Below are 57671 nucleotides of genomic sequence, written 5' to 3'. Positions count from 1 at the left end.
GCTGGGCGACATTAACCCTTTCAGCAGGTAATACTGCAGTATTAAATGGCACAACGCCTATGTTTGGCGCATTAGTAGCTTATTTTTGGTTGAAAGATACGTTAAGTTTGAGTGCTATTTTAGGTATATGCATAGGATTCTTAGGCGTGTACTTTTTGATGTTTGATAAAATATTAGATGAAAATACTAATGTGCTACTGCCAACGATAGCCGTTATGGTGGCGGCTTTGTGTTATGGCATATCAGCAAGTTATACAAAAATGTATTTAGGTGGAATTAGCTCTATAGCATTAGCCGCTGGTAGTCAGATCAGCGCAACAGTACTTTTATTACCCATAAGTTTATTTTTCTTACCTGATGCTATCCCTTCATCACCAGCCATATTATCAGTGATCACGTTAGGCATATTGTGTACGGGTATCGCTTACACTATATTTTTCAGATTAATTGCGGTCATTGGACCAACTAAAACAATTTCTGTTACCTATTTGATCCCTGTTTTTGGGATCACTTGGAGCATGATATTTCTAGGCGAAACTATTAATCAATGGACTATATTCGGTGCCGCGCTTATTTTATCTGGCGTAGCGCTAACAACAGGTGTTCTTAAGTTAAAATTTCTAAACAGGTTAGTTAAATAAAAAGATATCAAAACAGATAAGGTAAAACATGGAGTTAATGAAGAACGGGCTAGCACAACCTGCAGTAACAAGAATAAGCCACGCCTTAACTAAAGTATTAGTTAACTTTAATGCTCAAGCTTTTGAAAGCGACTGTTTACAAGGCTTAAATGAACTAGAACTAAAAGAACGTGTTAACCATATTATTTCTATACTTCATGACTACCTACCTGACGAATTTCCAGAAGCTGCGAATATTCTAATCAAGATTGCTGATGTATGGGACTTTGGCAACGCTGATGATTCACTTAAAAGCTTTGCTGCATGGCCGATTATCGATTACTTCAGCGTATATGGTTTAGAACATCCTGAAGAGTCTTTATTAGGACTTAAACAGCTGACTCATTTATTCTCTTCTGAGTTTGCTATACGTGCGTTTATCGTTAAATATCCTGAATACTGTCATCAACAATTTACTTTATGGGTAAAAGATGAAAGCGAAGATGTTCGACGTTTAGTCTCAGAAGGTACACGACCAAAATTACCTTGGGGATTACAGCTTAAGCAATTTGTTGTAGATCCTACACCTAACCTACCTTTATTAACGAGCTTAAAATCAGATCCAAGTTTATATGTACGCCGCTCGGTTGCTAATCACTTAAATGATATTGCAAAAGATCACCCTGCTGTAGTTATTAATACATGTAAACAATGGTCAAATGAAAAGACAAAGAGTAACGCTAAAGAGGTTGATTGGGTTATCAAGCATGCGACAAGAACATTAGTTAAAAATGGCTATGCTGAGGTATTTTCTTTATTAGGTTTTACTGAAGCACCTGAAGTAAGTATTGATGCAATAGTGTTATCTAATCAGGTTATAAAACTTGGCGAAGCAGTAAGCTTTGCCATGAATATAAGTAGTACAGTACAACATGCTCAACATTTCGTTATTGATTACGCTATTCACTTTGTTAAAGCTAATGGAAAGCAACAAGCTAAAGTGTTTAAGTTGAAAAATGTCACTTTACAGCCCAATGAAACCATTAAACTAAGCAAGTCTTTCTCATTCAAACCAATAACAACCCGTAAATATTATATTGGTGAGCATAAAATAGAATTGCTACTTAATGGCAAACCAATATCAGCTAAGAGCTTTGACCTTGTTTCGTCATAAGGCTAACTTAAGGCAAAGAAATAATCGTAACAATAGCTCGATGATCGCCACCTAATGAAGGCATAACATCTGCTCGCTCAATCGTCATATTATTAGACGCTAAAGTATGATCTATCCTAACACCGTGCCAAGAAGTATATTTTGTGTAATTAACTCCTAAGCCTGCGGTGTTAAATGCATTTTGATAAGAATAGAAATAATCACGGTATAATCTTTCATTTGTGGTCATGTTGAAATCACCTGTCATAACAAAGTTAGACTGACTACTCGCCCAAGTCGTGATCATCGAAGCTTCTAAAGACTTATTTTCACGAAAACTTTCAATATCTCTCATGTTAATAGATAGACCTATTAGATCAGATAAAATCGGACGTGGTGTTTCTAAATGCACATTCATTAACGGCAGTGTTTTACCATTAATACTAAGTTCATAATAAGCAGCAAAATTACCCCAACCTCCAAATATTCTTCGACTGAATTCGCCTATTTTTGTAAAGGAGTATTTACTAGCAATACATAAGTTCTTATCACATTGGTAATTCCACGTTGCATCAAAAACACCTTCAATATTTTTCAAACTCGTTTCTTGGAAAAGAAATACATCAGGATTTTCACGTGCCATTAATGTTTTTAAGTATTTACCCGCACTACCACCGCCCATATTTAATGAAAGTAATTTGAATGATGACGCACTTTCATCATTTGACTGAGTATTGATATTAATATCTTGGAAGTTTACTAAAACCATAAGACAAATAAAAAACAGGGCACGATAAGTCTTGGTTAATGTTTTCCAAAAAACAATAATTGGTACTAGTAGGAATAAAAACATCCATCGCGGAGATAAGTAAATTGAATACTCTAAAACCTGAGTTATTCCATTAGATGGAAGGTATGGTAGAACAAGAATAAAAACACAGGTGAATGATAATAAATAGAACCAAAATTTACTTAGTAGTTTATTGATAAGAACATCCTTAATTCTAAAGGTAAACATAAATTAAACAATAATGTTGTTATAAAAAACAATATTATAAACATAGATTATTTCATAACGACAGTAGATTAGCGCTGTATTTTATAAGGCAACTATATACATCGTTAGCTAAATTGGGTATAAACATTAGCTTGTAATATAAGAGTCATAAAAATTCACTATTATATTCACATTGAAAATTCACTTTACAATCAATATGATTTCAGTGATTAACTATAATAATAAAATTATATCGAACCTATTTTTAACTAAAATAGTTATCAAGCATTTGTTGAACCTAAGTTAACTTCAAACAATTTATTTTGTCATACGTTAATCATAAAGGTTCACTATAATTGTAAATTAAACAACTTAAGGGATTTTTTTTCATGGCTTCATCTCGAATGAGAAGTGCTCAGCACAAAGCATTTATTCCATCTTTAGCTCGCGAGAATCAATATTTACTTGCAAAGTTTCCAGTTACTGATGAACTTATTGCTAAATTCTCCGACCCTTCAGAGAAATACTCAGACCAACCTTACTTATCTTTTTATAAAAAACTTTCAAAGTTATTTTTTGATATTAACGAAGAGCTGCACATAGAAAGTGGGCAGTTTGTGGGTAATGATAAATTTACTCGTGTTCGTTTTAGTCCAGAAAAAATGACGGTACAAACAAAACAGCAAATATTGTTTTTATATAACTCTCGTTTTCATCAAAGTGAACATGCTTATTTCAACGTAAGCAGAAGAGCTAAGAAAATCACATTGGTTTTCTTATCTAACGGTACAGATATTCGTCATGACTCTGCTAAGTTCCATAAAAAAGTACTTAAAGCGGTTAGTATGTTTGCAGAAAAAGCAGGCATCGAAAAAGAAAAATTCCGTGTATGTGATCACCAGCATTTAACTTTTGACCTTTTCGCTAAAGAGAAAGGTGATGAAGGTTTACAAGTACATAAATTGAGACCTTTAAGTAAAAGATATGCAACTGATGGTATTGATTTACCTGAAGATGATAGCGCATTAACTTACGCTGTTGCTGATATTCGCCTAAATCGTAGAATTAAGCAGCTTGTTGATAAAAAAGAATTAGATAATGAAAACTATGGCGCTTTGTATAGTTTGATTTCTGATGCATTTATCAGTTCAGCTAAGCAAAATAATTTAAATAACGGTGCGGTTATCGCGAATGGTTTAGCGCCTATCGTGAGAATGACTGAAGAAGAATTTGTTTCAGTAAACGGTGAGTTAATCAACTTAGGCTTCAACCCAGAACATGAACCATGTGGTTTTTCTTCTCAATGGGATGCAAACAAGCTTGTTGAAAAAGTACAATTTGTATTTGTTGCCACTAGAGCTGACCAAACATCTCACGGTTATGGTAAGTTTTTGAACCAAGTAGAAGATACATTAGACTTATTAGCGAAGAAACTAGATATTATTCGTGATAAAGAACAACTTATTCTTCGTATAAACCAACACGTTGGTTTTGATTACTAGATTTTAATTCAACCTGTAGTTATGTGGTTTTAACATCATATTTTATAAAGCGCTATTTTTAATTAAATAGCGCTTTTTTTATGAATTAAAATAAATGGCTGGTGTAAATGGTAAATAATTAGCGCACTGCCCAATATTTAACTTCCTGCTCTTCTAAATACGTTTCTGCTTGCTTGCCTTGTAATATAGATAAAGTCGCTAAAATACCTGCTTGCACACATAGCTTTGATGCTACGGTAATAGATCGTGGTGCATCTATAATTGAACACCCTGTTTTTGCGTTTAATATGTGACTGTAACGAATCCCATCTTTTTGTAAGTAGCGTTTTGCATTACCACTGGTAGCTAAAGCCCCTTGATATAGTGATACAACCATTTCTGTTTTATTTTCAAATCCAGGATGTTCCACGCCAATAATCCAAGCTTGATTTCCTGCACGCGGTTTAGTCGCAGCTAAGTCGCCACCTAGGTTGACGAGTACTGGCGCATCTGTAATTTCTTTAATCAGTAAAATACAACGGTCTACTGCGTACTCTTTACCTATTCCGCCAAAATCTATTTCCATTCCCTCAGGTAAGTTAATGCTCTGGTCTGTAAATGTAACCTTTTGCCAGCCTACACGAGTTAACATTGCTTCAATTTGTTGTTGAGATGGAATGTTATCACTGCAATCAAAGTTCCAGATTTTACGAAGTACACCTGAAGAAATATCAAATAAACCTTCACTTAGTTTGTAACAAACATCAGCAAAATTTAACAACAAGGCTGTTTCAGGATCTAACGTAATAGTTTTTCCGTTACTGTTATTTATTCTACTGCAAATACTTTCTTTATTATAACGACTGTATTTGTCTTCAATTCGCCAAACTTCGTTGGTTATGCACTTAGCTATTTTATTGATGAGAGTATTCGACGTGATATTTTGTGGTTTTTCATACTGACTTTTATTGTCATCTTCTTCAGGTATTTCCACCAATACTTCACATGAACTCGCCATAGCTGAAAATGAAATACGGTATTGGTTCTTTGTTTTTTCAATATCAAATTTACGTGTATTTTTCATAAAAAATAAAACCTGTTTTCTATAGTAAGCAATAAAAAAGATGTGTGTTGTTTGGTAATAAGCGCAATGTCCTTTATTCTCACATAGTGCTTTAATAATAAAACGACAAGCTAAAATCACAAAAAATAAAGAAACGCGTTACCTTTTAGCTGTTGATATAAAAACAAATAACAAAACCATCATCGGTAATGAAAAATAGTAAGAATACGCTTATTAAAGTCTCAAACTATCAAACTCTACAGTAAAATGTTCGGTTAAAGGCTCACCTTGAGCATTTTCTAAACTGACTTTAAAGTAAATTATCCAACGCATGTTTTCTTCACTGCAACTTCCTAACATGGTGTTAGCCACATAATGTGTTTTTTTCATAGGCGCTTTAGTATCACTTGTTATAATTGCACTTGTTTCAATTGCACTTGCTTCAAAATCAGTTGAGCTAAATTCAGTAGCATTGGCATCATAAGAATTCAATTCTTCAAGATCAATTTCCACTGATGAAGATTCAACTAAACTAGACTTAAGTAATTTAGATGTTTGAGCGATCACTTTAGGTTCATCTATAACTGAAGTTGTTAACTCATCGTCAGAATCAACTTCAAAAAACAATGGCACTTTTCCCATAAACATATTTTTACCTTCCATATGAGCTGAAATGTTTTTTATGGTGTGCTGTGTATGTGAAATTAATGAAATATCAAAAGGTGTTTCGGTAATAACAGGATCGCGATTAAACAAAACAACAAACTCACCTGAAGCTAATTTGATAAAACAATCACTCTGACTTGAAATACATTTAGGCTCAATCGGCTTTTCTTTTACTTCTTTACTTTGTTCACATCCCAAACACAGGCATAATATAAACACGAGTGAGGAATGAACTGCTCTAATTTTAAACAAAACTATTTACCTTTAATCATAATTCTTAATAATTTACGCTATTTTAGCGCTGTTTTTAATCGTCAATCGTTTTTTTTATGATTTAGAACAATATTTCAGCTTTTGAGTAATGACTTTAGTCGATTAAATGTCTATCATTTCGCGCTTGTTTTCTATGGATTGTGTAAAATGTTCTTTCTGGTCTATAAATATTAGATACAGATAAAAATTACGATTTATACATGAACAGATACTTTAAAATAATTAATAATTTATATGTGGAACCAAAACATGAGTCAAAGTAATACGTCTGCAGTTGATTACAACATGAATGTTGTTCGTCAATTCACTGTTATGACTGTAATCTGGGGATTCGTAGGTACATTTATTGGTGTTATTATTGCTGCTCAACTTATTTGGCCAGCTTTAAATTTCGAAACACCGTGGCTTACCTACTCCCGTTTACGTCCTCTTCATACAAATGCGGTAATATTTGCATTTGGTACTAGCGCCCTGTTTGCTACTTCTTATTACGTAGTACAAAGGACATGTAAAGTCGCATTGTTTGGTGGGAAGCTCGTTTCTTTCACCTTCTGGGGTTGGCAGGCAATTATCGTATTAGCGATAATTACTTTACCTATGGGTTATACCAGTAGTAAAGAATATGCTGAATTAGAATGGCCAATCGATATTTTGATTGCTGTGGTATGGATTTCTTACGCCATCGTCTTCTTCGGTACGTTAGTTAAACGAACAACTTCTCATATTTATGTAGCTAACTGGTTCTTTGGTGGTTTCATATTAACGGTTGCAGTACTTCACATTGGTAACAGTATGGTAATTCCTGTTTCAATGTTTAAATCGTACTCAATTTATTCTGGTGCTATCGATGCGATGATGCAGTGGTGGTACGGACATAATGCCGTTGGTTTCTTATTAACAGCTGGTTTCTTAGGTATGATGTATTACTTTGTACCAAAACAAGCTGAACGCCCTGTTTACTCATACCGTTTATCTATTGTTCATTTCTGGGCTTTAGTATCGTTATACATTTGGGCTGGTCCACATCATCTTCATTACACTGCTTTACCAGATTGGGCTCAATCAGTGGGTATGGTAATGTCTATCGTATTATTCTTGCCATCTTGGGGTGGTATGATCAACGGTATTATGACGCTTTCAGGCGCATGGCATAAACTTCGTCATGATCCTATTTTACGTTTCTTAATTGTTTCTTTATCTTTCTACGGTATGTCTACGTTTGAAGGTCCGATGATGGCAATTAAATCAGTTAATGCTCTGTCTCATTATACCGATTGGACAATTGGACACGTTCATTCTGGTGCCCTAGGTTGGGTTGCTATGGTTTCAATTGGTGCTATGTACCACTTAATCCCTATCTTGTTTAACCAAGGTCGTATGTACAGCGTTCGTTTAATCAACATTCATTTCTGGATGCACACTACAGGTATTGTTCTTTATATTGTAGCTATGTGGATTTCAGGTGTAATGCAAGGGTTGATGTGGCGTGCGGTAAATGCTGATGGTACGTTAACTTATAGCTTTGTAGAAAGCTTAACAGCTTCATACCCCTTCTACTTTATTCGATTTGTGGGTGGCGTTTTAGTGGTAGCTGGTTTTGGTTTAATGATCTTCAACATGGTCAAAACAATTTACGCACAAGACGGCAGTCTTAAAAAAGTAGAAATGGCATAAGGAGGCTATGATGAAAAATAAACATGAAATTTTAGAAAAAAACGTTGGTCGCTTCTTTATCTTTACCATTATGGCAATCAGTATTGGTGGCTTAGTTGAGATAACACCGTTATTTTTCCAAAAAGCTACAACGACTCCTGTTGACAACTTAAGAGCGTATACGCCTCTTGAAATGGAAGGTAGAGATATCTACATCCGTGAAGGTTGTAACGTATGTCATAGCCAAATGATCCGTCCTTTACGTGCTGAAACAGAACGCTACGGACATTATTCTGTAGCGGGTGAATCAGTATGGGAACATCCTTTTTTATGGGGTTCTAAGCGTACTGGTCCTGATCTAGCTCGTGTGGGTCAACGCTACAGTGATGATTGGCATAAAGCACATTTAATTGATCCACGATCAGTTGTGCCAGAGTCAAATATGCCAAGCTTTAAATGGTTAGATGAAAATTACTTAGACGGTAAGCTAACGGCTAAGAAATTAGAAACATTTAACTTTTTAACAAGAAATCGTAGCCATAAAGATGCTGATGGTAATGCCATCCCTCTTTATACTGCTGAAGAAATAGCCAATGCTAAAGCGGCTGTTAAAGGCAAAAAAGAGATTGATGCTCTTGTTGCTTATCTTCAGTCTCTTGGTCATGCACTGAGATAATGGATATGGATTACGGAACGCTTCGAGGGGCATTTGCCCTACTAATTTTGGCACTATTTATCATCATAGTGGTTTGGTCATACAGCAAAACAAGAAAATCTGCATTTGAAGATGCTGCTAATTCTATTTTTGAAGAAGATAGCTCTGAAAAAAATGTATCTAACCAAGATGATTTCAGTAAACAAGCAGGAGACAAAGATTAATGTCTAGCTTTTGGAGTATATGGGTTTCAGTTCTTTCCCTAGGCACACTGGTATTTATGTACCTTGTTTTACGTATGTGTTTAAAGAACTTTGCTGGTGTTCCTGAAGGTGAGTCAATGGGACACACTTTTGATGGCATTGAAGAATTAAACAACCCTCTTCCTAAATGGTGGAGTACGTTTTTCTTAGCAACAATTATTTGGGGTTTTGGTTATTTATTGCTTTACCCTGGTTTAGGTAATTGGCAAGGTCTTTTAGGCTGGCAGAGTTCTAACCAAGGTATTTTAAACCTTGAAGAATCTAAAGCTAAAACAGCTGAGTACCTAAAAGAAGGTTCAAACGTTTTAGTTCAGTATGATCGTGAAGTTCATGCTGCTGACCTAAAGTATGGTCCTATCTTTGAAGCTTATGCTGCACGTAGTATTCCTGAATTAGCAGCTGATAAAGAAGCATTGAAAGTTGGGCAACGTTTGTTTTTACAAAACTGTTCACAATGTCATGGTTCAAATGCAGGTGGTACAACTGGCTTCCCTGACCTTACTGATAAAGATTGGTTATATGGCGGTTCACCTGAAGCGATTAAAAATACTATTTTACATGGTAGAAAAGCGAACGGAATGATGGCTTGGGAAACAGCACTTGGCGGCGACAAAGGCGTTAAAGAAGTTGCAGCTTATGTAATAAGTTTAAGCGGCAGAGAAGTTGACCCTGACCTTAAAGCAGCTGGTGAGTCTAAATTCCAAATGTGTGCAGCATGTCATGGTCCAGATGGTAAAGGCAGCTTAGCAATGGGTATTCCTTTAGGCGCACCTAATCTTACAGATGATGTTTGGTTATACGGTGCTTCTAAACGTGCTATTGAATCATCTATCAAAAATGGTCGTGCAGGTGTAATGCCAGCATGGGAAGCTATTTTAGGTGAAGAAAAAGTTCACGTGATAAGTGCTTATGTTTACAGTCTTTCTCAAGACTAACTAAAAACATAAATACACAAAATATAAAGCCTTATTAAATTTTTTAATAAGGCTTTTTTATTACAAACTGTTTCATATTTTATTGGTTCAAACGTAATAAAAACGTATAATAGCGCAAAATTATCATTCTATTAATTAAAGGCGTAACAATGGGTACATCTTGGTATAAAGAACCATGGGCATATCTAGTATTTGGCTTACCTTTTACCGCAGTAGTTGCTGGTATTGGTACATATATAATTGCTAACCATGAACCTGATCCGCTTGTTGTAGGTAATTATTATAAGAAAGGTAAAGCCATTAATTTTGAATTGGGTAAAATCAAACTGGCGCAAAAACTGGGCATGGAATTTTCTTTAACGTTAAAAGATCATGAGCTAGTAATAAAACCAACGGGTATAGAAAAAGAGTTTTCTCTTTTACATGTTAACTTCTATCACCCTACTCAAGAATTTAAAGACTTTTCGTTAACCTTAACGCCTGATGGTGACGGAAATTTCAGAGAAGATATTCCTCAAGAAGTTAAAGGAAAATGGCAAGTAACCTTATCTACATTTGATGACAAATGGAAAATTCAAAACACCATTTATTTACCACAACCTACAGCCATCATTATTAAACCAGCACCTAAAGACAGTTAAGTAAAAATATCATTAATATCAGAGTTGCTAGATTAACTAATCACTCTGGTATTAATTGTCAGCTTATCTATAACAAGTGTTACACAGCTAGTTAACCGTCATATAGCTAATCATATAAACAAGTTAAAATCTTATGTCATCTTTGTGTTTTCATTGCGGTGAAATTATTCCTAAAGGGATAAACTTATCAGTTAAAATCGACAATATTTCTCAACCTATGTGTTGTAATGGTTGTGAAGCCGTTGCTATGGTTATTGTTGAAAACAAATTAACTGATTATTACCGTTTTAGAACGGAGCCAGCACAAAAAGGTGAACAGCTTATACCACAACAGCTAAAACGAAATATGCTGTTAGATGATGAAAGCCTACAAGACGAATTCACCTACAAAACCGACGAATACAAAGAAGCCATTCTTACCATAGATGGTATAAGTTGTGCTGCCTGTGCTTGGCTAATCGAAATGCAGTTATCGAAAACTGTCGGTATTCTTTCTATAACGGTTAATGCGACAACGCAGCGTGCAACAGTAAAATGGCAAGATGAAAAAGTTAAATTAAGTGATATCCTCAAACGTATCGACAGTATTGGCTACAAAGCCCTTCCCTTCAAAGCCAGCCGAGTTGAAGAATTAAATAAAGCGCAAAGTAAATCATTCATCAAACGCTTAGGTGTTTCGGGCATTTTAATGATGCAAGTGCTGATGATTGCCGTCGGATTATACTTCGGTGCATTTTCTGACATGACTGAATACAACTCAATTTATTTACGCTGGGCTAGCTTGATATTAACGCTACCTATTGTGACTTATGGTGCATTTCCATTTTATAGAAGCGCAATCAACACATTAAAAATGAAACGTCTTTCCATGGATGTTCCTGTATCTATAGCTATATCTCTGGCTTTTTCGGCCAGTGTTTGGGCAACAGTTAGTCAACAAGGTGAAGTTTATTTTGAGTCTGTTGCTATGTTCACTTTCTTGTTACTTATCGGTAAATTCTTAGAGTTCAGAGCAAGAATGCGCGCCTCACATGTTTCGGCAAATTTGCTAAAACTTATGCCGATGACAGCCACTAAGTTAACGTTGAACGACGCTAATACTGATGCAGCTCAGCAAGAAGAACTTATTGCAGCAAAGCATTTAAAGAAATTTGATTTAGTATTAGTAAAACCTGGAGAAACAGTTCCTGCTGACGGTATTATTATTTCAGGAACGAGTCATATTAATGAGTCGATGCTTTCAGGTGAACAAACGCCTGTGGCTAAAAACGTTGGCGATACCGTATTAGCAGGCACAATTAATGGTGATGGCAACATGACTGTTGAAGTAAAAAAAGAGAACCAACATTCGTTTTTAAACCAGATGATACGTTTAAGTGAATCATCTCAAGCCCATAAACCCAGGTTAGCTAAATTATCAGATAAGATCGCCCAGTACTTTGTTGCGACTATTTTGCTAACGTCTATCGCCACCGCTATTTATTGGAATATTCATCATCCTGAAGAAGCCTTTTGGATCACCCTTTCAGTATTAGTAGCAACCTGCCCTTGTGCTTTATCGTTAGCAACACCAACCGCATTAACGTGTGCAACGGTAACACTCAATAACAAAGGCATTTTGATAAAGTCAGCTCATGTAATGGAAACATTACCTAATGTTAATTGCTTCGCTTTTGATAAAACAGGTACGTTAACCACAGGCGAGTTTACTGTGAGTAATATTGAGTTATTTGTTCAGGACATGAATAAAGAACAAGTACTCGCATTAGCTGCTGGTTTAGAGTCACATTCTGAACATCCTATTGCCAAGGCTTTTGTGCAGTATCGAGATTTCTCACTTAATGTTACGCAAATAAAAGTTACTGCTAGCTCAGGTGTTTCAGGTATTTATCAAGATAAAGCTTACCAAATAGGACGCCCTAGCTGGTTGTTAGAAAATTTAACGGCGTCAGAAGCCGATAAGCTCAAAAATGTAATGACAGCTCAGTGTGTACTTGTGGAGAATAATCGCCTAATTGCAGCATTTTATTTAGACGATAACATCAGAAACAACGCTCCAGAATTAATTAGTCAGCTGCATAAGCAAAAAATTTCAACACTTATGTTGTCAGGCGATAATCAAACTGGCTGTGAAAAAACGCAAAAGGTTTTACAGCTATCAGAAATTCATAGTAATTTAAGTGCTGAAAACAAAGTTGAATTATTAAAAGCAAAACAGAGTAATCATGTAGTTGCTATGGTGGGTGATGGCGTTAACGATACTCCTGTATTTGGTGCAGCTCATATCTCTATAGCTATGGGTAGTGGCACTGATATTGCTAAAAATGGTGCTGATATTATTCTCCTTAACAGCAACTTAAGTAATATCACTTCATTGAAAGCTATTGCAGTTAAAACCAAGCGAATTATTTGGCAAAACTATTTATGGGCTTTCGGCTATAATGCCATCGTATTACCACTTGCTATGTCAGGCTACATTACACCTTATATGGCTGTTATTGGTATGTCGGCAAGTTCTATATTAGTAGTGACTAACTCACTGCGCTTATTAAGTAAAAAACATGAAACTAGCGATAAGAGATAATCAATGAGCATAATTTACGTATTAATTCCTATTGCCGTACTTTTAACCGCTATCGGTCTTTACCTTTTTTTTCTGGGCAGTTAAAACAGAACAGTTTGATGATCTTGAGAAGCAAGGTCTGAGCATTTTATTTGATGACGAAAAAGAAAACAGTTCTGATGAAAGCATTACAAAAAGCAACTCATCAGATTTACAAACAGCAGAACAAGCGTCAGTAAATAACACAACATCCTCTCAAAGCCCAGATAAGCAATCAAAAGATAATTAATGGATATTGATTACTTTTCAGCATTTGTTATTGGTATATTGGGCTCAGGGCACTGTTTAGGCATGTGTGGTGGCATCACCTCTATGTTAACCTCGGCTTTACCTAAAGACTCGTCATACTCGAAAACTCTATTAGTTATTTGTTATAACCTTGGCAGAATACTTTCTTACTCGCTTATTGGCGCTATTGTTGGCTTTACTGGCTCAGTAGCTGCAAAAAACATAGGTGTGCCTTTAAGTGGTTTGCGTATGGTATCAGCCATATTTCTGATATTTTTAGGTTTATATATTGGCAAATGGTTAATGTGGTTATACAGAATTGAGCGTTTAGGTAAGTTTATTTGGCGTTATTTATCACCTTATTCAAAACAACTTATCCCTGTAAACTCTCCAGCTAAAGCACTCGGCTTAGGTGCTTTATGGGGTTGGCTACCTTGTGGATTAATCTACTCGATGCTGACTTGGTCATTAGCGAGTGGTGATGTGACTAAAGGGGCTTTAATCATGACATTTTTTGGTTTAGGCACTTTACCCGCTTTACTTATTATGTCGTACAGTTTTATAAAAGCTAAAACTCTGCTTATCCATCCTACATTTAGAAAGTTTATGGCGTTAAGCCTTATCTTTTATGGTGTTTATAGTTTGTATCTATTACGTTAACCGATTGCATATTTTGCCCTGTTCTAATATCATTTGATCTTAATCATGTATTAAATATGGATACACATGGAAAGTAAGCAGCCTGCGTTCAAATCACATATTCACTGTCAGAATTGTAGTATTAGTGAGTTATGCCTCCCTTTTTCTTTGAATGAAGAAGAATTAAATTCTCTCGACAACATTATTGACCGCAAAAAACCTATCCATAAAGGCGAGAAGCTTTTTCAAAGTGGCGATGAAATGAAGTCGTTATACGCTGTTCGCTCAGGTACATTCAAAACATATAAAATAGATGAGAAAGGTGATCAACAAATAACAGGCTTTCACTTAGCTGGTGATTTGCTTGGTTTTGACGCTATTGCTAACTCAGAACATCCTAGTTTTGCTTCTGCACTAGAAACCTCAATGGTATGTGAAATTCCCTATAACACCTTAGATGAACTTTCAAATGATATGCCTAAGCTGAAAAAGCAAATGTTAAGAATGATGAGTATGGAGATCTGTTCAGATCAAGAAATGCTTATGTTACTTAATCATAAAAATGCAGAACAACGCTTAGCGACTTTCATCAGCACTTTAAGTAGTAGATTTCAAAAGCGTGGTTTTTCACCATCAGAGTTTCGTTTAACGATGACGCGAAGTGATATTGGCAATTATATTGGTCTTACTGTTGAAACCATTAGTCGTTTACTCAATCGTTTTAATAAGAATGAATTAATTGGTGTTGAAGGAAAGTTAATTACCATTAAAGATGCTGATGGCTTGAAAGAAATTGCTCAATTGAAAGTAGATTGATTTCAAACAATAAAAAATATCAAACTTACCCTATACTTATAATGAGTAAAGTAGAGAATTTGGAGTTATTATTATGAATCAATATCAAAATATACTTACGGTTATTGACCCTACCACTGACGATCAAAAAGCATTAAAACGCAGCATTGAACTTGCTCAACATACTAATGCGACTATAACGGCGTTCTTATCTATATTCGACTTCTCTTATGAGATGACAACTATGCTGTCTAGCGATGAACGCGAATCTATGCGCCAAACGGTTATAGATGATCGCCATGAGTGGATAAATAAACTGGTTAGCGATTTAAACACGCACGGTCTAACCATTCATACCAAAGTTGTGTGGCACAACCGCCCTTTTGAATCAATTATCAATGAAGTGCTAGAGCATAAACACGATATTGTTATTAAAGGTACTCACGAGCACGATAAGTTGAAGTCGGTTATCTTCACTCCTACCGATTGGCATATTCTTAGAAAGTGCCCGTGTCCTGTTTTATTAGTGAAAGATCACTTGTGGCCTGAAAAAGGTAATATTCTTGCAGCAATTAATGCAGGTAGTGATGAAGAAGAGCATCGTTCACTTAATCACAAAATAACAGATCATGCTAACGCATTAGCTAAAACTATTAATGCAAATGTTCATTTGGTCAATTCATTCCCTGGCACACCGATCAATATAGCTATAGAAATCCCTGAATTTAATGCCAACGAATACAATACAGGTATGTTAACTCATCATCAAAAAGCCATGGCTTCACATTGTGAGAAATACAATATAGCCGAAGATAAAACACATATTGAAGAAGGTTTGCCTGAAGACGTTATTGAAGACGTTGCCAACGAAATTGATGCTGAATTAGTGATTTTAGGCACAATAGGAAGAACTGGATTGTCAGCTACGTTAATTGGTAATACTGCTGAGCATGTACTTGATCGTTTAAACTGTGATGTTTTAGCCTTAAAGCCTGATGGTTATGTTTCACCTCTAGCTCAATAACGGCTCACATTTAACTACCGCTAGGCTAAAACAGGTTAAATTTACTTAATCTGTTTTAGCATTAATAATATGACCTCTTCTTGTTACATCCCCTTATTACCTGAATGTATTAACCAAATTAATTAAAAACTTCTCGTATATATATTATTCTATCGTTGCCTCTGAAGACTCCAAACGTTGCTGTGGCAAAAGGATTGTTGTCATGTGTACCATCGCCATCCCAATCAAACTGAAGCCATGGCGGTACTTGATATTCGACGTTAAGCGAACCTTGTTTATTTCCCAATGGCGCGGATAAAAAGAACTCTCGGTAAATACCGTTTTCAAAAGTATTATCAGCACTTACACTTGCATTACTATCGCTGGTGAGTAAATTATCGCTAGTATTAATATCTACCAAGCGATAATCCCATACAGATAAACCTCCACTTCCAACAGCTCCTGATGTGAACTTATTACCTAACGTTCCGTTAATACAACTTTCTTCAACGTTAGTAATAAATGCAGTGCCATTATATTCTTCAACAGACATTGGCATTAATAAGTTTGAAGTTTCTGGCCCAAAGCTATTTTCAATTTTCCAGCGACCAAATAGTACTTCAACACCTTCAGTTAAAATTAATTCTGTAGCCATGATACTAACGTCAGAGCCACTATATAAATTAATACCATCTTCATCCTCTACTTGGCTAACCACGAAAGGTATTTTTGCAGGAAAAGGAGCATATAATGAATGTTCGTTATGCTCATAAATAAAGTTATCTGTTAAATTAAATTCATAACTTAATACACCTGCATCAACTGTTGAAGACAAATCACCTTCACTCATCTGAGATGCTATGTTAACTTTTTCATCGATAACGTCAGGAGTAATACGAGGTTTCTCAAAATCTTCCTTTGGTTCATCTATAGTGACATCAGCTGCTTCCAGTTTCATAAAGCCTGATGCTGTATAGTTTTCTGTAATATTGCCTGCTGCATTGTAAGCTGTTATTAAAGCCTTAGGAGCTGATAATGAGTCATACCTTATGCTGCCATCACTATCAGTTTCTTGACCAGAATATGCCCAGTCATTAATAATACAAGCAGCATCGGGTCCATGGTTACCATTCAAACTACCATGACTATCAACCGTTTGAATAAAATAAGCAGGAGTAAAACGCCCAACATTCGCAATGTAGCCTTGTATATCGCCACCACCAATATAGTCACTATCAGTCAATGATGCAGATAGATGAATAATCCCTACTTCCGAGAAGTTGTAATTATTATCTAAAATACTGCCATTAAAAGTGTTACTTGTTTCAGTTGTGAGAGCACCAACATTTGCCGTTGTAGGATCAGGTAAAAATAAGGTTCTGATTACACTTAATTGTTCATTATCAAAATGATTAGCAATGGCATTAGCGCTTAAGTCGGTAAAGCTACCTGCAAAAAAATCAGGAACCCCGTCATTATCGACATCTTGACCTGCAACCCATTGTTTCGCTATAGCTCTTAATGAAAAAGTTTCACCTGCTTTTTTGAAGTCACTTTCTGATGTGCTAGAAGCTAATGCATTAGCACTATTCGTATCTTGGCTGAAGTCTAATTGAACACCAAAGGGACGAACAACAAAAGCATTTGATGATGAATTGAAGCTTTTAATATCTCCTAAACCATCAACATCAATATCTTTTTGTGCGTTAATAGTAAGCTTACCTGCATCAGGGTAATTAAGCGTAAAATAAGCGGTAGAGTTACTATCAAAACGTAAAGACTGTTCGGTTACGTTTGTTGTAATACTTTTCGGTGTGGCATTGTTGGTAAGCTCTAAATTACTCGTACATGCACTGCTATCACCATGACAAGTGTATGAAAGGTTAATAGGAACATCTCCACCATCAGGAAAAACGCCAGTACATGAACCTGTATTATCATCAGTTCTTACTGCTTGTATAAATAAGTTTTCCGCATTAAAACCTGTATCTGATGGCTTACCCGAAAGTTGTGTCGGTATAATTGGCGAGCTGTTATTGTCATTTCCAAAAATAAAGCCAGTATCTGAGAAGACTATATTACAACTTGCACCGCTACTATCATCACAAACAAGAGGCTCTGTTGCTATGACTGTTGCATTAGCGAGAGATAAACTAAGGGTTTCAGCAATCGTATGACTAAAGTTAACACCAACAAGATCAGTACTACCAATAAAGGTTACAGATTTTTTAGTCGTCGTGGTAGATGTGTTAGTGGCTTGCAAATCAAGTGTTATCTCATCAGAGCTTAACGTTGAACAATCACTATTCATACAAGCTTTTATGGTGACTGGCTCAACTGCACAGGTTAAACCTTGACCGTCATGAATAATCTCATAATGGTCGATTAAACAACCTCCAAATTGAACTTTACCATTAAGAGCGCCAGCACTAAGAATTTCATAACCCGAAGGTGCCGCAGAAGTACGTATATCATTAGAAATAGAGATTTCTAAATAATCTCCACCGCCTCGTTCAAAAAACATAGCAGCTATATCAAAAGAGGAATATTGACTTAAAGTAAAAGAACCACCTGTATTAGAGTTGCCAGTAGGATTCTCAAATCTCAACTTATTAGCATCGCCACTGTTTGAACTACCAAATTTGTTGAATGAAACACTATCACCAGCAATAGTATCCATAACAAAACTAAATCCATCATCACTCTCTACATAAATGGTGTAATCGCCTGCGGGTAAACTAAGTATTCCCGAAGTATATACAACAAAATTGCTGCCATTTACACCATTACTATTACCTGGGTACGCTAAAGTACCTGTAAAATCATGTTCTGAGCCACCAAAATCAATACGATCTACAGTACTTGAACCACTTGCCTCAACATTATACTTCCCATTATCGATTAAACCAGTTGATGGTGAACCATCAGCTAACCAAGCAGCATGAATTGCTAAAGCTTCAGTAGTGGTATTTATCTGTACGTCTGTACCAGCATTGTTGATTTTTATACCTACAGCATTTAAAAGGCCTGTATTAGCGTCACAGCCTTGATCTATTTCAGGGTCAATATTAGTGGCTTCATACACAACAATATTACTGTAAGTACTATTTCCCGTAGGATTATCATCATTGTCATTTATAAAGAAGAGGTGGTCAAAATTTCCTGTATAAAATTGCCCTACTGGAATCGTGTAATGTGTAACACCACTTCCACTATAATTATCAAAATCTGTTATACCCCAAGATTGAGTACCATAAAGCATAAAAGTACGATCTTCACTTTGAGATAAATCGTCATCAAAACCTATAGCATGAATTTCACCTTGCTCAGTACTTTGAAAGTCAAATTCAATAACGGTGTTTTTTGTGACTGTGTAGGGGAAGTTTATTTTTTGCCACAGATTACCCTCAATAAATAAACTTAAGTTATCATCTATTATTGTTATGTTACCGTTAGCATCTTGAGTGCTACTGGCATAACGAGCAACTTCGTAAACTTGATCTACATCTCCTACTTGCCAAGCATTTCCTGTATCTGGATTAATACCACCGTTGGCATTTAAATCAAGTACGGCAAGATTGAGTGGCTGAACCCATACTTCTATACTTCTAAGAGTGTAATCATCTATATTATCTGCAAATGTCCAATCTGGGTGCCCACCTGTGTTATTACCTATACCTATTGAGTCGATTCTATTAGAATCCCAAGCATTAAAAGCAAATAGTGTTTGTGCTTCGCCGTAATTATGTACTTGCATAGAACCGTGACAGGACGTTCTATCGGCTCTTAATGAATCTCCAAAATCAAAAAAATCATCACGCGCATTAAGAACAGACGTATCATTTCCTCTAGTATAACAATGATGCCAAAATTCCATGTTACCAGTAGATATATCAGTTCCAGTAACAACACCTACAACATTTGACTCTACATTCATATTATCAATAGACTGCTGCCAAGTAACTCCAGCACTACTAACAGGAACACCTATTTCACCTAAATTCTGTGTAAAAGCATCCATGGATACCCAAACCCATTCGGTTTCACAACTACCATCCTTTTGTAGCTCTAAATAGTAACCAATACGAGTAATACCATTATCAATAGTTGTTGCTGAATTATCGATACCATAGGCGGGAGTGTTAGTAGCATAATTGGCATTAGAAAGTATATCGAGCTGATAGATTTGGGTATAACCCTGTAGTTCACTTACATTCGCATCGCTACCCGCGCCACAAGTTGCGGCATAAACTGAAGGGGAAAAGCTGAAAACACTGATAAGAATAAGAAGTATTTTAAATTTTAAGTCGTTTTTCATATCATCGTTAATCCTAACAAAATACATCCCGTCATTTTATATGCATTGCATATCTGAGTTCATAGCGGAGAAAGGTTTAGTTTTAGTTCTATTTATATTCATAAACAGAACGTGTTCTATAAAGTTTGAGTCTTAACTTATGGGAAATATTAACTTACGTACTTTATATATCTAAGTATAGCAATATTAAGATATAGAACTTCGTTAGATTACATCTTTAGTCATATTTCTTCAACATTCAGAAATTAGTTAATATTTCAAGACGATATGATATATGAATGGTTGAACATTTAGTTTTAACAACAGTGTTTATAGTCGGTAAATACAATGATGCATTTTGGTTACCCGCTCTTTTTAAGAAACTAATGACAGTCATTTAACCTCACACTTATCAAAGGGAATCTATCTAAATAATTTTAAGTTTAGCAAAAAACATTAAATATCACTCTTACCATTGACAATCTAAATAACAATCATTACCATTCGCGCAATTAAAACTACACCACCATTTAATGCAAAATTTAGGGTAAACATTGATGTCTTCTAAATACAAAAACATAGCACCTCTTTCATTATTAACTTCAATAATATTAGCGTCTTTTTCAGCTAGCTCTCTAGCTGAAACAACACCTTTATCATCAGCTGAACCATTAAGGGATGTTCTCAGTGATGTTGCTAAAACTCAAAACATTACCATTTATGCTAAGCCTTCTGTTATCAAAGGTAATGCTAAGGCAACTAACTCGATAAAATCGAACCGAGCATTGATTAATGCTCTATTGGCTGATAGCAATTTAGAAGCTGTGTGGTTAAAAAGTAATACTGTAGTTATAAAAGATAAAGAAAATAATGAATCAGTTGCGAGCATAGCAATCCCTGCTAATAACATTACAAAATACCAGAGTAAAATTGAGCGCATTAGCGTTTATGGATTACATAACCGTTTGATTTTAGAGTCAGGCACAGCAACAAAGTCAAATATGACATTGATGCAAACCCCTGCAGCTATAGTTGTTGTAGATAAGTTATTACTCAGTGAACAATCAAGCACCACCCTCCAAGATAGCTTACGTAATATCAGTGGCTTAACACAAGCAGGTAATAATTACGGTATTGGAGATAACTTATCTATTCGTGGTTTAGGGGCAAATTATACTTACGATGGAATTTATGGTGGAGCTGATTTAGAAAATGGCTACAACCCTACTCGCTCAATGACAAATATTGAAAGTGTTGAAGTATTAAAAGGCCCTGCAACAGGTCTTTATGGTATGGGTTCAGCTGGTGGTGTCATCAACCTAATAGAGAAAAAACCTCAAGAAAAAGAAAGTTATGAAATTAAAGCATTGGTTGGTCAATGGAATAATGTTGGCGTAACTTTAGATGCAACATCGGCATTAACAGATAACACAGCTTACCGCATAGTTGCTAACTACGAAGAGTCTGATGGCTATAGAGATCTTAGCTCAGAACGTTCAGAACTTTACGCTTCATTAAGTTATAACCTTTCTGCAGAGAATAGGTTTCTTTTTTCAGCTGCTTACATTAAGGATTCTATTCAAATCGATTCTGTTGGTGATCCTGTAAGAACCCTTAGCTTAGATGATATTAATGTTCCTGTTGAAGATTTAACGATTGCAGATCTTGCGAACGACACAGACGCTGATGGCGATGGCATTACAGGCGTTCAATTAACTGAAGCCCAACGTACGGAGTTATTAAGTACGGTTCTCCCTAACGATGGGCTTACACCATACGATTTAGGTGACGGCAGCTTAATTTCTCCATTATCCACACCTAATGATGGTGAAGAGATCCGTATTAAAGTTCGTCAAGATATCGATTTTTCTAGCGACTTAATGTTAACGCATCAAGTTCAATACCGTGACTATTCATCTGATTTCACACGTCAAACAGGTGGCTTAAATTTCATTTATTGGAACAGAAATGGTGAAATCAATGCAGATCCAAGAGCACCATTAGTTCTTGATGATGTTTTATACCCTTATGCTGCACGTCGCCAAGAATACCGCCAACAATTTGCAGAAGAGAAAACGTGGCAATACTTTATTGATCTAACAAATACTTGGTCTTCTGGTCTTTTTTCAGGTGAGCATTTAATTAGCGCTAACTATGAACATCGTGAAGCATCAGTTCAATCATCTTCAATATACGATCTTGATGGTGGTGGCAGCTTGCCTTATATTTTGGATATTAGAAATCCTAATTGGCCAACAGGTAATTTTGAAGATTACGATCCTAGTTTAAAAACTAATTACGATAAAACAATAAGTGCCTATGGCGTGAGTGCCCAAGAAGTCATTTACTTTGATAATGCATTAACGGGTCGCTTTGGCGTTTCTTATACGGCTATCGAACAAGACTATCAACATAAAGGTACTGATAGTGCGCCTGGCGTAGGTGAGGAGCTTGATACAGACGATTCAGGTTTATCATTTAATGTCGGCTTAAATTATCAAGTGTCTGAACAGTTTGCTACTTTCATTAATTACTCTCGCGGTCGCACCGCTTATAGCATTTTAGGTAGTTTGGATGCTGATGGTGATGATCGTGAAGATTCTGAATCAAAATCTATCGATTTAGGTTTTAGATATAAAGCTTTTGACGAAGATTTATTACTGTCTTTTGTATTATTTGAAACGAGCAGAACTAACCTAAGATATAGTAACCCTTTATATAACGATAACGAAAATGCTACTGATTACAATATAGATGTTACTCAGTATTTCTATGATGAATCTGACAGAAGTCGTGGCGCAGAACTTGATTTAAACTTAGCCATTAATGAACAATGGACCATGAACTTCAATGCAACTTACTTAGACGCTACTACCGTGCAAGGTGATGCTGAAGAAGGACAATCTAAAGGTGTCCCATTAAAGTATGTTCGCTTATGGACAAGTTACCAACATCAATTTAGCGCATTACCTGCCCCAATGAAGTTTAGTGCTGGTGTAAGTTATGAAGACAAGCGAAGTTTATATGCTTCAGGTTATGGCTTACCTTATGCTTATATCCCATCTTATTCAATCATAGACGCTGCTGTAAGTTATCAGTTAAATGATTGGGATCTACAATTAAACATCAACAACCTAACTGACACGACTTACTACAGCAAAGCTATGTATGCGGGTGGTTTACCAGGTGAAAGTAGAAATGCAAAAGTAACGGCAACTTACCGTTTTTAATGCTAAAAACTTTTACTTAACGCTAAATACATTGACTTAATATGACACATTCGAAACAGGTATGGTTACGTTGCATAACCGCGACTATTGGTGGTTATGCAATTTCTTCTGGTTTTAGTATTGCACTGGTTCCAGCATTAACCTTATGGCTAAATTACACATTATCGACGAGTGTATTAATTACCACTATGCTCAGTTATTTGTGTTATTTCATTGTGATCATATTAAGTTTCTGTTTGCCTACACTATTAAGTTTATGGCGCAATTTATTCATATTTTGCGCCCTACTTCTTTTGTGTTATCAAATGGCTACATCTAACAAACCCCTTGTTTCTGAACAGATAGAACCCGTATTAACCATAACGTCAACAATAACGTCGAACCAAATTCTCAGTTACCAAGATACAATCATTAAAACTCACTCACATAGTCTCATTCACAATACATTATTAACATGGGTAGTCTATGAAGCCTGACTTTAGAAAATGCATGATTTGGCTTCACACATACTCAGGCTTAGTTATTGGCTGGTTATTATTTGCTATATTTATTACAGGGACATTGAGTTATTTCAATCAAGAAATCAGTCAATGGATGAAACCTGAACTTAACCAACATACACCTAATACAAGTATTATTAATCAATCCATTGTCCAACTTAAGTCAAGTGAGCTTAATGCTAGCCGTTGGCGTATTTATTTACCCGACAGTCGTAGTAACCATCTATATATTCAATGGAGTAATGGACGTAAAAGAACAGTAGAAAACCTATCGTTAAATGACGTTTCTCCTATTCAGGTAAGAGACACCAAAGGCGGTGATTTCTTTCGAACTTTTCACTACACATTACAGTTAAGAGGTTATGGCGGTAGATATATAGCAGGTGTTGCAGCCATGATGATGTTGGTAGCATTATTTAGCGGTATTTTTACACATCGTCGATTTTTCCGTGATTTTTTCACCTTACGTAAAGCTAAGCTGAGCAAACTCCTCTCTGACTCACATGCTTTAATGGGTATTGTTACTTTGCCCTTTTGTTTAATGATTTGTAGCAGCGCGTTAATGATATACGTAACCACCTATATTCCTTCAAGCACTCAACATTTTTATCCTGACAATATAAAACAGTTTAACAAAGAGGTTTTTCCAAGTTTACCTGCTCTTAATAAACAAGCACCTGTTGCCGAACCTTTAACTGATTTTTCAATTATTGAAGAGCAAATAAACCAGAAATGGACTGGGGAAAATCAAATTGACTATATTACTTATGAACAACCTTATCGTGAAAACGGAAGAATTATCGTTAATCGAGTGAAAGATAATACCTTGTCGAATCAAGCTGAACGTTTAGTATTTTCATCAACCTCTGGGGAAGCTCTTCCAGGCTATCCGGAACAAAGTACCCCAATGAAAGTAAGACGAATATTTTATGGATTACATGAAGCGCACTTTGCCGATGTTACTTTGAGATGGATGTTCTTCATTTTAGGTTTATTGTCATCAGCTTTAATAGCCACAGGTTCTATAATTTGGTTAAACAAACGTTTAGCCAAAGTGAAACAACGTCATATATGTCATAAGATTGTTGAATGTTTAAATGTTGCAGGCTTTGCTGGTTTACTCTTAGCTGTTTTAGCTTACTTTTATGCTAATAGATTTTTAGCCCTTGATGTATCAAATAGAGCTTCGTTAGAAGTGAACATATTTTTATGGGTTTGGTTAGCTACCTTATTACACAGTATTTTAAGGCCAGCTAAAAAAGCATGGTTCGAGCAATTAATGGTATGTGCCTTATTGTGTTTATCGCTGCCTTTTATAGATTTATTACAAGACAGTCAACGCTTAGTAAATGCAATTCAACACCTTAATGGTGCTTATTTAATGTTTAATGTCATGATTATTCTATCGGGCTTAGCTTTCTTAAAAACTGCGGTATGGTTAAAACACAAAAACCGTATAACTACAGAGTAATTTTGATGTTAGTCACCCTATCACTACAAACAATCGCATTAATTACCTTATCTTTATCTATGCATAAACATTTTTGTGCTTGTTTCGGAAAACAACCTAGCAAGCTTATCTGTAATATATTACTTGCCGTAGGTGCATTACTGATGTGTTTGTCTTTTAAATGTGTGCTTGATATTAATGTTATTTCATTAGTTTATTGGTTGAATATTTTAGCGCTACAAATTGTTATATTAGCTATTATTTATAGTGTTAAAGCACAAAGATAAGAAATACTTTGGAATTTAAATAGGCTCAACTCTGTCTTATAAGAATACAAACTTAATAAATTTATTAAAGACCTATGAAAAACACCTTAATCACCGCTTTTATTGTTGGCTTAATTGCTAGCATTGCCTTTATTATTTTTCAGCCACTATTTGGTTTAGCAACGTTAACTTCTCGTCATGCTGCGGCATATGTTAATTTTGGTGGGTACAGTGAAAGTGCTGCACTCATAGTTTCTTGGTTTGTACATATTTGTGTTTCGATCGCTTATGCTGTTATCTCTACGGTTATTTTTAACTTCAATCATTCTTTATGGGTCAGCAGCGCTCAAGTGATTGTATTAGGTTGGTTCACAACATTAATTGCGACTCCTGCAAACGAATGGGTAGTAAAATTAGTAACTACAGAAACCTTTACTCCTTTAAGTGAATTAGCACCATTAAACACAGCCATAGGGCCTAAGTTTTGGTTACATGTTATGTTTTTCGTTTTTGTTATTTTTGGACTTTGGTTTAAAAAAGCAAAAATAGATAAAAAGTAAGCTGTCGGTATTATTCAAACTCTGGTTAATTCAAAATGTATGTTAGTTAGGGTCTGTTGATCTTTCAGGGTTAAATTTTATTCAATTTAAAACGGATTTAATCGCGATGTGAGATTTGTCTAATAGTTATTCTATTAAAAAAGCGAACAGCAATGAGTAAATTCGTTTTAAATGAACCCAAAGGGCAGCATGTGTTTGAAATTCCTAACTTTGGATAGACAGAGCGTTATCGTCTGTTCGAGTAGCTAGCTACACGTCACAGACTTCGCCTTGTCTAAATATCAAACACCTTGCTGTAAAAACAATCTCGAAAGATCAACAGACCCTAGAGTTACTTTCAGTATTTTCTCCTTATTTTATAACCTTAATACACTCACTTCTCCGCACAAAACTTCAATAGTTTTTATCGCTAGTTCCTAAAACATTTACCTTTAGGTATAATGCGCCCGTTATTAACTCGAGATCATTTATGAAGCCTTTATCTACTACATTTCAACAACCCATTAAAAAATTAACGGCTGCTCAAGCTACGCAATTATCAAAGTTAGAAAAACGTTTGCGTCGTCATGTGGGTCAAGCAATTGCCGAATACAACATGATTGAAGATGGCGATAAAATAATGGTGTGTTTATCTGGAGGTAAAGATAGCTACGCGATGCTTTCTATCCTGATGATATTGCAAAGTTTAGCGCCTATTAAATTTGATTTAGTTGCCGTTAATTTAGATCAAAAGCAACCAGACTTTCCTGAACATATTTTACCTGAGTATTTAGAAGCTTTAGGCGTTGAATATAAAGTTGTAGAAGAAGATACCTACTCTATCGTTACCGACAAAATACCTGAAGGCAAAACCACATGTAGTTTATGTTCACGTTTAAGACGCGCTATTTTATATAGAACGGCTAAAGAAATTGGAGCAACAAAAGTAGCACTTGGTCATCATAGAGACGATATGATTGAAACCATGATGTTGAATATGTTTCATGGCGGTAAGATTAAGTCTATGCCTGCTAAACTTGTTTCAGATAATGGCGAACATGTTGTTATTAGACCTCTCGCCTTTTGTAAAGAAGAAGAGTTGATACAGTACGCAGCGCTTAAAAACTTCCCTATCATACCTTGTAATTTATGTGGTTCTCAGCCAAACCTCGAACGTCAAAACATTAAAAAGATGTTAAATGATTGGAATATAAATCACCCTGGACGAATTGAGTCTATGTTCACAGCCATGAAAAACATTGTACCTTCTCATATGTGTGACAGTGAATTGTTTGACTTTAAGAGTATTTCTAAAGATTCGGGCGTTATTAATGGTGGCGATATTGCTTTTGACCGTGAAGAGATCACACTACAAGTTCCTCAAGTGATTTCAACAGACAATATCATGTCAAACGAGCCAGACACTAACTCTATTGATATAGTGCAGGTAAAGTAGCACTCAGTCACTTCATTCATGAGTTAAGCTCCAAAACACCTTATACCAAACGGATTAATTTATTGAGCAACTTAGAACTACATTAGCAAGCTTAGAACAAGCAAAATTGATTAAACATAGTTATTCTATATTTTTTTAATTTTGTGATGTTATCAGTTTGCTAATGAGCTCCCGAAGGGCGAGAATTTAAAGGCTCATATGCCGCGTTATTGATTTTGACAAGGTTCCTACATGGATGTAGGACATTAGGGTAACGCAGGAGCAGTTACCGAGAATAACCATTCTCTTCAATCAATGCCTCGCCTACATGGATGTAGGTGCTTAGGTTCAGTCTGGAACTATGAACCTGTGCCTCTAAGCCTTTAAATTCTCGCTAAGTGAGCAATAAATTAATCCGTTTGGTATTATATAAAAAAAAGCTATTTATGTTCACACATAAATAGCTTTTTATTTTAACAATCTCATTAATTCAAAAGATTCACTTAAGAGTCAACTTTAAATATACCGAGAAGTTAACACTTTAAGCCGTGAAGCTGCCGTTATTGCCATTACTATTGTTACTGTCATTATCGCTACTGTCATTATCACCACTATCATGATTATCATCATCGTTATCAGTATGACTTCCAGCAGGTGCTTCTGACGTATTCACTTTAATACCAAAAATTTCGCGATATAAAATACCTTTAGTGTTGTAAAAAAGTGGCGTTAAATAAGTAAGAACAAAACATAAAAATACGATGCCAATCATTTCAAAACCTGAATTCATCATGGCAAGTAAAGGGAAAATCGAAATAATTAAAATCATCGCTAAGATTCCGTAAATAGCGAGTAATTTGAAAAACTGAAAACGTAGCGATTTAACACTGAGGATAATCGCTTTTATCGGCATCATATTTTTCTCAACAACTAACGGAACCGTTAGCGATAAAGTCACTAATAAAAAGATGCCTGGTAAGATTAACAAATTAAAACCGAGTGACGACAAGGTTGAGGATAACAATGCACATATCGCAATAATGGCGCCTTTACTTAAAAAAGCGAATACTAATTTAGGCTGTGTTTTTAAACCAACGGCATGAAAAACGCCCATCATTTCAATGCCAGCGATAAATGGAGAAATAGCTAAGGTAACTAATACATTAATAATGTATTGAGCTTTCATATCTTTTAATGCGCTCTCAACCCCACCTAAATACTGGCTTGTTACCAAAACAATAACCATAGATAAAAACATGCAAATTAATGCACCTATCACAATAGATAACCTTGATATTTTAGTTAAAGCCCAAGCCTCTTGAAGTACTGCTCTTATATCAATTGAATATTGACCTTGTACTGCACTTTCAATGTTTCCACCCACATTGATCATTTGATTATTTTCCACGAAAAAGAATACCTATATTTAAGCTGCAATGTCAGAAGCATGCAGTATACCGAGTTTTAATAATTGTTTCAGCTAGTAACTGTAACTGAAAAACATCAACTATTTTTAATATTTTTTAGTATTTGCTCAAAGAAATTACTGCCTTTTTCTTGAGCCAGAGCCATATTATTTTCTGGAATATTTTCAGGGTTTTTATACGTTGATAACACACGTGTTAGGCTTTCTTCTCTTAACAGGTGAATAACAGGGTATGGTGATCTATTAGTATAGTTTTCTGCATCGTCCATATCTGCTCCATCAAAATAATAATCAGGATGAAAACTCGCTAGTTGAAAGCCCCCTTCAAACTCTGAATCAAAAAGTAACTCATTTGCATAATCCACAAGCTCTAAATACTGTTCAAAAGATTTGAAGCCTTGGTTGTAAATGATCAAGCTAGTTTCTATCTGGGGATTGTTTTTCAAATAAAGACACTGTTCGAATACTTCAGCTAATGCCAATTTTAATTTTTTTTGTTCCGACAGATAATAATGAATTGTGTTATTGATTAATTCTTTTTTAGCAAAAGGGCAAAAATTGAGTTCAACAATCACTTGTTCAATCCATTGCCTTGTTTGTGTTATTTCTATTTCTTCTGTTGTCATATTCTTGTCTATAAGTTCTGTATTATTTAATTAGTTAACCTGAGTTCTGGGTAATGAATTTTTAAGTCAATGAAAATTAATCAATATTTCAGTTAACGTCACAATGATGATAGTTTATTCGTTATCAAGGCACTTTTACTTACTCAATAACGGGTTATTAATAATAAAAGTAATGCCGAGAACGTTTAAAATAGCGTTATTGTGAAACATTGCTTATCCAGAATTAAAGTTAGTTAGATTGTTGTAATTGCCACATTCTAAAATAATGACCTTCTCGATTAATAAGCGTTTGATGATCACCCTCTTCTACAATTTCTCCTTTGTTCATCACAATAATATTATTGGCATCAACTATAGTAGATAAACGATGAGCAATAACCAAACTGGTATGATCTTGGGCGACGGTTTGAATCGCTTTTAATATCGCTTGCTCTGAATGGCTATCTAAAGACGATGTCGCTTCATCAAACACCAAAATAGCAGGATTCTTTAATATGGTACGCGCAATGGCTACACGCTGTTTCTCGCCACCTGAGAGCTTTAAACCTCTCTCTCCAACTTTAGTCTCAGTGCCTTCAGGTAATGATTCAATAAACGCTGACAAATGAGATAACTCTATCGCTTTTTCAACCTCTTCATCAGTGGCATTAGTATTACCGTATTTAATGTTTTCAAAGAGAGTGTCGTTAAATAGCACTGTATCTTGAGGCACTATTCCAATGTTTTTTCTTAGCGAATGTTGACTGATTTTATCAATTGCTTGTCCATCAATCGTTATTGAACCTTGAGTTACATCGTAAAACCGAAATAGCAACTTAACCAATGTTGATTTACCTGAACCACTTTCACCTACAATGGCAATTTTTTGACCTGCCTTAATTGAAAATGAGATATTTTTTAAAATAGGACGTTTACTATCGTAAGCAAACGAGACATTAGAAAAGTCGACTTGCCCACCTTTAATATCTAGATCAGGCGCATGATCAATATCAGTCACTTTAGGGCTTTTTAGCAATAAACCAAACATGTGTTCAATGTTAGCTAATGAACCTTTAACTTCTCTGTAAACAAAACCCAGAAAGTTAAGTGGTATAAATAGCTGCATCATAAAAGCATTAATTAATACAAAGTCACCCAGTGTCATTTCTTCATATGTCACTTGATAAGCCGCTAAACCTAGCATTGCAGTCATGGATACAGAAATGATAATGGCTTGTCCACCATTTAATGCAAATAAAGATAAACGATTTTTAGCTTTGGCTTTTTCCCAGTTTTCTAATTGGTGATCGTAAGCATCGGCTTCATAAGCTTCGTTGGTGAAGTATTTAACAGTCTCATAATTAAGTAGGCTGTCTATGGCTCTAGTATTACTTGAAGAGTCAGCTTTGTTTGCTTCTCTAATAAATTCGGTACGCCAATTAGTTGCTTTAATAGAATAGAGAATATAAAAAGTGATTGAAGATGCTGTGATCAACGCAAACCATATGCCGTAGTTAAAAAACAAAATGCCTATTACCATCACAATTTCTAATAAAGTAGGGATAATATTAAAAATCATAAAGCGCATTAAAAAACTAACGCCTGAATTTCCTCGGTCAATATCTCGAGATAAACCACCCGTTTGACGATTCAAATGAAAGTCTAAATCCAGTTGATGCAGATGGTTAAAGACTTTTAAGCCAATACGTCTGATAGCGCGTTCTGTGACTCGACCAAATAAGGTATCGCGTATCTCAGCAAATAATACGATTGATAATCTAATTAAACCATAAGCAGCTACAAGTCCAAATGGTACTAGGTAGACACGGTTTTCTTGTTGTTGATCTAATAAGTCGACAATATCTTTTAATATAAAAGGTAAATATACGCTAGCAACTTTAGTTAATACTAAACATAATAATGCAAAGCCAATACGTACTTTAAACTCCATAATATATGGGAGGAGCATTTTAACCACTTGCCAGTTAATTTGAGTGGTTTCGCGTTCAGGAAAACGGCTAGGACGCATGTTTAATTTACCTTATAAAAGAATGGGCTAACCATATAGTGTTTAACTTTCTAGTACAAATCCTTTAGAGCATTAGCAACACAGTAGTTTTCAGCTTAAAGACGCTAACTTTGCTCAAAAATCTATAAGCAAAGTGTAAATTACTTTATGTATGTTCAAGCTTATGTTTATATAAACTCAGAAGTTGTTAGCCATGGAGCTTAGGAAACTTGTCTATGTTAAGAATATTATCTACATTATTTGATCGATGTTTGTTTACATCAACCTTCATTATAGGTTTACAACTGCCTGAGTTCATTCAGCAGTATTCCCAAAGACTATCAGGTCATTTAAATGAGGCATTATTACAATTAAGTGACTACCAGTTAATTGCCGATCGTCACTTTGATGGTAAGTTAAGCTTAATGGTAGATAAGTATTTAACCAACAGCGAGCCTTCAATTAACGAAACCGGAAACATTATTTCAAAGGTGTCAGACAGAGTAACGGATTTACAAGGTCATTTGTCTAATTTACAAGATGTGGAGTATATTAAACGCGTTTTTTATTTTGTGACTGAGTTTGATGAATCTATGGCGCAAGCAACTATTCAACAATATCAACTCGCTATTCCTTTAAGTTTACCTGCATTAATTAGCGGAGCAATATTTGCTTTGTGTATTGTTCTGTTTATTCATCTTTCTCTTAACGCTTCAAAAAGTGTTTGTCGTAAAGTCTTTAACAAAAAGATAAAAGACGAGCCAAAACCAAATATGATTAAGCCTGTAAAGCTAAAACCTGTAAAGTTTAGCTCTAAAGATAAAAACGAAAAAAACAACGTCAAAATAATACCTAAGATTGGTGACATAAGTAAACTGAACTAATACCAAATTGATTAATTAACTGCTCATTTTTAACGGTTAAAATTAATAATGACGGCGTTATAAAATTTATAAGTAGAATAACTACTGACTAAATTTTATGCCTTGTAATTATCCATTTTTCCTCATGAAAAAGTAGATCACTTAATTAATCAAATTGGTATAATGTCGGCAATTAATCAAAAATCATAATCATAGAACCTAAATAACAGGCAACAAAAAAGGCTGCAAAGCAGCCTTTTATAAGTCAATTTTGAACGTACTACTTAACCGTTACCGTCTTCAACTCGACTTTTTAATTTCTGACCTGGTCTAAATGTAACTACCTTACGAGCCGAGATTGGAATATCTTGACCAGTTTTAGGGTTTCTACCCGGACGTTCGCTCTTCACTCGCAGATCAAAATTTCCAAATCCTGAAAGTTTCACCTGCTCACCGCTTTCTAACGTCTCACGTATTTCTTCAAAAAATATTTCAACCATATCTTTTGCGTCGCGTTTGTTAAGACCGACTTTTTCATACAAATGTTCTGCTACTTCTGCTTTGGTAAGCGCCATTGCTCAATCCCTCAGTGATGCGTTTAATTGAGTTTCTAATGAATCAACCACTCTGTTAACAACATCTGTAATGTCTTTTTCTTCAAGTGTTTTATCATTATCTTGCAGTATAAGGGCTATAGCCAAGCTCTTCGAGCCTTCTTCTATGCTTTCGCCACGGTATACATCGAACAAGTTTAGATCAATTAAATAATTTCCGCCAACCTTTTCAATAAGTTGTAACACATTTTTTGAGTCAACTTCTTCTTTTACTACTACTGCGATGTCACGTCTATTCGACGGAAAGCGAGATATAGCGGCAGCTTCAGGAATTTTAGCCGTTAGAATTTCAGACAATAATAGTTCGAAAATTAAAGTTTTACTGTTTAAGCCTAATTTACGTTCTAATTCAGGATGTAACGTTCCAACATAGCCAACTAAACTACCATTACGGTAGATCCCAGCGGTTTGCCCTGGGTGTAATGCACTGACTTCAGCTTTTGAAAATTCGTAAGCTGATGCATCTGCAGTTAGTGAAAGTAGCGCTTCTACATCAGACTTTATATCGTAAAAATCTGTTGCTGCTTTTTCCATATCCCAGTGTTCTTCATTACGTTGACCTGTAATAACACCAGCAAGCATGTTGTCTTGTCTTACACCATTTTCAGCAGACTCGTCAGGAACAAAACGTAAACCTGTTTCAAATAAACGTAGTCTGTTTTGTTGACGGTTTTGGTTATAAGCAACTGATTGCAATAATCCAGTCCATAAGCTTAAACGCATTACTGACATTTCTGAAGAAATAGGATGAGGTAATGTCATCACTTCTTGATCAGGATGTAATAAGGCTTGAACTTTAGGGTCAACAAAGCTGTAAGTAATAGCTTCTTGATAACCACGGTTAACTAACGCATTACGTAATTGGCTTACACTTAAGTTTGCTTCTTTGTTTGCACACATGCTTAATGTCGCTTTTGGCGAAACATTAGGGATGTTGTTGTAACCAAATATACGAGCCACTTCTTCAATTAAATCAACTTCGATTTTAATGTCAAAACGGTAAGCTGGAACAGTGACTTGCCATACGTCGTTTTCAAACGAAATAGTAAAACCTAAACGCGTTAGGATATCAGCCACCTGTTCATCACCAATATGATGACCAATACGAGAATCTAATTTAACTCTACGCAAACTAATTTGTTTTTCTTGAGGGATATTTTCTTCAGACTTAGCTTCAGTTACTGGACCTGCTTCACCACCAACAATTTCTAGTAGTAATTCAGTTGCACGGTTCATCGCATCAAGTTGTAATTGTGGATCTACGCCACGCTCGTAACGATGTGATGCATCGGTATGTAAGCCATACTGACGCGCTTTACCTAAAATAGCTAACGGGCTAAAAAAGGCACTTTCTAAAAAGATGTTTTTAGATTCTGATGTAACACCTGAAGCTAAACCACCAAAAATACCAGCCATTGCTAAAGCTTTGTTATCATCTGCGATAACTAAAGTTTCAGCTGAAAGCGTTACTTCATTTTCATCTAATAAAGTTAACTTCTCTTCTTTATTAGCGAAACGTACATTAATTCCACCTTCGATTTTATCTAAATCAAAAGCGTGCATTGGGTGACCTTGCTCTAATAAAACGTAGTTTGTTACATCAACTACAGGGTCTATTGAACGAATACCACAACGTCTTAATTTTTCTACCATCCATAACGGTGATTGAGCCGTTACGTCGATATTTTTGATCACACGACCTAAATAACGTGGACATGCTTGCTCAGCTGATAATGTTATTGTTAACTCATCAGTAATGGCAGCAGCTACGTCGTTAATTACAGGTTCTGTAACGGTTAGGCTATTTAAAACACCTACTTCACGAGCTAAACCTTTAAGACCTAAACAGTCACCACGGTTAGCTGTTAAATCAACATCGATAGTTACATCATCTAAATCAAGATATTCACGTACACATAAACCAATAGGTGCATCTTGAGCTAATTCTAAAATACCGTCTGAATTTTCAGCTAAACCAATTTCTGATTCACTACACAACATACCGTGCGATGGAACACCACGTAATTTAGCTTTCTTAATTTTAAAATCGCCAGGTAAAACTGCGCCAACAGTGGCAACAGCAACTTTAAGACCTAAACGACAATTTTTAGCACCACAAACAATATCAACTAACTCACCGTCGTTGAAATCAGGTCCTAAATTGATTTTTGTTACTTGTAATTTATCCGCATCTGGATGAGGCCCACATTCAACCACTTCACCAATGAGAACGCCGCTGAATTCACCAGCAACAGGTTCAACAGCATCAACTTCTAAGCCAGCCATTGTAATTTGATGAGATAACTCATCTGAAGAAATAGCAGGATTAACCCACTCTCTTAACCATGATTCACTAAATTTCATTGTTGGCTTTCCTACTTGAACTGTTTTAAGAAGCGAAGATCGTTTTCAAAGAATGAACGTAAGTCATTCACACCATAGCGAAGCATAGTTAAACGCTCTACACCCATACCAAAGGCAAAACCTGTGTAGACTTCTGGGTCGATACCAGCCGATTTCAGTACATTAGGGTGAACCATGCCACAGCCTAAAACTTCTAACCATTTACCATTCTTACCCATAATATCAACTTCTGCTGAAGGTTCAGTAAACGGGAAGTAAGATGGACGGAAACGGATTTCAACTTCTTCTTCAAAAAAGTGATGTAAGAAGTCGTGTAAAATACCTTTAAGATGCGTAAAGCTAACGTCTTTGTCTACCATCAAACCTTCAACCTGATGGAACATAGGCGTATGTGTTTGGTCGTAATCGTTACGATATACTTTACCAGGAGAAATAATTCTTAATGGCGGCGCTTCTTTTTCCATTGTACGAATTTGTACACCTGAAGTTTGCGTACGTAATACAAGCTTAGGATTAAAATAGAAAGTATCGTGATCTTGTCTAGCAGGATGATGCTCAGGAATATTTAACGCATCGAAGTTATGAAAATCATCTTCAACTTCAGGACCTTCTTTAACAGAAAAACCTAAGTCACCGAAAAAGCTTTCAATACGTTCGATAGTACGCGTTACAGGATGAAGACCACCATTTTCGTTGCCTCTACCTGGTAAAGTCACATCAATAGACTCTGCAGCTAATTTTTGCTTAATAACTTCAGCACGTAATAATTCACCACGATCTGTAAGCAATTTTTGAACATGTTGCTTAGCTATGTTGATTACTTGCCCTGCTTTAGGTTTTTCTTCTTTAGGTAATTTACTAAGCCCTTTCATTTGCTCTGTAAATAACCCTTTTTTACCTAAAAAGTTAACTCGTACTTGATCTAGCGTAGCAGGATCGGTAGCAGCAGCAATTGCCTGTTCTGCCTGCAAGATAATATCGTCTAAATTCATGATTTCCTCTAAAGCACCTTACTTAAAAGTTAAGGCTTTGGGTAGACTAATTCGAATAATAAAATGGAGACTGATTCTACACAATTTGGACGAATAAATGTAGTGAAAAGAGCAGCTTTTAGAGATTAACCTGCTAAATATCGATATGAGAGTGACAGTGTTTTACTTAATTATGAAATTTAAGGAGTTATGGGCTTTATTTTCTCGCCTAATCACCGCCAATTCAGTTATTAAAAAGCTTTTATAAACCTATAAAATTGATCATTAATATCAGAACACTACTTTTGTAGAGAAGAAATATGAAGAATGACAAAGCTAAGCTAAAACTAACCAACGTATTACTCATCGTTTGCGCTATTGGCTATTTTTACACATAAAAAAACCACAGTATGATAACTGTGGTTTTTAGTTTAAAGGGCTATATCGTTGTTGCTAAGCTAGCTAATCTGCTAACTAGTCAATCAGTTGATATTCGGCTTTTAAAATATCAATAATTTCTTGTTTGGGATTATCAGAGATCACGATTTTACTTTGTGTGATTTTTTCTGCTATCGCAATATAGGTTTCAGAAACAGCCATAAGTACCGACTCAGGTAGTTCATTGTCTCTTGCTAAAGCTTCTCTTTCAGACATTCTCTCTTTATTTAAAAGAATATCAGGATCTGGGAAGTAGCTTAATAATAATTGGCGAAAGCCCTCTTTTGAGTTTTCAACAATTTTACCTTTACTGTATTGCTCAGCATCCCAAATACGTGATGAATCAGGTGTTCCTACTTCATCCATATAGATTAGCTTTTCATTGCCTGCTTTATCTTTTACGTAACCGAACTCAAACTTGGTATCAACAAACACTTGATCAATTTCAGCTAATGCATCAGAAATAACATTAAAGCCTTCTGTTAATAGTTTTTCGTATAAGCTGATATCGCTTGTTGATTTAAAATTGAAAGCTTCAAAATTATCAACAATGTTCTTACGAGTAATATTTACATCATCTGCTTCAGGAACGTCAGGAATACCTTTCAAAATACCTTTGGTTGATGGCGTTTGAAGTAACTCAGGTAACTTAGAATCTTTTGCTAAATTTTCAGGTAATTGAATACCACAAAACTCACGTTCACCTTTACTATACGAACGCCACATTGAACCTGTGATGTATTGACGGCAAATAGCTTCAATCATTACTGGCTTAGCTTTTTGAACTATCCATACGAAAGGATGTGGAATACCTAAAATATGGCTATCAGCTAAGCCTTTGTCTTTAAATAACTGAAACCAATGGTTTGAAATAGCATTTAAAGCCGCGCCTTTACCAGGAACACCTTTTAAGCCACCTTCGCCTTTCCAAATGCAATCGAATGCTGAAATACGGTCACTGATCACCATAATAGCTAACTCAGTACCTGCAGCTACGTCGTAGCCTTTTTCTTGAATTAAACGTTTGCTATCAGCTTCTGTTAACCAATAAACTGATCGTACTTTACCGCTATGTACTGGAGCATCTGTACGAATAGGTAAATCATTATTCACCGCTAAAACTTTATCAGCAAGACCCATGGCAATGCATCCTTCATAAGTTAAATATAAAATAATTGTAACGAATACTTTTATTCAAACTAAAAACATTCGTTACAACTCTTTAAGCTAAAACAGAATAGAAAAAGGACGCACTAGGCGTCCTTTATACTAAACAATATTTCAATCTTAAACTAAAGAAGCTTTCGCTTTTTCAACTAAGAATGTAAATGCTGCTTTGTCGTATACTGCAATGTCAGCTAGGATCTTACGATCGATTTCAATAGCAGCCTTTTTAAGACCATTAATGAAACGGCTGTAAGATAAACCATTTTGACGAGCTGCTGCGTTAATACGAGCAATCCAAAGTTGACGGAATTGACGCTTACGTTGACGACGGTCACGGTATGCGTATTGGCCAGCTTTAGTTACGGCTTGGAAAGCAACGCGATAAACGCGACTACGAGCACCGTAGTAACCTTTAGCTTGCTTTAAAACCTTCTTGTGACGTGCACGTGCTTGTACACCACGTTTTACTCTTGCCATTTTCTATATCTCCTATTAACCGTGACGTAAAAGTTTTTTAACTGATTTAATATCAGCCGCAGAAATCATGCATTTAGCACGCAAATGACGCTTAACTTTAGTACGGCGCTTAGTCAGAATATGACGAAGACCAGCTTGTTTGAACTTGTAACCTGTAGCTGTTTTTTTAAAGCGCTTTGCAGCACCTTTATTTGTTTTCATTTTAGGCATTATAAATAACTCCGCATTGGGATGCCAAATTTAAGCAATCTAGGCGAAAACTCAGTGCCTAATTTTACAATTAGGATGTTAAGTTTTACTTGTAAGCCTATATTACCAGTTTTCGATAATAGTGGTGAATGAGTCAGCAAGCCAACTCATTACTTTAACTACCAGTTATTATCTATTTTTTAGGGGCTAAGACCATCACCATTTGACGCCCTTCCGCTCTACGAGGGAAAAACTCAACTACTGTTAGTTCTGCTAAGTCGTTTTTAACGCGAGTTAACAAATCTAAGCCTAGTTCTTGGTGGGCCATTTCACGACCGCGGAAACGTAATGTTACCTTGATCTTGTCGCCATCCTCTAAAAAGCGCTTCAGGCTGCGTAGTTTTACCTGATAGTCGCCTTCATCTGTACCAGGTCGGAATTTAATTTCCTTAACCTGTATTTGTTTCTGCTTTTTACGAGCTTCTTTTTGTTCTTTGGCTTTTTCATACAAGAACTTACCGTAGTCCATCACTCGACAAACTGGCGGCTGTGCCGTTGGACTGATTTCTACTAAATCAACTCCAGCTTCGATAGATTGATTCATTGCTTCATCTAAAGTAACAATCCCTCCAGCTTCGCCATCATAACGGATCAAACGTACTTCAGTACCTGTAATTAATTCATTCAAACGATGAGCTGGCTCTTTTTGCCCGCCTCGTTGACCACCTTTAATAGCCATGTTCCTCCAAAGAACTTTGTTCCCATATTTTATTACTGAATTGTAATATATGGATTATAAAATATTATTATGCCCGTTTATATTCTAGATTTAACTTCTTCAGTTAATTTCTGGATAAAACCATCAACAGACATTGTACCTAAATCTTCACCACTTCGAGTTCGTATAGCGATTTCGCCAGATTCCATTTCTTTGTCACCAACAACTAACAAATATGGAACACGCTTCAAAGTGTGCTCGCGGATTTTAAAGCCTATCTTCTCATTTCTCAAGTCTAGTTTTACTCTAAATCCACTTTCTTTCAGTTTTTTTGCAACTTTTTCACAATAATCGTCCTGTTTGCCCGTAATATTCATTACAGTCACTTGATTTGGCGATAACCATGTAGGAAATTTACCTGTGTACTCTTCTATCAAAATTCCGATAAAACGTTCTAAAGATCCTAAAATTGCACGATGAATCATAACAGGTGTGTAACGTTCGTTATCTTCACCTACATAAGTTGCATCTAAACGTTCTGGTAAAGCAAAATCTAATTGAACTGTACCACATTGCCAATTACGACCTAAACAATCAAGTAAAGTAAATTCAATTTTAGGACCATAGAAAGCACCTTCACCTGGAAGATACTCAAAATTGATACCTAAATCAGTTAACGCTTGTGCTAAACCTTGTTCAGCTTTGTCCCATATTTCGTCACTACCAATGCGTTTTTCAGGACGCGTTGATAATTTAACTATTATATCTTCAAAACCAAATGATTTATATACATCATAGACCATTTCAATACATTGAGTTACTTCGCTTTGAACTTGTTCTTCTGTACAGAAGATATGTGCATCATCTTGGGTAAAACCACGTACGCGCATTAAACCATGTAAAGAACCTGATGGCTCGTTACGATGACAACAACCAAACTCAGCCATACGTAATGGTAAATCACGGTAAGATTTTAAGCCTTGGTTAAATATTTGTACATGACCAGGACAGTTCATTGGTTTTATCGCATATTCACGCTTCTCAGACGTTGTTGTGAACATGTTTTCTGCATACTTGTCCCAATGTCCTGATTTTTCCCAAAGCACGCGATCCATCATTAATGGACCTTTAACTTCGTCGTAATCATATTCATGAAGCTTTTCACGAATGAACTTTTCTAGTTCTGTATATATAGTCCAACCATCGTTATGCCAAAACACCATTCCTGGCGCTTCTTCTTGCCAATGGAATAAGTCTAACGTTTTACCGATTTTACGGTGATCACGCTTTTCAGCTTCTGCTAAACGTTGGATATATGCTTTAAGTTGTTTTTTATCAGCCCATGCTGTTCCGTATATACGTTGCAACATTTTATTGTCTGAATTACCACGCCAGTAAGCGCCAGCAACTTTCATTAGTTTGAAATGATGACAATGACGCATGCTTGGAACATGAGGACCACGACACATATCTGTATATTCAAGATGATGATATAAAGCAGGTGTATCTGATTTATCTATGTTTTCATCAAGAATTTCTAGCTTGTATGTTTCACCGCGCTCAGTAAATGCATCATAAGCATATTGCCAAGTACCTGTTTTCTTAATAACTTCATAACCAGTTCTGGCTAATTCAGTCATACGTTTTTCAAGTTTAACTAAATCATCTTCTGTAATAGATTCTTCTAAATCAACATCGTAATAAAAGCCGTTATCAATAGTAGGACCGATTGCCATTTTAGTATTTGGCCATAATTGCTTAATAGCATGACCTAATAAATGAGCAGTTGAATGGCGAATAATTTCAAGCCCTTCACTGTCTTTACTCGTAATAAGTTGTAAAGACGCATCGTTTTCAATTAATTCGCACGCATCAACAAGTTGTCCGTCAATACGGCCTGCGATCGTTGCTTTTGCTAAACCTGGGCCGATATCTAATGCAACATCCATAATAGATACTGCTTTATCGAAAGAACGCTGAGAGCCGTCAGGAAGAGTTATTACTGGCATGAAATATCCTTTGTACAGTGGCGACACACACTAAGTGCCGCTTGCTTTAGTTTCATACTAACCCCAATAATTTGTTATTGAGGCTGGTATTATCAATGTTAATATTTATAGACACGGTTTTATTAAATAATCGTTATTAAATAAAACCCTATCTTGCTAAATCTTTTGCTTTATTCCAACGAAGGAATAAATGAGCACGGGAATATAGTGTAATATGGCCCTAATTGCAATAAATATAAGGTTTTTGTTATTAATACAGTGAATAAAAAAGCCGTAAATAACACGCATTCATCAACATACATTTTTGTTTATATTTCTTTAATGTTAACGGCATTATTTCCTTTGGGTAGTTTAGCTGTTCAATCAAATATATCGAATATAGGAATATTGAGCGCAGAAGTAGTAGACAAAACTTTATGGAAAACATGGAAAGAAGATAACAACATTCATGTTGCTTATCATAAATCTAAAAATAGCCCGTTAATTGAAATAAAGGTAAATACAACAATACAGTCTAGCTTGTCTAGTTTTTTACTATTTATTCAAGACACAAAGAACATGCCTCTGTGGTTGGATAATGCCCATTCCAGCCAAGTAATTGAAAATATATCTCCTCAAGAAAACCTATTTATTGTTAACTTCAATAGTTTTTGGCCTGTATCAGAACGCTATATGTTAATTAACTCGCGCCATTGGCAGAATGATGATTTGTCTGTTGAAATACAGGTAGAAGATGTCAACAAGCCCGCTTATTTACAAAACAACATGATAAAAATAGAGGTGATAAAAGCCCATTGGCTTATTAAGCCCGTTGATAATGGCAACATTAATATTACCTATACAGTGATTGCTGATCCTAAAGGCATCATTCCACATTGGATTGTTAAACGTATTTCTTTAAATAGTTTGTGGAAAACCATGAACAATATGTATGAGCAACTGCCTTTATCAAATTGGCAAACACATACCTTGCCTTACATTATTGAAAACAATTCAGTTAAAGGAATAAAGGATAAAAAAAAGCCTAGTACTCAGTTTGAGTAATAGGCTTATGTTTCTAGAACGAGATAATCATTTAACTGAATATTTAAAAACTGGCTAAATTACTTCTTCAACATACTCAAAGCAATCGCTTCCGCAATTTTAATACCGTCTATACCTGCAGATAAAATTCCGCCTGCATAACCTGCACCTTCACCCGCAGGATATAAACCATCAACATTTAAGCTTTGGTAGGTTTCTTTATCACGAGTAATTTGAATAGGTGAAGACGTACGTGTTTCAACGGCTGTTAAAGTAGCGTGTTCCATTGCAAAGCCTTTAATTTTCTTTTCAAAAGCAGGTAATGCTTCACGTAGAGCTTCTATTGCATAAGGAGGTAAGGTTTCACTTAAATCACAATAAGTAACACCTGGCTTGTAAGATGGCTCAACACTACCATGTTCACCAGACTTTCTTCCTGCTAAAAAATCACCTACAAGTTGCACAGGCGCATCGTAGTTCTCGCCACCTAGTTTATAAGCAAACTCTTCAAGTCGTCTTTGTAAATCGACACCTGCTAAAATATTATCACTTTCATCATTATCGCTACCGTATGAGAAATCTTTCGGGTCGATGCCAACAACAATCGCACTATTGGCATTACGTTCATGACGAGAGTATTGGCTCATACCATTCGTTACTAATCGCCCTTCTTCTGAGGCAGCGGCTACAACAGTACCACCTGGGCACATACAAAAACTGTAAACAGAGCGACCATTTTTACAATGATGAACTAATTTATAATCGGCTGAACCTAAAATAGGATGTCCTGCGTTTTTGCCGAATCGAGCATCATCAATAACAGATTGCTCATGCTCAATTCTAAAACCAATAGAAAATGGCTTAGCCACCATATAAACATTTTTATCGTTTAACATTTTAAAAGTATCACGGGCACTATGCCCTACAGCTAACGCTACATGCTGAGTTTTTATGATCTCTCCAGTTGAAAGCTTAACACCTACAACCTTGCGATTAGTTTCGGCACTGCTATCACTTTCAGCATCCGTTTCGGCGTTATTAGCTTCACCATCTTCAAATAAAATGTCATCTACGCGTTGGCTGAATCTAATTTCACCACCTAATTCGGTTATTGTCGCACGCATTTTTTCAATCATAGTAACGAGTTTAAACGTACCAATATGCGGCTTACTTACATATAGAATTTCTTCTGGTGCGCCAGCATCTACAAATTCATGTAATACTTTACGGCTGTAATGTTTTGGATCTTTAACTTGGCTATATAGTTTTCCATCAGAAAAAGTACCTGCACCACCTTCACCAAACTGAACGTTTGATTCAGTGTTTAATATTTTTTTACGCCAAAAACCAAAAGTATCTTTGGTACGTTCACGTACTTCTTTGCCGCGTTCTAAAATAATCGGCTTAAAGCCCATTTGAGCTAAGACTAAACCTATAAATAAACCACACGGGCCAAAACCAATAACAACAGGTCTTTGTTCTACAACTTCTGGTGCTTCACCAACAAAGTAATAGTTAGTATCAGGGCTCAATTTAACATTATTATCGTCTGCAAATTGTTCAAGCAGTTTTTCATCTACTGTGGTTTCAACATCTACCGTGTACATTAAAATGATGGAGTTTTTTCTACGAGCATCGTAACCGCGTTTAAATACATTAAATTTCACTAATTGCTCAGCGCTAATAGACAGCGTTTGCAAAATAGCTTGTTCTAATTCTTCAGGTTGGTGATTGAGATCTAACTTAAGGTTGGTCAAACGAAGCATAAAATTTCCAAAACTACATACCCAGACGGGAAAATAACAACTAATTCTCGCTATTTTACCCCAAGAGCTTGGTGATACCAATCGAATTAATGAAATCAGTAATTGAATTTGTTTATGTTCAAGGTATGATCGCCTGAAAATATTTCGTCTGATGAATCTAGGGTAAATTGTGGCATTTGTAGTAACTGATAATTGTATAAAATGTAAATATACTGATTGTGTGGCTGTGTGTCCCGTTGATGCTTTTTATGAAGGCCCTAATTTTTTAGCGATCAACCCTGATGATTGTATCGATTGTGATTTATGTCCCGTTGAATGTCCTGCTGACGCAATATTCCAAGAAGATGAAGTGCCTGAAGCACAAAGGAACTTTATTGAATTAAATGCTGAACTGTCCCAAGTGTGGCCAAGAATTACAGAAATGAAAGCTCCACCCGCTGATGCTAAAGAATGGGATGGTATTCCTAATAAAATAGAACATTTACTTGTTGATGATGAAAGTTAAAAGCATGTGATAAAGATGAAGCTTTGAATTCTTATATTTGAACACTATACAATTAAGCTTTAGTGTTTTATCTTTTAAAACGACAAACTATATAAGTACATAAACGCACATTTTAAAACTAAAATGCTTACACCTCCTATTTCAAAATATAAATATCCTTAGCCTTTAATAGCTTAGTTAAACGGAGCTATTTTCCTCGTGTATTTTATCAAATTTGGTTCATACTCAGTATAAGATTGCTCTACATAAACAGAATGACAGACACTCTTATTCAAAGACTGTATTGACGACAAGTCGAGGAGTTACCATGCCCCAAGATATTACTAACAAACGTATTAGCTGCCCTCATTGTGGCCATCATCTACATGTAGCCTTAGACACATCTGGAGGCGACCAAGACTATTATGATGAATGCCCATCATGCTACAAAGATATTCACTTCAACTTACACATTGATGAATACCACCAGAAAATACAATTAGCGATTGATAGCGACGATAGATAGTCTAAACAATCAAATGCACTTATCTATATTTTTAGATTGTTTATTTAATTAGACGAAGCTATTACCTATTGATTAACTTGGGCTAAGTTTTAGCTTAATTATTAGATAATGTGCTTTAATCACCAAAAAGCCCTCTAAATATTGTAAAGCAATTCCTATTTAATCTGGCACTAGGTATAATCGCACCAAAGTTAGTCATAGTTTTACTAAGAGTTGCAATCTTGAAGTCTACCGATAAAGTTACCCAAACGAGTAAGTTATTATTCGATTACCCTAAATACTGGGCTGAATGCTACGGCACAGCACCATTTTTACCTATGTCTCGTGCAGAAATGGACGTTTTGGGGTGGGATAGTTGTGACATTATTATTGTTACCGGTGATGCCTATGTTGATCACCCAAGCTTTGGTATGGCAATTATTGGCAGAATGTTAGAAGACCAAGGCTTTCGTGTTGGTATTATTTCTCAGCCTGATTGGAGCTCCAAAGACGCATTTATGGAACTTGGTGAACCCAACTTATTCTTTGGTGTGACCTCGGGCAACATGGATTCGATGATCAACCGATATACGGCTGAACGAAGAATGCGACATGATGATGCTTACACGCCAAACGATGAAGGTGGTAAAAGACCCGACCGTGCAGTAAACGTTTATACCCAGCGCTGTAAAGAAGCCTATAAAGGTGTACCTGTTATTATTGGTGGTATTGAAGCCAGCTTGCGTCGTGTAGCTCATTACGATTACTGGTCAGACAAAGTACGTCGCTCAGTATTATTTGATTCAAAAGCCGATTTATTAATATACGGTAACGCAGAACGACCACTTATTGAAATCGCACACAGAATAGCAAATGGCGAAGAAGCTAAAAGTATTACTGACGTAAGAGGCAGTGCCTTTTTAGCTAAACATGCACTTCCAGGGTGGAAAGGAATTGATTCACGAAACATTGATAAACCCGGCAAAATAGATCCGATTCATAGCCCTTATCAAGACATGACAGAAAAAAGTTGTGATAGTAATAGTGAAGAAGCAGCAAAAGAATATAACGATTCATTAATTACTAACGACGTGACTAAAGCGCCACAAGTGATTGAAATAAAAGACTACCAAAATAAAACGTGGAAAGACAAAAAGAAACCGTGGGAAACTACCTATATAAATTTACCAACTTACGAACAAGTTCGCGACAACAAAATGATGTACGCCCATGCTTCTCGTATTTTCCATCAAGAAGTTAATCCAACGTCAGCTAAGCCTTTAGCACAAAGTCATGGCGATAGAATTATTTGGTTAAATCCGCCAGCACAACCTTTATCAGAAGCTGAAATGGACAGTGTTTTTGATTTAAATTATCAACGCGTTCCACACCCAAGTTATGGCGATGCTAAAATTCCAGCTTACGACATGATAAAAACATCAATTAATATCATGCGTGGCTGTTTTGGAGGTTGTACTTTCTGTTCGATTACTGAGCATGAAGGTCGAATCATTCAAAGTCGCTCTGAAGAATCTATCATTAAAGAAATTGAAGACATTAAAGTAAAAGTACCTGGTTTTACTGGCGTAATATCTGATTTAGGTGGTCCAACAGCCAACATGTATAAACTGCGTTGTAAAAGCGAAAAAGCTGAAGCAACGTGTCGTAAACCGTCATGTGTTTGGCCTACTATTTGTGGGCATTTAGATACAGATCAAACCCCTACAGTTGAACTTTATAGGAAAGCACGTGCAGTACCAGGTATCAAAAAAGTACTTATTGCCTCAGGTGTACGTTACGACTTAGCGATTGAATCACCAGAATATGTAAAAGAGCTAGCAACACATCATGTTGGCGGTTACTTAAAAATAGCACCAGAACATACCGAAGAAGGCCCATTAAACAAAATGATGAAGCCTGGTATGGGCAGTTACGACAAGTTTAAAGAAATGTTTGATCATTACTCTAAAGTTGCGGGTAAAAAGCAATACTTGATCCCTTACTTTATCTCTGCTCACCCTGGTACAACCAATAAAGACATGGTTAATCTTGCATTATGGTTAAAAGAAAACGATTTTAAGTTAGATCAAGTACAAAACTTTTACCCATCGCCATTAGCAAATGCCACAACCTTATACCATACAGAAATTGACTCACTGAAAAATGTTAGAAAAAACAGTGAGAAAGTGAATGTACCTAAAGGCACCATCCAACGTCGTTTACACAAAGCGATATTGCGTTACCATGATCCTGTTAACTGGCCAATAATCAGAGAAGAATTATTGAAGATGGGGCTTAAAAAGCTCATTGGTTCTGGTCCTACATGCTTAGTACCTGCAGAAACACGTGGTGAATTAAATAAACAACACTACAAAAACAATGGTAAGGGTAAGAACAACTCAACAGGCAATAAAACATCGCCCGGACAAGTTAAAGCTTACGGTAAAAAACCAAAACCAGCAGGTAAAGGCAAACAAGGTTTAACACGCTTTAGTGAAAATCAGTTTAATGATCGTAAGCCACAAAAAAGTCGAACTAAGTAATTTATAAGAAAAATCCACCTATACTTTTAAAAGTATAGGTGGATAAAAGCTAATTAAACTTAAAAACGATTTTTAATTTTTGCAACCAAGCTCTAAACATTTTTCTGCGTTCACCGTATCCATTTCATTCATTAGTACTTCCATTAATATTTTTAAGCGTCGCTCTGCATCACCAAACTTGTCCATTCCACCATATTTTACTGAATCAAAATCGACACTAGCCAGTACACTTCCATTTTTGTCAATTAGCTCTAAGTTTGCATAACGCATATATGATGCTACATCCCACCACCAATTAGCATTGTATTTGAATAAAACCTGTCCATCCTTCAGCTTTTCAATAACCCTAACTTCATAATCAGCTACATCATATCCGTTACTAATCATCCAATCCGACAATACATTCTTAACTGACTTTCTCTGCTTATCATCTTCAATCATAACTATTTGAGTTTTTGCTTGTTTAAAATCATTAGCTTTTAGTTGTTTAACATTAGACATTCCATTACCTGAACAACCACTCAGAGTTAATACTAAAATTAAGCTTGTTAATAAATATTTCATGTTTATTTATATTTCCAATTTTATTATATATTCCATATTAGTCATTATCATTACAGAAAAAACCACGTATTACCAATAAATATTCATATAAATTAATATCTTAAAGTATAAAAATAACATTTATCAATTTTATAAAAAACATTAAAATTCATTAGAGCTTTAAAAACACTAAAATGGTTATTTAACTATAAGCCTTGTATAATTACGGCATTAAAATACAGTACTTAGGAATACATTCTACTCATGCTTCAAGCTAACAACATCACTCAACAATTCGGTGCAAAACCTCTTTTCGAAAACATCTCACAAAAATTCGGTGGCGGTAATCGCTACGGTTTAATTGGCGCCAATGGTTGTGGTAAATCTACCTTCATGAAAATACTTGGTGGTGATTTAGAGCAAAGCAGCGGTAATGTAAATTTAGATCCAAACGAACGTATTGGTAAATTACGCCAAGACCAATTCGGTTTTGAAGCGTCAACTGTAATAGATACGGTAATTATGGGTCATACCGAGTTATGGGCAATTAAAGAAGAACGTGATCGTATTTACGCCTTACCAGAAATGAGTGAAGCAGATGGTATGCGTGTTGGTGACTTAGAATCTGAATATGCAGAGATGGACGGTTACAGTGCAGAAAGTCGTGCTGGTGAATTGCTTATGGGCGTTGGTATTCCAGTTGACCAACATTACGGTTTAATGAGTGAAGTTGCGCCAGGTTGGAAGCTTCGTGTTCTATTGGCTCAAGCGTTATTCTCTGATCCTGATATTTTATTACTCGACGAACCAACCAACAACTTGGATATTCATACTATTCAATGGCTAGAAGAAACGTTAAACGAACGTAATTCAACCATGATCATCATCTCGCATGATAGACATTTCTTAAACTCCGTATGTACGCACATGGCTGATTTAGATTACGGCGAGTTAAATGTATTCCCAGGTAATTACGACGAATACATGTTGGCTTCTACACAAGCTAGAGCTCAACTTATTGCTGATAACGCTAAGAAAAAAGCACAAATTGGCGAACTTCAAGCTTTTGTTGCTCGCTTCTCAGCAAACGCTTCAAAAGCAAAACAAGCAACCTCTCGTGCGAAACGTATAGACAAAATTCAATTAACTGACGTTAAACCGTCAAGTCGTGTTAATCCATTTATTCGTTTTGAACTAGAAAAGAAATTATTCAGAAATGCACTGGTACTTGAGAACGTAAACAAAAGCTTTGACGACAACCACGTATTAAAAGATTTATCTATGATGATAGAAGTGGGCGAACGTGTTGCGGTCATTGGCGAAAACGGCATAGGTAAAACTACCTTCTTACGTATGTTAATGAATGATGCAGGTTATGCTAATGACTCTGGCGAATTAACGTGGTCAGACAATGTAAACATTGGTTATTACGCGCAAGACCATGCACATGAATTTGAAACAGACATGACATTGTTTGAATGGATGAGCCAATGGCGCCAACCTACTGATGATGAACAGGCTGTTCGTGGCTATTTAGGTCGTTTATTATTTTCAGCAGACGATATTAACAAATCAGTTAAAGTATTATCAGGTGGTGAACAAGGTCGTATGTTATTTGGTAAAATAATGATGCAGAAACCTAACATTTTAGTCATGGATGAACCTACTAACCACATGGATATGGAATCAATCGAATCGTTAAATATGGCGATGGAAAACTTTGAAGGTACTATTGTATTTGTCAGTCATGACCGTGAGTTTGTTTCAAGTATAGCAACTCGTGTTATTGAATTAAAAAGTAATTGCCACACAGACTTTGCTGGTACTTATAATGAGTATTTAGCGTCTCAAGAAGGTTAATAGATAAAGTAATAGACTGTACTACAGTAAGTTACAAAAATAAAAAAGGCTTTAACTCGCAAGAGTTAAAGCCTTTTTAGTATGTTAGATTTAATAATTTAGACCAACTGGATTAAACATTTTATCTAATAACCTTGTGTTATTATCATTCACCTATTTTTTCAAAGGCTTATAGCTAGATATTTTAAAACTAGCTAAACATGAAACTACACACAATTTGGTGTTTAACCTCAATGGAGTCGTATAGTTTTGCTTTTGACTCTATTCAAATCTACGTTCTTACCCTTCCAGTTTTTAATATAATGTTGTAAATAATTATACTGAATTTTTGATAGTTCCTATTATGATAAATGTTGTGGTTTCATAGAGTTACTTCAAAGTACCTGTCCTCTATCGTATTTGGTTTAGATATATAAAATCCCAGAATACTTCAATGAAAATAGCTATTTAGCACTTAACAACAGTTAATAAGAAAATCAAGACAAAAAAATGCCGCTTATTAATAAGCGGCATTTTAAACATAATCGTATAAAGATCAATCTAAAACTTCAAAATAATTATTGTTCTTGAACAGTTGCTTCAGCAGAACTAGAGTATGTAGTGCTTAGATCATCATTCACAGCAAAATTTTCAAAGTTTTCAGTTAGAATCGCCGTACCTGCTGCATCAGCAACCACGATTTCATCAGCTAATAACTCTTTCGCTGACTCTTTACCTGAGCTACCAATACGAACTTGATACGTTTCTGTTGCTGTACCTGTATTAATTGCAACATAAGGTCCGAAGAACGTTGTGCCACCATCAATTGAAACAGAGTAACCTGTTGTAGACCATTCAAGCACTACGTCAATATCAGTATCATCAGCGTAAGTTAAGCCTGTAATAGTTTGTTGATCCTTTGATGCATCACGATACTTAATGGCACCATTACTAAAGATAATCTCACCCGTTAAGTTACTTGAAGATGCAGAACCACCATAAACACTAATATAAGCAGTATTATCTTCTGAAACATCTGGGGTAGCAGTGAACCCAGAGATTGCTTGTAGTTTAATAGTTGTAGAAATAGAACCTTCAGCAAGTGCGTCTGTTGTTAAACGCAATTCAGCATCAGCCGTTGTTGTTGTATCAGACATTACAGCAACAAGGTTTACCTCAGTTCCTGCGATGGTTCTAACTGTTGATTCAGCAGAGCTTGAATAAGACGTACTTAAATCTTCACCATCGGCAAAAGTTTCAAAGTTTTCAGTTAGAATTGCCGTACCTGCTGCATCAGCAACCACGATTTCATCAGCTAATAACTCTTTCGCTGACTCTTTACCTGAGCTACCAATACGAACTTGATACGTTTCTGTTGCTGTACCTGTATTAATTGCAACATAAGGTCCGAAGAACGTTGTGCCACCATCAATTGAAACAGAGTAACCTGTTGCAGACCATTCAAGCACTACGTCAATATCAGTATCATCAGCGTAAGTTAAGCCTGTAATAGTTTGTTGATCCTTTGATGCATCACGATACTTAATGGCACCATTACTAAAGATAATCTCACCCGTTAAGTTACTTGAAGATGCAGAACCACCATAAACACTAATATAAGCAGTATTATCTTCTGAAACATCTGGGGTAGCAGTGAACCCAGAGATTGCTTGTAGTTTAATAGTTGTAGAAATAGAACCTTCAGCAAGTGCGTCTGTTGTTAAACGCAATTCAGCATCAGCCGTTGTTGTTGTATCAGACATTACAGCAACATTGTTTGCTCCTGTAGCTACAACAATAGTGCCGTTAATTAAAACATTAAACTCAGCAGTAGTTCCGTCACTTGATGTAATTGTGAAAGTATCAGTTTCACGTTCACCCACAATTAACGCAGCAATAGTTGCGTTGTTAGTATCAAGTGTATACGTCCAAGAACCATCAACTTCAATATTGAATGTACCGTAAGTTCCAACAATCGTTGCTGCTGTAATTGACGCTTCGCCTTCATTGATATCCTGTACGCTAATAGCACCTGTTACAGAGGCTTCATCGCTAGCAATTGCGCCTCCAAGGTCAAAGAAGACAGCTGGTGTCTGTTCTACAGTACCATCACCTGCGTCAAATACTGCAACTTCAGCGTAAACAGATGTAGTGTATGGGCTGGTGGTATCACTTAAATCATCACCTAATGTATAGCCTTCAAAGTCATCTGAGAATACGCTTGCGGTATCAGTACCAGCCGTATCAGAAAACAATTCAATATTATCAATAAAATAAGAACCAAATGGGATAGTTGTACCATTATCACCAAATCTGAATTGAATAGTTTGAATACCATCAGCGAACCACTGATCTAAGTTTTCAAAGTCAGAATCTACAACTGCTGGAGTAGAGAATGAACCTCCAAAAATAACTTCACCATCAAGCATTACTGTAACTTGCTCAACTGCATCCAAGTCCCATGTAATGTCTATGTCGTAAAACTGATTTTCGTTAAAGTCTTCAATCAGTGAATCGCCAGGATAAATGTCACTGTCAGTATTTCGAACAAATAAACGAGGAGCTATTGGAGTTTCAGTACCGTTAGCGTCAATTGACGTTTGATCACCTTGAATTCGTAAATCTATAAGTGATTCACTATTGCTACCAGATGAACCACCAAGCTTAATATAAGCATCTTTACTGTTTCCATCACTACCTATTGCAACTTCTTTTAAGAAAGATGCGCTAAGTTTACCTTGACGAAGATTTTCAACTCTAAATAAAATTTCACCTGTATCGTCATCAGTATTGGTTATTTCCACAACTTGAGTAAGCGCAGCAACGCGAATATCAATTTGGGCAGTAGTGCCATCAGCAGATTGGACAGTAACAGGGTCATTTACAGAAGCACCTACTTCAAGAGCAGCTAATATTTCGTTTTCAGTGTTAACCGTATATGTCCAAACTCCGTCACTGCTGATACTGAACGTACCATAAATAAGTGCTACGTCGGTTTGTTCGATAAAAGAATCTTCATTAAAGTTAGGATCAATAACAGTTAACGTACCAGTAAAATTCTCCTCTGCAGTATTTCTCGCAGTACCACTTAGGTCACCTTCAATAATTGCCACTACTTGAGTGTCGTTATAACCTACAGAAGCACCAATTATGTCAAGCAAATTTGAATCAACGAAGCTAGCAACTTCAGAAGTAGTTTGAAGATTAGTTTGTGCTGTTTCAAATATATCTAAAGAATCAGCAAAATCACCATCAGCAATATCAGTAGAAAGGTCTGTAATAACCGTTGATATGTCAGCATCTGTATTGTCTGCATCAAGTTGAGATATTAGTGCTAATACAGAACCATATCTGTCACTATTCTCAGCGCCATCAGCACCAAGACTATCAGTACCCACTACCGTAGGAGCTACTTCAGTTGTGTCGAAACGAATACCAAAACGGGCATTTATACTTTCAGCTACTTCATCAAAGTTATTAAAGTTAGCCTCTGTGTTTTGAACAACAATTTCGGTTAATGGTGATATTACATATACAGGTGCTACAGTAACCGTCTCATTACCTTCGTCATCTGTTTCAACAATATCGTCAACTACTTTTACCACTGATCTCATTAATGGCGCGTCTAATGTTAAACCTGTTGATTCATCGATGTAAGAACCGCCAGTACATGAAAGCAAGCCGTTATTTGCAATATGAGCGTCTGTAAATAAAACGTTACCTAAAGCATCAGAGGGCGCATCTGCTTGTTGAGGAAGAATAGCTTCACCGTTTGCATTAACTTCGAATATTTCACAAGTTGCACCTTCAACAGGGCCTTTAACAATGCTAGCAGATACGTTAAATGTTGGCTTAATTTCTTCAGTAGAAGCACCTACACCTTCTGTAAAGCCTGCATTATCAGTATAATTAGCTGAAACTGAGATAGGAGAACCTTCGTCAGCTTCAGTAATTGTGTAAGTTGTGCCAATAGTACCTGTTGACCAAACGTAAACAAGCGTATCTGCTTGAATTCCGTCAGCATCAGTAGCCAATGCTGATAGTTCGCCACCAGCGAAAAGATCGCTTCCAGTTATTTCAATGCTACCACGACTGTTACCATCTAGTTGAGCGTTGTCATCGCCGCCACAACCAGCTAAAGCTGTAGCAACGATCACAGATATAAGTGATTTCTTAAACATATTTTCTACTCCGAATATTTTAATTCTTATAATTTAACTCGTTTTAATTGAGTACATAGTTTGATTAATATTTAACGCTGACACCTGCGAATATACGAGGTCCATAGTCACTAACGCTACCTAAGTTACCTTCAACAAAGTAGTCATCACTACGAGCTTCACTGAACAAGTTAATTGCAGAGAATTTAACACGAACGTGTTTATTAATTTTGTAAGAAGCACGCGCTTCCCAAACTTTTGCCTCATCTACATAACGTAATCTTGTGCCGTTAGAAGTATAAGGTTGGAAGTATTCACTACGATATTTGTAGATAAGAGCAGTGTCGAAATCGCCGATTTGGTAATATAACTGTCCACTAAATACATGCTCTGAAAACCCTGGTACTGAAGCAGGAGGAACAATACCTTGCGTAAGTTGAGTCGTAGTACCATCTAAGTCAGTGTTGAAAGTATCGCCGTAGAGACTATCTTCAAACTCAAAGTTAGTATCTGCGTAGTTATAACCAAACTTCACACCAACACCACTGTCCCAACGATATGAAAATGATGCTTCTAAGCCCATAATTTCACTTTCATCATCACTCGTTACTGAGTTAGTAATAGGTAAAGAGAAATCAACACCTTCAACGTTAAAGTCTTCTAATACAGTTTGTTGTTGGAAGCCGCCATTGAATTTTTTGTAGTAAAGACCAAATGCAACAATAGAGTCATCGTTAGGGTACCACTCAAAACCTAAATCATAGTTCCATGACATTAATGGTTGAGTATCAGGGTTACCAGAACCTTCAGCACCCACTAATAAATCATTAACTGATGTTGGATCACTGTTGTCATCGGTTACGAATGAGCGATCAAAACCTAAATCAGATGGATCGGCTCTTGACATAGCACGGAACACACCTGCTCTTAAAATAATATTTTCTTCATAATCAACAACTAAGTTGAAGCTTGGTAAAACTTTAGTATAGTCACCACCGCCTTCAACACGTTCTATGTCACCATTACCTTCTAAACTTACTACACCTAATTCATCAGTAACAACGTTAAAATCTTCTCTAAAACCAATAGAAGTTACGTCGGTATTTACTACACGTACACCAAAGTTACCACGAATAAACTTACCAAACATTTCAGTATCATAACTAGCCATTGCATAAACAGCTGTTGTTTTTTCAGTAACGTCACTTGTACCTGAATTTTCGTAAACAACTTCTGGATATTCCAAGCTACCATTATTAGCTGAAGCAACTGCTTGAGCAAAACACTCATTATCATAAGTTGCCCACGAAGCGCCTGTACCACTATCTATAACATTACCTGAACTATCAACATTAGTAATAATATTGCCGTCAGAAACGCTTGATAAAAAGCTCGACTCAGGGAAGTCTATTTGACAGCCTTCAAGTATATTAAGGCCAGCTTCAGGATCATCTATAGTAAACTCTGCTCTTGAACCGTTACCACTATTATTAACACCACCAAATTGAACAAACGACAATTCAGAAACTCTAAATCCACCTTGAATGCTAGTAAAAACATCGCCGTCTAGTTTGTAGTCAAAATCAACTCGTGCGCCAATAATTTCGTTATCACGAACATTTTCTCGGTCGAGACGAGTACGAAGGTCACTAGAAAAGTTTGAAATATCAGTAACATCAAAATCAGATAATGTGAAATGAGGAATCTGTTCACCTAAATCCCAAGAAAACGGATTATCAGCAGAGCTAGTTCTTCCTCTGTTAGATATTTGAAGTTCTTCACGGTTTGTTTCAGAATAACCAATATCGACAGTAATGGTTAAATCTTCAGTAGCATAATGTTCAATATTTAAACCGTAAGCTGTGTAGTTTTCTTCACGCTCAAAATATTCACCAGCAGATTCGATACGGTCTGAACCTTCCCAGTGCAGAATACCACCCACATCGTTTGTGATAAGATTTTGCCCAGTGACGCCTGGAGTAACACGCTTTTGCAAGAAGATTAAATCATGGCGAGATTCTGTTTGGGTACGATCTGAAATTTGAGCGTCAAAGTTTATATCCCAACTCTCTGATGGACGGTATTGTAAAGCGATAAATAAAGCTTCTCTTTCGTCAGACGTTTCGTTTTGACGGAAACTTCTGCTTGAACCAGTCCATGCGTATGGTGTACCAGAATCTACTGCTTTACCTGTAGCTGGATCAATTTCAGTATTGTAACCTTGATTACTCGAACCGCTAACTTGATCTTCACAATCGCCTGCTGTACTGCGGTAAAAACCTTCATTGGTATTTGTAGGATCATTCAAACATGCCCACAAAGATGAGCCTGACGGGCTTGAGCTTCTATACTCAGCTTCTGGCTGACTAATATCTTGACGTTGCCAACCAACACTTACACCAACTGCTTGACCGTTATCAAATTCAAACTGGTCAACAAAACTTAAAGTTCCACGGTAACCTAAATCACCTTGAAGTGAATTTTCAACGTTAGATTGGTCAGGATTGTAGTTACCTTTTACTTCACCTTGAATACGTCGCTCACCAAAATCTAAAGGTTTAAGTGTTTCAAGCGTAATAACACCCGCAACACCACCTTCAATCATAGAAGCATCTTGAGTTTTATAAATAGCTACTTTCTTCATTAATTCTGAAGGGAACTGAGAAAAGTTAACTGAACGGTCACCGCCGCCATTGGTCGCTTCACGGCCATTAATATGTGTTGCGCTTAGGAATGGACCTAAACCACGGATACTGATTTCAGTAGCACCACCATTTTCACGATGAGATGATGCACCCGTTATTGTTTCTAGAGCCTCACCAATTGAAAGCGCTGGTAAATCACCAATATCTGAAGCAGATAAACCATCAACAACAGTTGTAGCTTCACGCTTTATTGCAATTTGGTTTTGAATTGTTCTGCGAGTACCAACAATTTCAACAACTTCTATATTCTTGTCAGCTTTTATACTTTCAGCTTCCGCGTCTTGTGCTGTTGCCGAAAATGCAAAAGTACTAGCTACCGAAGTAATAACTCCAGCTTTTACCCATTTTGCTATAGGTGAAAGCCTAAATCTCCCACCTTGAGAGGTGGTATTTTTGTTTTTCCCTTGAATCAAGGACATATCGAGTTCTCCATTTATGTTTATTGCAAGCATGTTACTGCCATTAAATTGTTATATTTTTATTGCAAGAATATTACTGCTATTTAATTATTATATTTATGTTAGAAGGATATCAATTTGAACATACGCAACCCAAACCAAAGTGTCAACCAATTTATTAAAACGCACTTACCAGAAATAATAACCAATAATTGTTGTGCGAGTTAAAAAGTTTCACGTAAAAATTGATGCCCCAACTGTACTAAAACTTATATCCTTTATGCTTATTTTGCATATGATAAAAAGTAGCTTGCACATAATCACCATCAGCGCCGCCATTATTTTGGTTATAAACACCAGCTTTAAAGTACATATACTGGTTACCAGCACTATAACCACTATCTTTCATATCGTAGTGCTTAGTAATATTAGGCTTACCTTCTCTAATTAT

43 protein-coding genes and 1 pseudogene (2 of these 44 cut by a window edge) are annotated in these 57671 nt (G+C 36.0%); 24 read left to right on the top strand and 20 right to left on the bottom strand.

Annotation, left to right across the window (positions count from 1 at the left end; translation table 11 throughout):
* Both ACPUVN_RS05525 and ACPUVN_RS05520 read left to right on the top strand, forming a co-directional pair.
* Window positions 1-641, top strand: the 3' portion of a protein-coding gene (locus tag ACPUVN_RS05525) for a DMT family transporter (protein ID WP_426357626.1). It extends 247 nt beyond the left edge of the window; 641 of the gene's 888 nt are visible here — the last part of the coding sequence; its start codon lies beyond the left edge, outside the window; it ends in the stop codon at window positions 639-641.
* Between the two features lie 28 nt (window positions 642-669).
* A complete protein-coding gene (locus tag ACPUVN_RS05520) occupies window positions 670-1794 on the top strand; it encodes a DNA alkylation repair protein (RefSeq protein ID WP_426357627.1) in 1125 nt (374 codons plus the stop codon).
* 7 nt (window positions 1795-1801) lie between these two features.
* Here ACPUVN_RS05520 and ACPUVN_RS05515 read toward each other — a convergent pair whose 3' ends face one another.
* Window positions 1802-2542 (bottom strand): endonuclease/exonuclease/phosphatase family protein, encoded by a 741-nt coding sequence (locus tag ACPUVN_RS05515; RefSeq protein WP_426357628.1) that lies wholly within the window; start codon window positions 2540-2542, stop codon window positions 1802-1804.
* Between the two features lie 617 nt (window positions 2543-3159).
* Here ACPUVN_RS05515 and ACPUVN_RS05510 point away from each other — a divergent pair.
* Window positions 3160-4272 (top strand): DUF3083 family protein, encoded by a 1113-nt coding sequence (locus ACPUVN_RS05510; RefSeq protein ID WP_426357629.1) that lies wholly within the window; start codon window positions 3160-3162, stop codon window positions 4270-4272.
* Window positions 4273-4390: 118 nt separating this feature from the next.
* Here ACPUVN_RS05510 and ACPUVN_RS05505 read toward each other — a convergent pair whose 3' ends face one another.
* Both ACPUVN_RS05505 and ACPUVN_RS05500 read right to left on the bottom strand, forming a co-directional pair.
* Window positions 4391-5335 carry an FAD:protein FMN transferase gene (locus ACPUVN_RS05505; protein ID WP_426357630.1) on the bottom strand — a complete coding sequence of 315 codons (945 nt, stop codon included), beginning with the start codon at window positions 5333-5335 and terminating at the stop codon, window positions 4391-4393.
* A 213-nt stretch (window positions 5336-5548) separates the two neighbouring features.
* On the bottom strand, window positions 5549-6232 hold the full coding sequence (locus tag ACPUVN_RS05500) for a hypothetical protein (protein WP_426370134.1): 684 nt from the start codon (window positions 6230-6232) through the stop codon (window positions 5549-5551).
* 270 nt (window positions 6233-6502) lie between these two features.
* On the opposite strand from ACPUVN_RS05500, the gene ccoN reads away from it, so the two are divergent.
* From ccoN to uspE, 10 genes and pseudogenes are all read left to right on the top strand, one after another.
* Entirely contained in the window at window positions 6503-7927 is a 1425-nt protein-coding gene (ccoN, locus tag ACPUVN_RS05495; RefSeq protein ID WP_426357632.1) for a cytochrome-c oxidase, cbb3-type subunit I, read from the top strand.
* 10 nt (window positions 7928-7937) lie between these two features.
* Entirely contained in the window at window positions 7938-8582 is a 645-nt protein-coding gene (ccoO, locus tag ACPUVN_RS05490) for a cytochrome-c oxidase, cbb3-type subunit II (RefSeq protein WP_426357633.1), read from the top strand.
* A 5-nt stretch (window positions 8583-8587) separates the two neighbouring features.
* Window positions 8588-8785, top strand: coding sequence for a cbb3-type cytochrome oxidase subunit 3 (locus tag ACPUVN_RS05485; RefSeq protein ID WP_426357634.1), 198 nt, complete (start codon window positions 8588-8590; stop codon window positions 8783-8785).
* Window positions 8785-9759, top strand: a complete 975-nt coding sequence (gene ccoP / locus ACPUVN_RS05480) for a cytochrome-c oxidase, cbb3-type subunit III (RefSeq protein ID WP_426357635.1) — start codon at window positions 8785-8787, stop codon at window positions 9757-9759. Before ACPUVN_RS05485 ends, ccoP begins: the two co-directional genes overlap by 1 nt.
* A 149-nt stretch (window positions 9760-9908) precedes the next feature.
* Window positions 9909-10400, top strand: coding sequence for a FixH family protein (locus ACPUVN_RS05475; protein ID WP_426357636.1), 492 nt, complete (start codon window positions 9909-9911; stop codon window positions 10398-10400).
* 133 nt (window positions 10401-10533) lie between these two features.
* The gene (locus ACPUVN_RS05470) at window positions 10534-12984 is read left to right on the top strand and encodes a heavy metal translocating P-type ATPase (RefSeq protein WP_426357637.1); all 2451 of its coding nucleotides are present in this window, start codon (window positions 10534-10536) and stop codon (window positions 12982-12984) included.
* A 3-nt stretch (window positions 12985-12987) separates the two neighbouring features.
* A pseudogene (gene ccoS / locus ACPUVN_RS05465) lies at window positions 12988-13252 on the top strand (cbb3-type cytochrome oxidase assembly protein CcoS).
* Entirely contained in the window at window positions 13252-13911 is a 660-nt protein-coding gene (locus ACPUVN_RS05460; protein ID WP_426370133.1) for a sulfite exporter TauE/SafE family protein, read from the top strand. Before ccoS ends, ACPUVN_RS05460 begins: the two are co-directional and overlap by 1 nt.
* A gap of 66 nt (window positions 13912-13977) precedes the next feature.
* Window positions 13978-14706 carry a fumarate/nitrate reduction transcriptional regulator Fnr gene (gene fnr, locus ACPUVN_RS05455; protein WP_426357640.1) on the top strand — a complete coding sequence of 243 codons (729 nt, stop codon included), beginning with the start codon at window positions 13978-13980 and terminating at the stop codon, window positions 14704-14706.
* 73 nt (window positions 14707-14779) lie between these two features.
* The gene (gene uspE, locus ACPUVN_RS05450) at window positions 14780-15709 is read left to right on the top strand and encodes a universal stress protein UspE (RefSeq protein WP_426357641.1); all 930 of its coding nucleotides are present in this window, start codon (window positions 14780-14782) and stop codon (window positions 15707-15709) included.
* 118 nt (window positions 15710-15827) lie between these two features.
* On the opposite strand, the gene ACPUVN_RS05445 is transcribed toward uspE, so the two are convergent.
* The gene (locus tag ACPUVN_RS05445; protein WP_426370132.1) at window positions 15828-20006 is read right to left on the bottom strand and encodes a DUF6701 domain-containing protein; all 4179 of its coding nucleotides are present in this window, start codon (window positions 20004-20006) and stop codon (window positions 15828-15830) included.
* 536 nt (window positions 20007-20542) lie between these two features.
* Here ACPUVN_RS05445 and ACPUVN_RS05440 point away from each other — a divergent pair.
* From ACPUVN_RS05440 to ttcA, 5 genes are all read left to right on the top strand, one after another.
* Window positions 20543-23215, top strand: coding sequence for a TonB-dependent receptor (locus ACPUVN_RS05440; RefSeq protein WP_426370131.1), 2673 nt, complete (start codon window positions 20543-20545; stop codon window positions 23213-23215).
* Window positions 23216-23704: 489 nt separating this feature from the next.
* Window positions 23705-25186 carry a PepSY-associated TM helix domain-containing protein gene (locus tag ACPUVN_RS05435; protein WP_426370130.1) on the top strand — a complete coding sequence of 494 codons (1482 nt, stop codon included), beginning with the start codon at window positions 23705-23707 and terminating at the stop codon, window positions 25184-25186.
* A 5-nt stretch (window positions 25187-25191) separates the two neighbouring features.
* Entirely contained in the window at window positions 25192-25452 is a 261-nt protein-coding gene (locus tag ACPUVN_RS05430; protein ID WP_426357644.1) for a DUF3325 family protein, read from the top strand.
* Between the two features lie 74 nt (window positions 25453-25526).
* The gene (locus tag ACPUVN_RS05425; protein WP_426370129.1) at window positions 25527-25991 is read left to right on the top strand and encodes a hypothetical protein; all 465 of its coding nucleotides are present in this window, start codon (window positions 25527-25529) and stop codon (window positions 25989-25991) included.
* Between the two features lie 469 nt (window positions 25992-26460).
* Window positions 26461-27426, top strand: a complete 966-nt coding sequence (gene ttcA / locus ACPUVN_RS05420; protein ID WP_426357646.1) for a tRNA 2-thiocytidine(32) synthetase TtcA — start codon at window positions 26461-26463, stop codon at window positions 27424-27426.
* 520 nt (window positions 27427-27946) lie between these two features.
* On the opposite strand, the gene ACPUVN_RS05415 is transcribed toward ttcA, so the two are convergent.
* The 3 genes from ACPUVN_RS05415 to ACPUVN_RS05405 form a co-directional block, all read right to left on the bottom strand.
* Entirely contained in the window at window positions 27947-28813 is an 867-nt protein-coding gene (locus ACPUVN_RS05415; protein ID WP_426370128.1) for a hypothetical protein, read from the bottom strand.
* A gap of 95 nt (window positions 28814-28908) precedes the next feature.
* The gene (locus tag ACPUVN_RS05410; RefSeq protein WP_426370127.1) at window positions 28909-29457 is read right to left on the bottom strand and encodes a DUF1415 domain-containing protein; all 549 of its coding nucleotides are present in this window, start codon (window positions 29455-29457) and stop codon (window positions 28909-28911) included.
* Between the two features lie 229 nt (window positions 29458-29686).
* Window positions 29687-31465 (bottom strand): ABCB family ABC transporter ATP-binding protein/permease, encoded by a 1779-nt coding sequence (locus ACPUVN_RS05405; RefSeq protein ID WP_426370126.1) that lies wholly within the window; start codon window positions 31463-31465, stop codon window positions 29687-29689.
* Between the two features lie 215 nt (window positions 31466-31680).
* Between ACPUVN_RS05405 and ACPUVN_RS05400 the strand changes: the two genes are divergently transcribed.
* Window positions 31681-32328: a DUF2937 family protein gene (locus ACPUVN_RS05400; RefSeq protein ID WP_426370125.1), complete on the top strand. Its 648-nt coding sequence runs from the start codon at window positions 31681-31683 to the stop codon at window positions 32326-32328.
* 263 nt (window positions 32329-32591) lie between these two features.
* Here ACPUVN_RS05400 and ACPUVN_RS05395 read toward each other — a convergent pair whose 3' ends face one another.
* The 8 genes from ACPUVN_RS05395 to thrS all read right to left on the bottom strand — a co-directional run bounded on the left by ACPUVN_RS05395 (window position 32592) and on the right by thrS (window position 41254).
* Window positions 32592-32882, bottom strand: a complete 291-nt coding sequence (locus ACPUVN_RS05395; protein WP_426357651.1) for an integration host factor subunit alpha — start codon at window positions 32880-32882, stop codon at window positions 32592-32594.
* Window positions 32883-32885: 3 nt separating this feature from the next.
* On the bottom strand, window positions 32886-35285 hold the full coding sequence (gene pheT / locus ACPUVN_RS05390; RefSeq protein WP_426370124.1) for a phenylalanine--tRNA ligase subunit beta: 2400 nt from the start codon (window positions 35283-35285) through the stop codon (window positions 32886-32888).
* An 11-nt stretch (window positions 35286-35296) separates the two neighbouring features.
* Window positions 35297-36277 (bottom strand): phenylalanine--tRNA ligase subunit alpha, encoded by a 981-nt coding sequence (gene pheS, locus ACPUVN_RS05385; RefSeq protein WP_426357653.1) that lies wholly within the window; start codon window positions 36275-36277, stop codon window positions 35297-35299.
* Window positions 36278-36730: 453 nt separating this feature from the next.
* Window positions 36731-37834 (bottom strand): phosphoribosylaminoimidazolesuccinocarboxamide synthase, encoded by a 1104-nt coding sequence (locus ACPUVN_RS05380; protein ID WP_426357654.1) that lies wholly within the window; start codon window positions 37832-37834, stop codon window positions 36731-36733.
* 147 nt (window positions 37835-37981) lie between these two features.
* Window positions 37982-38338 carry a 50S ribosomal protein L20 gene (gene rplT / locus ACPUVN_RS05375; RefSeq protein ID WP_076418046.1) on the bottom strand — a complete coding sequence of 119 codons (357 nt, stop codon included), beginning with the start codon at window positions 38336-38338 and terminating at the stop codon, window positions 37982-37984.
* Between the two features lie 15 nt (window positions 38339-38353).
* Window positions 38354-38548: a 50S ribosomal protein L35 gene (gene rpmI, locus ACPUVN_RS05370; protein WP_426357656.1), complete on the bottom strand. Its 195-nt coding sequence runs from the start codon at window positions 38546-38548 to the stop codon at window positions 38354-38356.
* A 172-nt stretch (window positions 38549-38720) separates the two neighbouring features.
* Complete coding sequence (gene infC, locus ACPUVN_RS05365) at window positions 38721-39266, bottom strand: translation initiation factor IF-3 (RefSeq protein WP_426357657.1); 546 nt, start codon at window positions 39264-39266, stop codon at window positions 38721-38723.
* A gap of 77 nt (window positions 39267-39343) precedes the next feature.
* On the bottom strand, window positions 39344-41254 hold the full coding sequence (gene thrS / locus ACPUVN_RS05360) for a threonine--tRNA ligase (protein ID WP_426357658.1): 1911 nt from the start codon (window positions 41252-41254) through the stop codon (window positions 39344-39346).
* Between the two features lie 258 nt (window positions 41255-41512).
* Between thrS and ACPUVN_RS05355 the strand changes: the two genes are divergently transcribed.
* Window positions 41513-42298 (top strand): START domain-containing protein, encoded by a 786-nt coding sequence (locus tag ACPUVN_RS05355; protein ID WP_426357659.1) that lies wholly within the window; start codon window positions 41513-41515, stop codon window positions 42296-42298.
* 59 nt (window positions 42299-42357) lie between these two features.
* Here ACPUVN_RS05355 and ACPUVN_RS05350 read toward each other — a convergent pair whose 3' ends face one another.
* Window positions 42358-44043: an NAD(P)/FAD-dependent oxidoreductase gene (locus ACPUVN_RS05350; protein WP_426357660.1), complete on the bottom strand. Its 1686-nt coding sequence runs from the start codon at window positions 44041-44043 to the stop codon at window positions 42358-42360.
* A gap of 169 nt (window positions 44044-44212) precedes the next feature.
* On the opposite strand from ACPUVN_RS05350, the gene fdxA reads away from it, so the two are divergent.
* The 3 genes from fdxA to ACPUVN_RS05335 all read left to right on the top strand — a co-directional run bounded on the left by fdxA (window position 44213) and on the right by ACPUVN_RS05335 (window position 47575).
* Window positions 44213-44548, top strand: a complete 336-nt coding sequence (gene fdxA, locus ACPUVN_RS05345) for a ferredoxin FdxA (protein WP_426357661.1) — start codon at window positions 44213-44215, stop codon at window positions 44546-44548.
* A gap of 307 nt (window positions 44549-44855) precedes the next feature.
* Entirely contained in the window at window positions 44856-45053 is a 198-nt protein-coding gene (locus tag ACPUVN_RS05340) for a CPXCG motif-containing cysteine-rich protein (protein ID WP_426357662.1), read from the top strand.
* A gap of 317 nt (window positions 45054-45370) precedes the next feature.
* Complete coding sequence (locus ACPUVN_RS05335) at window positions 45371-47575, top strand: YgiQ family radical SAM protein (RefSeq protein WP_426360566.1); 2205 nt, start codon at window positions 45371-45373, stop codon at window positions 47573-47575.
* 72 nt (window positions 47576-47647) lie between these two features.
* Here ACPUVN_RS05335 and ACPUVN_RS05330 read toward each other — a convergent pair whose 3' ends face one another.
* Entirely contained in the window at window positions 47648-48139 is a 492-nt protein-coding gene (locus ACPUVN_RS05330) for an Sbal_3080 family lipoprotein (RefSeq protein WP_426357664.1), read from the bottom strand.
* Window positions 48140-48382: 243 nt separating this feature from the next.
* Between ACPUVN_RS05330 and ACPUVN_RS05325 the strand changes: the two genes are divergently transcribed.
* Window positions 48383-49978 (top strand): ABC-F family ATPase, encoded by a 1596-nt coding sequence (locus tag ACPUVN_RS05325; protein ID WP_426357665.1) that lies wholly within the window; start codon window positions 48383-48385, stop codon window positions 49976-49978.
* 557 nt (window positions 49979-50535) lie between these two features.
* Here the strand turns inward: ACPUVN_RS05325 and ACPUVN_RS05320 are convergent.
* The 3 genes from ACPUVN_RS05320 to ACPUVN_RS05310 form a co-directional block, all read right to left on the bottom strand.
* Window positions 50536-54138 (bottom strand): VCBS domain-containing protein, encoded by a 3603-nt coding sequence (locus ACPUVN_RS05320; protein ID WP_426357666.1) that lies wholly within the window; start codon window positions 54136-54138, stop codon window positions 50536-50538.
* A 64-nt stretch (window positions 54139-54202) separates the two neighbouring features.
* Entirely contained in the window at window positions 54203-57241 is a 3039-nt protein-coding gene (locus ACPUVN_RS05315) for a TonB-dependent receptor (RefSeq protein ID WP_426370123.1), read from the bottom strand.
* A gap of 241 nt (window positions 57242-57482) precedes the next feature.
* Window positions 57483-57671: the end of a polysaccharide lyase family 7 protein gene (locus ACPUVN_RS05310; protein ID WP_426370122.1), read on the bottom strand. The gene runs 855 nt beyond the window's last position; only the last 189 of its 1044 coding nucleotides appear in the window; the start codon falls outside the window, past its right edge; the stop codon is at window positions 57483-57485.

Origin of the sequence: Pseudocolwellia antarctica, from assembly GCF_049933045.1 — a bacterium.
GTDB lineage: Bacteria > Pseudomonadota > Gammaproteobacteria > Enterobacterales > Alteromonadaceae > Pseudocolwellia.
This window is presented reverse-complemented; position numbering and strand designations above follow the sequence as displayed.

Excerpts from the sequence above, each read along its gene's own strand:
- ACPUVN_RS05520 (WP_426357627.1), top strand. The coding sequence starts at position 670 with ATGGAGTTAATGAAGAACGGGCTAGCACAACCTGCAGTAACAAGAATA.
- ACPUVN_RS05380 (WP_426357654.1), bottom strand. The coding sequence starts at position 37,834 with ATGGGTCTTGCTGATAAAGTTTTAGCGGTGAATAATGATTTACCTATT.
- ACPUVN_RS05425 (WP_426370129.1), top strand. The coding sequence starts at position 25,527 with ATGAAAAACACCTTAATCACCGCTTTTATTGTTGGCTTAATTGCTAGC.
- ACPUVN_RS05330 (WP_426357664.1), bottom strand. The coding sequence starts at position 48,139 with ATGAAATATTTATTAACAAGCTTAATTTTAGTATTAACTCTGAGTGGT.
- thrS (WP_426357658.1), bottom strand. The coding sequence starts at position 41,254 with ATGCCAGTAATAACTCTTCCTGACGGCTCTCAGCGTTCTTTCGATAAA.
- ACPUVN_RS05400 (WP_426370125.1), top strand. The coding sequence starts at position 31,681 with ATGTTAAGAATATTATCTACATTATTTGATCGATGTTTGTTTACATCA.
- ACPUVN_RS05435 (WP_426370130.1), top strand. The coding sequence starts at position 23,705 with ATGATTTGGCTTCACACATACTCAGGCTTAGTTATTGGCTGGTTATTA.
- ACPUVN_RS05445 (WP_426370132.1), bottom strand. The coding sequence starts at position 20,006 with ATGAAAAACGACTTAAAATTTAAAATACTTCTTATTCTTATCAGTGTT.
- ccoP (WP_426357635.1), top strand. The coding sequence starts at position 8,785 with ATGTCTAGCTTTTGGAGTATATGGGTTTCAGTTCTTTCCCTAGGCACA.
- rplT (WP_076418046.1), bottom strand. The coding sequence starts at position 38,338 with ATGGCAAGAGTAAAACGTGGTGTACAAGCACGTGCACGTCACAAGAAG.
- ACPUVN_RS05405 (WP_426370126.1), bottom strand. The coding sequence starts at position 31,465 with ATGCGTCCTAGCCGTTTTCCTGAACGCGAAACCACTCAAATTAACTGG.
- uspE (WP_426357641.1), top strand. The coding sequence starts at position 14,780 with ATGAATCAATATCAAAATATACTTACGGTTATTGACCCTACCACTGAC.
- ccoN (WP_426357632.1), top strand. The coding sequence starts at position 6,503 with ATGAGTCAAAGTAATACGTCTGCAGTTGATTACAACATGAATGTTGTT.
- ACPUVN_RS05515 (WP_426357628.1), bottom strand. The coding sequence starts at position 2,542 with ATGGTTTTAGTAAACTTCCAAGATATTAATATCAATACTCAGTCAAAT.
- ACPUVN_RS05335 (WP_426360566.1), top strand. The coding sequence starts at position 45,371 with ATGTCTCGTGCAGAAATGGACGTTTTGGGGTGGGATAGTTGTGACATT.
- infC (WP_426357657.1), bottom strand. The coding sequence starts at position 39,266 with ATGGCTATTAAAGGTGGTCAACGAGGCGGGCAAAAAGAGCCAGCTCAT.
- ACPUVN_RS05485 (WP_426357634.1), top strand. The coding sequence starts at position 8,588 with ATGGATTACGGAACGCTTCGAGGGGCATTTGCCCTACTAATTTTGGCA.
- ACPUVN_RS05350 (WP_426357660.1), bottom strand. The coding sequence starts at position 44,043 with ATGCTTCGTTTGACCAACCTTAAGTTAGATCTCAATCACCAACCTGAA.
- ACPUVN_RS05470 (WP_426357637.1), top strand. The coding sequence starts at position 10,534 with ATGTCATCTTTGTGTTTTCATTGCGGTGAAATTATTCCTAAAGGGATA.
- ccoO (WP_426357633.1), top strand. The coding sequence starts at position 7,938 with ATGAAAAATAAACATGAAATTTTAGAAAAAAACGTTGGTCGCTTCTTT.
- ACPUVN_RS05395 (WP_426357651.1), bottom strand. The coding sequence starts at position 32,882 with ATGGCGCTTACCAAAGCAGAAGTAGCAGAACATTTGTATGAAAAAGTC.
- rpmI (WP_426357656.1), bottom strand. The coding sequence starts at position 38,548 with ATGCCTAAAATGAAAACAAATAAAGGTGCTGCAAAGCGCTTTAAAAAA.
- ACPUVN_RS05320 (WP_426357666.1), bottom strand. The coding sequence starts at position 54,138 with ATGTTTAAGAAATCACTTATATCTGTGATCGTTGCTACAGCTTTAGCT.
- ACPUVN_RS05315 (WP_426370123.1), bottom strand. The coding sequence starts at position 57,241 with ATGTCCTTGATTCAAGGGAAAAACAAAAATACCACCTCTCAAGGTGGG.
- pheS (WP_426357653.1), bottom strand. The coding sequence starts at position 36,277 with ATGAATTTAGACGATATTATCTTGCAGGCAGAACAGGCAATTGCTGCT.
- ttcA (WP_426357646.1), top strand. The coding sequence starts at position 26,461 with ATGAAGCCTTTATCTACTACATTTCAACAACCCATTAAAAAATTAACG.
- ACPUVN_RS05430 (WP_426357644.1), top strand. The coding sequence starts at position 25,192 with ATGTTAGTCACCCTATCACTACAAACAATCGCATTAATTACCTTATCT.
- ACPUVN_RS05325 (WP_426357665.1), top strand. The coding sequence starts at position 48,383 with ATGCTTCAAGCTAACAACATCACTCAACAATTCGGTGCAAAACCTCTT.
- ACPUVN_RS05510 (WP_426357629.1), top strand. The coding sequence starts at position 3,160 with ATGGCTTCATCTCGAATGAGAAGTGCTCAGCACAAAGCATTTATTCCA.
- ACPUVN_RS05505 (WP_426357630.1), bottom strand. The coding sequence starts at position 5,335 with ATGAAAAATACACGTAAATTTGATATTGAAAAAACAAAGAACCAATAC.
- ACPUVN_RS05460 (WP_426370133.1), top strand. The coding sequence starts at position 13,252 with ATGGATATTGATTACTTTTCAGCATTTGTTATTGGTATATTGGGCTCA.
- ACPUVN_RS05410 (WP_426370127.1), bottom strand. The coding sequence starts at position 29,457 with ATGACAACAGAAGAAATAGAAATAACACAAACAAGGCAATGGATTGAA.
- pheT (WP_426370124.1), bottom strand. The coding sequence starts at position 35,285 with ATGAAATTTAGTGAATCATGGTTAAGAGAGTGGGTTAATCCTGCTATT.
- ACPUVN_RS05340 (WP_426357662.1), top strand. The coding sequence starts at position 44,856 with ATGCCCCAAGATATTACTAACAAACGTATTAGCTGCCCTCATTGTGGC.
- ACPUVN_RS05475 (WP_426357636.1), top strand. The coding sequence starts at position 9,909 with ATGGGTACATCTTGGTATAAAGAACCATGGGCATATCTAGTATTTGGC.
- ACPUVN_RS05440 (WP_426370131.1), top strand. The coding sequence starts at position 20,543 with ATGTCTTCTAAATACAAAAACATAGCACCTCTTTCATTATTAACTTCA.
- fnr (WP_426357640.1), top strand. The coding sequence starts at position 13,978 with ATGGAAAGTAAGCAGCCTGCGTTCAAATCACATATTCACTGTCAGAAT.